Annotated in this window: 69 protein-coding genes, 1 tRNA gene, 1 other RNA gene, 1 pseudogene and 1 other annotated feature (2 of these 73 cut by a window edge); of the genes and pseudogenes, 68 read left to right on the top strand and 4 right to left on the bottom strand. The window is 31.2% G+C overall.

Annotated features, from left to right (window positions below; genetic code table 11):
- The 22 genes from KQI88_RS18195 to KQI88_RS15330 all read left to right on the top strand — a co-directional run.
- A protein-coding gene (locus KQI88_RS18195) for a hypothetical protein (RefSeq protein WP_246579333.1) crosses the window boundary here: on the top strand, positions 1–251 show its 3' portion. It extends 175 nt beyond the left edge of the window; only the last 251 of its 426 coding nucleotides appear in the window; the start codon falls outside the window, past its left edge; its stop codon occupies positions 249–251.
- A gap of 15 nt (positions 252–266) precedes the next feature.
- Positions 267–518 carry a hypothetical protein gene (locus KQI88_RS15235; RefSeq protein ID WP_216418766.1) on the top strand — a complete coding sequence of 84 codons (252 nt, stop codon included), beginning with the start codon at positions 267–269 and terminating at the stop codon, positions 516–518.
- A 35-nt stretch (positions 519–553) separates the two neighbouring features.
- Complete coding sequence (locus KQI88_RS15240; protein ID WP_216418768.1) at positions 554–919, top strand: head-tail connector protein; 366 nt, start codon at positions 554–556, stop codon at positions 917–919.
- A 2-nt stretch (positions 920–921) separates the two neighbouring features.
- Positions 922–1239: a hypothetical protein gene (locus tag KQI88_RS15245; protein ID WP_246579334.1), complete on the top strand. Its 318-nt coding sequence runs from the start codon at positions 922–924 to the stop codon at positions 1237–1239.
- A complete protein-coding gene (locus KQI88_RS15250) occupies positions 1239–1613 on the top strand; it encodes a minor capsid protein (protein ID WP_216418770.1) in 375 nt (124 codons plus the stop codon). Before KQI88_RS15245 ends, KQI88_RS15250 begins: the two co-directional genes overlap by 1 nt.
- The gene (locus KQI88_RS15255) at positions 1610–1999 is read left to right on the top strand and encodes a minor capsid protein (RefSeq protein WP_216418773.1); all 390 of its coding nucleotides are present in this window, start codon (positions 1610–1612) and stop codon (positions 1997–1999) included. Before KQI88_RS15250 ends, KQI88_RS15255 begins: the two co-directional genes overlap by 4 nt.
- 7 nt (positions 2000–2006) lie before the next feature.
- A complete protein-coding gene (locus KQI88_RS15260; protein ID WP_216418775.1) occupies positions 2007–2459 on the top strand; it encodes a phage tail tube protein in 453 nt (150 codons plus the stop codon).
- Positions 2459–2785 carry a hypothetical protein gene (locus tag KQI88_RS15265; protein ID WP_216418777.1) on the top strand — a complete coding sequence of 109 codons (327 nt, stop codon included), beginning with the start codon at positions 2459–2461 and terminating at the stop codon, positions 2783–2785. Before KQI88_RS15260 ends, KQI88_RS15265 begins: the two co-directional genes overlap by 1 nt.
- Positions 2733–3119 (top strand): Gp15 family bacteriophage protein, encoded by a 387-nt coding sequence (locus KQI88_RS15270; protein ID WP_330656252.1) that lies wholly within the window; start codon positions 2733–2735, stop codon positions 3117–3119. Before KQI88_RS15265 ends, KQI88_RS15270 begins: the two co-directional genes overlap by 53 nt.
- 65 nt (positions 3120–3184) lie before the next feature.
- A complete protein-coding gene (locus KQI88_RS15275; RefSeq protein WP_216418779.1) occupies positions 3185–3475 on the top strand; it encodes an outer membrane protein assembly factor BamE in 291 nt (96 codons plus the stop codon).
- Between the two features lie 69 nt (positions 3476–3544).
- On the top strand, positions 3545–6649 hold the full coding sequence (locus KQI88_RS15280) for a phage tail protein (protein ID WP_216418781.1): 3105 nt from the start codon (positions 3545–3547) through the stop codon (positions 6647–6649).
- A 12-nt stretch (positions 6650–6661) separates the two neighbouring features.
- Positions 6662–7015 (top strand): DUF6711 family protein, encoded by a 354-nt coding sequence (locus tag KQI88_RS15285; RefSeq protein ID WP_216418783.1) that lies wholly within the window; start codon positions 6662–6664, stop codon positions 7013–7015.
- 9 nt (positions 7016–7024) lie between these two features.
- Positions 7025–9085 (top strand): hypothetical protein, encoded by a 2061-nt coding sequence (locus KQI88_RS15290; protein WP_216418785.1) that lies wholly within the window; start codon positions 7025–7027, stop codon positions 9083–9085.
- Entirely contained in the window at positions 9085–9495 is a 411-nt protein-coding gene (locus tag KQI88_RS15295; protein ID WP_216418787.1) for a hypothetical protein, read from the top strand. The genes KQI88_RS15290 and KQI88_RS15295 overlap by 1 nt, the downstream gene beginning before the upstream one ends.
- Positions 9495–10805, top strand: a complete 1311-nt coding sequence (locus tag KQI88_RS15300) for a hypothetical protein (protein ID WP_216418789.1) — start codon at positions 9495–9497, stop codon at positions 10803–10805. Before KQI88_RS15295 ends, KQI88_RS15300 begins: the two co-directional genes overlap by 1 nt.
- Positions 10806–10809: 4 nt before the next feature.
- Positions 10810–11157 (top strand): hypothetical protein, encoded by a 348-nt coding sequence (locus KQI88_RS15305; RefSeq protein ID WP_216418791.1) that lies wholly within the window; start codon positions 10810–10812, stop codon positions 11155–11157.
- A 2-nt stretch (positions 11158–11159) separates the two neighbouring features.
- Positions 11160–11291 (top strand): hypothetical protein, encoded by a 132-nt coding sequence (locus tag KQI88_RS18370; protein WP_281417591.1) that lies wholly within the window; start codon positions 11160–11162, stop codon positions 11289–11291.
- A 310-nt stretch (positions 11292–11601) separates the two neighbouring features.
- Positions 11602–12006, top strand: coding sequence for a GNAT family N-acetyltransferase (locus KQI88_RS15310; protein WP_216418793.1), 405 nt, complete (start codon positions 11602–11604; stop codon positions 12004–12006).
- A gap of 123 nt (positions 12007–12129) precedes the next feature.
- A complete protein-coding gene (locus KQI88_RS15315; protein WP_216418795.1) occupies positions 12130–12849 on the top strand; it encodes an N-acetylmuramoyl-L-alanine amidase family protein in 720 nt (239 codons plus the stop codon).
- Positions 12850–12864: 15 nt separating this feature from the next.
- Positions 12865–13089: a BhlA/UviB family holin-like peptide gene (locus KQI88_RS15320; RefSeq protein ID WP_216418796.1), complete on the top strand. Its 225-nt coding sequence runs from the start codon at positions 12865–12867 to the stop codon at positions 13087–13089.
- A gap of 4 nt (positions 13090–13093) precedes the next feature.
- A complete protein-coding gene (locus KQI88_RS15325; protein WP_216418798.1) occupies positions 13094–13714 on the top strand; it encodes a peptidoglycan recognition protein family protein in 621 nt (206 codons plus the stop codon).
- Positions 13711–14061 (top strand): hypothetical protein, encoded by a 351-nt coding sequence (locus KQI88_RS15330; RefSeq protein ID WP_216418800.1) that lies wholly within the window; start codon positions 13711–13713, stop codon positions 14059–14061. Before KQI88_RS15325 ends, KQI88_RS15330 begins: the two co-directional genes overlap by 4 nt.
- A 14-nt stretch (positions 14062–14075) precedes the next feature.
- Here the strand turns inward: KQI88_RS15330 and KQI88_RS15335 are convergent, their stop codons facing one another.
- Both KQI88_RS15335 and KQI88_RS15340 read right to left on the bottom strand, forming a co-directional pair.
- The gene (locus tag KQI88_RS15335) at positions 14076–14606 is read right to left on the bottom strand and encodes a DUF4652 domain-containing protein (protein WP_216418802.1); all 531 of its coding nucleotides are present in this window, start codon (positions 14604–14606) and stop codon (positions 14076–14078) included.
- Positions 14607–14849: 243 nt separating this feature from the next.
- A complete protein-coding gene (locus KQI88_RS15340; protein ID WP_216418804.1) occupies positions 14850–15047 on the bottom strand; it encodes a hypothetical protein in 198 nt (65 codons plus the stop codon).
- Positions 15048–15635: 588 nt separating this feature from the next.
- Between KQI88_RS15340 and KQI88_RS15345 the strand changes: the two genes are divergently transcribed.
- From KQI88_RS15345 to KQI88_RS15415, 15 genes are all read left to right on the top strand, one after another.
- Positions 15636–15791, top strand: coding sequence for a hypothetical protein (locus KQI88_RS15345; RefSeq protein WP_216418806.1), 156 nt, complete (start codon positions 15636–15638; stop codon positions 15789–15791).
- A 427-nt stretch (positions 15792–16218) separates the two neighbouring features.
- On the top strand, positions 16219–16422 hold the full coding sequence (locus KQI88_RS15350; protein ID WP_216418808.1) for a hypothetical protein: 204 nt from the start codon (positions 16219–16221) through the stop codon (positions 16420–16422).
- A gap of 89 nt (positions 16423–16511) precedes the next feature.
- Positions 16512–16928, top strand: coding sequence for a hypothetical protein (locus tag KQI88_RS15355; protein ID WP_216418810.1), 417 nt, complete (start codon positions 16512–16514; stop codon positions 16926–16928).
- A gap of 169 nt (positions 16929–17097) precedes the next feature.
- The gene (locus KQI88_RS15360; protein WP_216418812.1) at positions 17098–18096 is read left to right on the top strand and encodes a hypothetical protein; all 999 of its coding nucleotides are present in this window, start codon (positions 17098–17100) and stop codon (positions 18094–18096) included.
- An 88-nt stretch (positions 18097–18184) separates the two neighbouring features.
- Complete coding sequence (locus tag KQI88_RS15365; protein WP_216418813.1) at positions 18185–18370, top strand: hypothetical protein; 186 nt, start codon at positions 18185–18187, stop codon at positions 18368–18370.
- The gene (locus KQI88_RS15370; RefSeq protein WP_216418815.1) at positions 18360–18596 is read left to right on the top strand and encodes a LexA family protein; all 237 of its coding nucleotides are present in this window, start codon (positions 18360–18362) and stop codon (positions 18594–18596) included. The genes KQI88_RS15365 and KQI88_RS15370 overlap by 11 nt, the downstream gene beginning before the upstream one ends.
- Positions 18597–18850: 254 nt before the next feature.
- A tRNA-Sec gene (locus KQI88_RS15375) sits at positions 18851–18943 on the top strand.
- A gap of 125 nt (positions 18944–19068) precedes the next feature.
- Positions 19069–20055: a tyrosine-type recombinase/integrase gene (locus tag KQI88_RS15380; protein ID WP_216418816.1), complete on the top strand. Its 987-nt coding sequence runs from the start codon at positions 19069–19071 to the stop codon at positions 20053–20055.
- A gap of 377 nt (positions 20056–20432) precedes the next feature.
- Positions 20433–20600 carry a hypothetical protein gene (locus tag KQI88_RS15385; RefSeq protein ID WP_216418818.1) on the top strand — a complete coding sequence of 56 codons (168 nt, stop codon included), beginning with the start codon at positions 20433–20435 and terminating at the stop codon, positions 20598–20600.
- Between the two features lie 430 nt (positions 20601–21030).
- Complete coding sequence (locus KQI88_RS15390; protein ID WP_216418819.1) at positions 21031–21228, top strand: hypothetical protein; 198 nt, start codon at positions 21031–21033, stop codon at positions 21226–21228.
- A 410-nt stretch (positions 21229–21638) separates the two neighbouring features.
- Positions 21639–21968: a hypothetical protein gene (locus KQI88_RS15395; RefSeq protein ID WP_216418821.1), complete on the top strand. Its 330-nt coding sequence runs from the start codon at positions 21639–21641 to the stop codon at positions 21966–21968.
- Positions 21969–22218: 250 nt separating this feature from the next.
- Positions 22219–22443, top strand: a complete 225-nt coding sequence (locus KQI88_RS15400; protein WP_216418823.1) for a PF20097 family protein — start codon at positions 22219–22221, stop codon at positions 22441–22443.
- 59 nt (positions 22444–22502) lie between these two features.
- The gene (locus tag KQI88_RS15405) at positions 22503–22688 is read left to right on the top strand and encodes a hypothetical protein (RefSeq protein ID WP_216418826.1); all 186 of its coding nucleotides are present in this window, start codon (positions 22503–22505) and stop codon (positions 22686–22688) included.
- Between the two features lie 221 nt (positions 22689–22909).
- Positions 22910–23068 carry a hypothetical protein gene (locus KQI88_RS15410; protein WP_216418828.1) on the top strand — a complete coding sequence of 53 codons (159 nt, stop codon included), beginning with the start codon at positions 22910–22912 and terminating at the stop codon, positions 23066–23068.
- A 64-nt stretch (positions 23069–23132) separates the two neighbouring features.
- On the top strand, positions 23133–24722 hold the full coding sequence (locus KQI88_RS15415) for a S41 family peptidase (RefSeq protein WP_216418830.1): 1590 nt from the start codon (positions 23133–23135) through the stop codon (positions 24720–24722).
- Positions 24723–24876: 154 nt separating this feature from the next.
- On the opposite strand, the gene KQI88_RS15420 is transcribed toward KQI88_RS15415, so the two are convergent.
- Positions 24877–25323 (bottom strand): hypothetical protein, encoded by a 447-nt coding sequence (locus KQI88_RS15420; protein ID WP_216418831.1) that lies wholly within the window; start codon positions 25321–25323, stop codon positions 24877–24879.
- Positions 25324–25789: 466 nt separating this feature from the next.
- On the opposite strand from KQI88_RS15420, the pseudogene KQI88_RS15425 reads away from it, so the two are divergent.
- From KQI88_RS15425 to KQI88_RS15435, 3 genes and pseudogenes are all read left to right on the top strand, one after another.
- Positions 25790–26020 (top strand): annotated as a pseudogene (locus tag KQI88_RS15425) (tyrosine-type recombinase/integrase); the annotation flags it as partial.
- A gap of 541 nt (positions 26021–26561) precedes the next feature.
- Positions 26562–27119: a DUF3841 domain-containing protein gene (locus tag KQI88_RS15430; RefSeq protein WP_216418835.1), complete on the top strand. Its 558-nt coding sequence runs from the start codon at positions 26562–26564 to the stop codon at positions 27117–27119.
- A complete protein-coding gene (locus tag KQI88_RS15435; protein WP_216418837.1) occupies positions 27095–27682 on the top strand; it encodes a DUF3841 domain-containing protein in 588 nt (195 codons plus the stop codon). Before KQI88_RS15430 ends, KQI88_RS15435 begins: the two co-directional genes overlap by 25 nt.
- Before the next feature lie 253 nt (positions 27683–27935).
- Here the strand turns inward: KQI88_RS15435 and KQI88_RS15440 are convergent, their stop codons facing one another.
- Positions 27936–28142: a DUF378 domain-containing protein gene (locus tag KQI88_RS15440; protein ID WP_216418838.1), complete on the bottom strand. Its 207-nt coding sequence runs from the start codon at positions 28140–28142 to the stop codon at positions 27936–27938.
- 160 nt (positions 28143–28302) lie between these two features.
- On the opposite strand from KQI88_RS15440, the gene KQI88_RS15445 reads away from it, so the two are divergent.
- From KQI88_RS15445 to KQI88_RS15580, 28 genes are all read left to right on the top strand, one after another.
- The gene (locus tag KQI88_RS15445; RefSeq protein ID WP_216418840.1) at positions 28303–28944 is read left to right on the top strand and encodes a BofC C-terminal domain-containing protein; all 642 of its coding nucleotides are present in this window, start codon (positions 28303–28305) and stop codon (positions 28942–28944) included.
- A gap of 287 nt (positions 28945–29231) precedes the next feature.
- Positions 29232–29726, top strand: coding sequence for a crossover junction endodeoxyribonuclease RuvC (gene ruvC, locus KQI88_RS15450; protein WP_216418841.1), 495 nt, complete (start codon positions 29232–29234; stop codon positions 29724–29726).
- Positions 29727–29743: 17 nt separating this feature from the next.
- Positions 29744–30328 carry a Holliday junction branch migration protein RuvA gene (gene ruvA, locus KQI88_RS15455; protein ID WP_216418843.1) on the top strand — a complete coding sequence of 195 codons (585 nt, stop codon included), beginning with the start codon at positions 29744–29746 and terminating at the stop codon, positions 30326–30328.
- A 20-nt stretch (positions 30329–30348) separates the two neighbouring features.
- Complete coding sequence (gene ruvB, locus KQI88_RS15460) at positions 30349–31359, top strand: Holliday junction branch migration DNA helicase RuvB (protein WP_246579335.1); 1011 nt, start codon at positions 30349–30351, stop codon at positions 31357–31359.
- A gap of 183 nt (positions 31360–31542) precedes the next feature.
- Positions 31543–33216, top strand: a complete 1674-nt coding sequence (locus KQI88_RS15465; protein WP_216418845.1) for a SpoIID/LytB domain-containing protein — start codon at positions 31543–31545, stop codon at positions 33214–33216.
- Positions 33217–33219: 3 nt separating this feature from the next.
- Positions 33220–34245 carry a tRNA preQ1(34) S-adenosylmethionine ribosyltransferase-isomerase QueA gene (queA, locus tag KQI88_RS15470; protein WP_216418847.1) on the top strand — a complete coding sequence of 342 codons (1026 nt, stop codon included), beginning with the start codon at positions 33220–33222 and terminating at the stop codon, positions 34243–34245.
- A gap of 18 nt (positions 34246–34263) precedes the next feature.
- Positions 34264–35382, top strand: coding sequence for a tRNA guanosine(34) transglycosylase Tgt (gene tgt, locus KQI88_RS15475; RefSeq protein ID WP_216418849.1), 1119 nt, complete (start codon positions 34264–34266; stop codon positions 35380–35382).
- A 182-nt stretch (positions 35383–35564) separates the two neighbouring features.
- A complete protein-coding gene (gene yajC / locus KQI88_RS15480; protein ID WP_216418851.1) occupies positions 35565–35843 on the top strand; it encodes a preprotein translocase subunit YajC in 279 nt (92 codons plus the stop codon).
- A 157-nt stretch (positions 35844–36000) separates the two neighbouring features.
- Positions 36001–36399 carry a TIGR04086 family membrane protein gene (locus KQI88_RS15485; RefSeq protein ID WP_216418853.1) on the top strand — a complete coding sequence of 133 codons (399 nt, stop codon included), beginning with the start codon at positions 36001–36003 and terminating at the stop codon, positions 36397–36399.
- A 72-nt stretch (positions 36400–36471) separates the two neighbouring features.
- Complete coding sequence (gene scfA / locus KQI88_RS15490; RefSeq protein WP_216418854.1) at positions 36472–36612, top strand: six-cysteine ranthipeptide SCIFF; 141 nt, start codon at positions 36472–36474, stop codon at positions 36610–36612.
- A 161-nt stretch (positions 36613–36773) separates the two neighbouring features.
- Positions 36774–38129, top strand: a complete 1356-nt coding sequence (scfB, locus tag KQI88_RS15495; RefSeq protein ID WP_216418856.1) for a thioether cross-link-forming SCIFF peptide maturase — start codon at positions 36774–36776, stop codon at positions 38127–38129.
- 2 nt (positions 38130–38131) lie between these two features.
- Positions 38132–38644 (top strand): gamma carbonic anhydrase family protein, encoded by a 513-nt coding sequence (locus tag KQI88_RS15500; protein ID WP_216418858.1) that lies wholly within the window; start codon positions 38132–38134, stop codon positions 38642–38644.
- A gap of 171 nt (positions 38645–38815) precedes the next feature.
- On the top strand, positions 38816–40069 hold the full coding sequence (gene secD / locus KQI88_RS15505; protein ID WP_216418860.1) for a protein translocase subunit SecD: 1254 nt from the start codon (positions 38816–38818) through the stop codon (positions 40067–40069).
- A 14-nt stretch (positions 40070–40083) separates the two neighbouring features.
- A complete protein-coding gene (gene secF, locus KQI88_RS15510; protein WP_216418863.1) occupies positions 40084–40953 on the top strand; it encodes a protein translocase subunit SecF in 870 nt (289 codons plus the stop codon).
- A 194-nt stretch (positions 40954–41147) separates the two neighbouring features.
- Positions 41148–43667, top strand: a complete 2520-nt coding sequence (gene recJ / locus KQI88_RS15515) for a single-stranded-DNA-specific exonuclease RecJ (RefSeq protein WP_216418865.1) — start codon at positions 41148–41150, stop codon at positions 43665–43667.
- 14 nt (positions 43668–43681) lie between these two features.
- Positions 43682–44200, top strand: a complete 519-nt coding sequence (locus tag KQI88_RS15520; RefSeq protein ID WP_216418867.1) for an adenine phosphoribosyltransferase — start codon at positions 43682–43684, stop codon at positions 44198–44200.
- Positions 44201–44320: 120 nt separating this feature from the next.
- On the top strand, positions 44321–46495 hold the full coding sequence (locus tag KQI88_RS15525; protein WP_216418869.1) for a RelA/SpoT family protein: 2175 nt from the start codon (positions 44321–44323) through the stop codon (positions 46493–46495).
- Between the two features lie 13 nt (positions 46496–46508).
- Positions 46509–46958 carry a D-aminoacyl-tRNA deacylase gene (gene dtd, locus KQI88_RS15530; RefSeq protein WP_216418871.1) on the top strand — a complete coding sequence of 150 codons (450 nt, stop codon included), beginning with the start codon at positions 46509–46511 and terminating at the stop codon, positions 46956–46958.
- Positions 46959–46969: 11 nt separating this feature from the next.
- Positions 46970–47590, top strand: coding sequence for an MBL fold metallo-hydrolase (locus tag KQI88_RS15535; RefSeq protein ID WP_216418873.1), 621 nt, complete (start codon positions 46970–46972; stop codon positions 47588–47590).
- Positions 47591–47600: 10 nt separating this feature from the next.
- Positions 47601–49103, top strand: coding sequence for a coproporphyrinogen dehydrogenase HemZ (gene hemZ, locus KQI88_RS15540; RefSeq protein WP_216418875.1), 1503 nt, complete (start codon positions 47601–47603; stop codon positions 49101–49103).
- Between the two features lie 31 nt (positions 49104–49134).
- Positions 49135–49342: a binding site (T-box leader), on the top strand.
- 78 nt (positions 49343–49420) lie between these two features.
- A complete protein-coding gene (gene hisS / locus KQI88_RS15545) occupies positions 49421–50689 on the top strand; it encodes a histidine--tRNA ligase (protein ID WP_216418877.1) in 1269 nt (422 codons plus the stop codon).
- 6 nt (positions 50690–50695) lie between these two features.
- Entirely contained in the window at positions 50696–52462 is a 1767-nt protein-coding gene (gene aspS / locus KQI88_RS15550) for an aspartate--tRNA ligase (protein WP_216418879.1), read from the top strand.
- Between the two features lie 123 nt (positions 52463–52585).
- Entirely contained in the window at positions 52586–52894 is a 309-nt protein-coding gene (locus KQI88_RS15555) for a DUF2325 domain-containing protein (protein WP_216418881.1), read from the top strand.
- Between the two features lie 59 nt (positions 52895–52953).
- A non-coding RNA gene (gene ssrS / locus KQI88_RS15560) (6S RNA) lies at positions 52954–53134 on the top strand.
- A 141-nt stretch (positions 53135–53275) separates the two neighbouring features.
- On the top strand, positions 53276–54031 hold the full coding sequence (locus tag KQI88_RS15565) for a tRNA threonylcarbamoyladenosine dehydratase (protein ID WP_216418883.1): 756 nt from the start codon (positions 53276–53278) through the stop codon (positions 54029–54031).
- 82 nt (positions 54032–54113) lie between these two features.
- The gene (locus KQI88_RS15570) at positions 54114–54542 is read left to right on the top strand and encodes a SoxR reducing system RseC family protein (protein WP_216418885.1); all 429 of its coding nucleotides are present in this window, start codon (positions 54114–54116) and stop codon (positions 54540–54542) included.
- Positions 54543–55150: 608 nt separating this feature from the next.
- Complete coding sequence (locus KQI88_RS15575) at positions 55151–56572, top strand: aminopeptidase (RefSeq protein ID WP_216418887.1); 1422 nt, start codon at positions 55151–55153, stop codon at positions 56570–56572.
- A gap of 416 nt (positions 56573–56988) precedes the next feature.
- Positions 56989–57671, top strand: partial view of a VWA domain-containing protein gene (locus tag KQI88_RS15580; protein ID WP_216418889.1) — the 5' end (the start) only. Its footprint extends 1324 nt past the window's final position; 683 of the gene's 2007 nt are visible here — the first part of the coding sequence; the start codon lies at positions 56989–56991; the stop codon falls past the right edge of the window.

Here is a 57671-nt window from a genome sequence, read left to right on the forward strand (position 1 = left end):
CGGATAGGATGAAAACAGCTTATGATTTTAGTGAAGGATGGAAGCCTGCCGAAGGTGCTAAACAAATCAATATAATCCTATGCCATACTTCTGGAATATTAGCACCGATCAAGGTAGCCGATATCTACTTGTGGATGAAAGGACAAACTCCTGAATCTGCATATGGTTACCTATACCAAAATAGATCCTATCAAGATTTATTTGTAATAAAAGCTAAAAAAGATGCTATTGCAATCAATGCAGAAGCTTAATAGGAGGGATAATTCATGTTATATGCAATTAAAGCTAATAGACAATATAAAATAGAAGAAGATGAAAAGCAAAAGTTTATTGACAGAGGATATGAGATTGCCAGGTTAGAAGAAGGTAAACTCGTATTTGAAGAAGTAGAAACCGAAGAAACAAAGGAAATAGCTAAATTAAAAGCCAAAATCAAGAAGTTAGAAAAAGAATTAGAAGAATTAAAGAAGGTTGAAGATCTTGAAAAGGAAAAGAAATCTAAAGGAGAGGGCAAATAGTCCTCTTCTTTCTCTTTTGAAAGGAAGTGAGGATTATGTCCTATGTAGACTATGATTGTTACAAAAATACATTTGGTGGCACTTTAGATGAAACAACAGCTACTAAACTATTAGTAGAATCATCAGATCAGGTAGATAGATTAACCTATGGAAGGATTAGAAGAAAAGGATTCAATAACTTAACAGAATACCAACAAGGATTAATTAAAAAAGCAGTGTGCTATCAAGCGGAATTTATAAATGCTTATGGTGAGTATCTAAATATGCTGATTAGTGGTTATAGTGCTGGTGATATATCTTTAACTTTCAATAAGGACAATCGAGGGGCAGGCGGGATAATAGCGGATAAAAAAACGTTAGACTATCTATCTCAAACAGGTCTTACAACAAGGAGGTTATAGTTATGAAACTTCCTTTTCCAGATTGGATTCTAGTAACGCCCATTAAGGTTTACACTGAAATAGATGGCGAAGATGGAGTAGAAGAAAAGTTAATTTTTGATGATAAATGTAACTTTAGTGAAAAGTCTAGAACTACTCTAAATGAACAAAGACAAGTAGTTGAGCTGACTGGTAAAGCAATATTTAAAGGTGATATCTATCCAGGACAATTAATAAAAGGTTATATAGATTTAGGCGGTATAAAGAAAACCATCTACAAGTCAAGAAAACCCCGCAATCCCGATGGCTCAATATTTTCTACAGAATTGGATTTGATGTAATGAAGGTTAAAACAAGTATTAAATTAAATCAAGCTAATATAAAAAAAATAGAACAAGCTATGGTAAAATCATTACCTTTGACTATGGATGCACTTAAAACCGAAGTAAGCAATATGCAAGTAGTTCCTAAAGATACAGGTAACTTAGAAGAATCAGCAGTACTTGGTGTAGATAATGGTAAAGGCTATATAAGTTATAACACACCTTACGCTAGAAGGTTATATTATCACCCTGAATATAACTTTAGACAGGATAAGAACCCTAATGCACAAGGCAGATGGTTAGACCCATTTATTTATGGAACTAAAAAGGATTGGTTAGCTAAAGCTTTTGGGAAGCTTCTTAAACAAAACTCGGGTGGGGTGATTAAATGATTACGATAAGTGATTTTAGAGACTGGCTAAGAACAAAGGTTGATTGCCCTACTTGGTTTAGTGGTGGATTAAGGGCTACAGATGAAAAGGCTATAGTTATCCACAATGGCAAGGCTTTTACTAATCCTATGGCTATTGGTAGTATTCAAAATAGTTCTTACACAGGAAAGGGCATAAGAATATTAGTTCATTGGAATAAAAACATTAAAGAAAGCGAATTAAAAGCTCAAGAAGTCTATAATGCTCTGCATGGTAAAGGCGGAGTTATAGCTAATAAAAGAGTAATTAAATTTAATATGAGGGATCCTGAACCTATTTATTTAGGTGTAGATGATTCAGGTATTTCTGAGTATGTAATTGATCTAGAAATAATAATTGAAAGGTAGTGAGAATATGGCAAATTTAGGAGTGTATCCTGTATTTGATTTAGATTTTAAAATTGGTACTAAAGGAAGAACAAGTGCGGAAGCTGATATGGCAGTAATAAAAGATATGGAAACATTCTCTCCATCCATAGATGGTAATGTAGAAGAATGGACTCCAATGGATACTGAAGGATGGGTTAGAAGGTTAATGACTGGAAAAGGATTTTCTATTGCCTTAAATGGAAAAAGGCATGTAGGAGATCCGGGTAATGATTATGTAGCAGCTTTAGCATGGAAAAGTGGACTACAGTGTTCTTCAAAGGCAGCTATAGTATTTCCGGATGGAGATAAGCTTGAGTTTGATTGTATAGTCAATGTAACTACTCCATTTGGAGGGGATTCTACTAACGTATCCGGATTAGAATTAGAATTACAATCTGATGGAAAACCAAACTATATACCAGCAGGAGGCGGAGAATAATGAGTAAAATTATAGATATATCAGCAAAATTAACTAATGAAAGACCGAAGCTTAAATTAGCAGAGGGTAAAGTCTATGAAATTGATGATAGGAAGAATAACATAATTCTTTTAAATCAAAAAATGATGAATGAGAATTTAAACGATTTAAATGTTATTGATAATATGATAAATATTGTATTGGGTGAAGATGCCGCAAGGGAAATTAATGACATGAATCTACCTGTAGTTGCTTATCAATCTATTATGATAGCTATTATGGCAGCAATAACAGGTGAAGATTACGAGGTCGCAGAGGCCCGATTTCGCAAAGAAACAATCCTATAAAGAAGATTGGTATGATTTGTATGAGGATTGGGGGCTTATAGAAGCCTCCTTTACTTCTCAGTATGGTATAAGGCTTAGAAGTGAAAACGATATGTCTTGGAGCGAATTCAGCACATTCCTAGCAGGAATAATGCCCGAAACTCCACTAGGTCAAGTTGTATCCATTAGATGTGAAAATGATAAAGAAGTATTAAAAAACTTCACAAAAGAGCAACATAAGATAAGGACTGAATGGAGAAATAGAGCAACTAAAGCCATATTATTAGATAAAGATGAGGCTAAAAAACAAATTAAAATGCTACAGGAAGCCATGAAAAGAGCATTCTCTAAATAAGTATTGAACCCATTGGTTATATTTGGTATTCTTTAAATATAAAAATATGACAGGGGGTATTTTATATGAGAAAAAAAGCAAAATTTATGGCAATGTGTTTAACTGTTGTACTACTGTTGTTCGGGTGCGGATCCGATACAACAAAAATCACAAAAGAAATGTATGATAAAATAGAAACGGGGATGACCTTAGAGGAAGTAGAAGATATTTTAGGTTTAGGGGAGGAAAATGCAAAAACTGAAGCAGCAGGAGTTGTAATAACTAGCATGCAATGGGTAAATAAAGATGGCGGAAATATACAAATAATGTTTCAAGACGGAAAAGTAGACACGAAGGCTCAAGCAGGATTAAAATAAAAATGATAATTAATAAAAGCACTTAGATTCCTCTAAGTGCTTTTATTATGCCTAAAAGGCGGTGAAAATATGGCAGATGAAAGTACAAGTGTTGGCAAGGTCCAACTAGATATAGAAATAAGCCAATCTTCTTTGAATAGAGAAATGAATAAACTAGGCACTGTATTTAATAGTAGTTTAAAAAATATGTTTAGTCAGACCACAAATTTTGTTAAAAGCTCACTAGATAGAATGACTAACAGCTTTAAAACCTTTTCTCAAGTTGGAGCTGGATCTACTGATAAAGTATCTAAGAATATAAATAAAATGAATTCTGATTTAGAAAAAACACAAGCTAAAATAGATGAAACCAACAGTAAATTGGCTCAGTTATATGCTGAGCAAGATAATATAATTGAATCCTATAGAAGCTTTCCAACTTTCTCAGGAATGAGTAATGAAGAGAGTCTTGGGCAAATGTTAAATTCTGATTCAAGGTATTCAAGTCTTACAAGTGAAATAGAAGGACTTGAAAGTCGACTACAACAGTTAAGAACGGCTAGCGATACAACAAGAACCTCTATTCGTAATTTACAGGAAAACTTATCGAACACAAACAATACTACTCAGCGTACCAATGATACAACTAGAAGAACTGCTAATAGTACTAGACAATTAGGGAGAGAGATAAATAGAGCTGGCCAAAACGCTAAAAAATCTACTGGTAAAATAGCTGGCTTTGCTAATATGATCGATAGTTCTTTTAGAAGGATATTAAAAAGAATATTTATTTACAACTTAATCTACAAAGGAATTCGAGGAATAATTAATTATACTAGTGCTGCATTAAAGACTAATAAACAATTTGTACACTCCTTAAATATCATCAAGACAAATCTTATGGTGGCCTTTCAACCTATATATGACTTTGTTCTTCCTGCTATTAATGCATTAATGAAAGGAATTGCAACAGCAACAACTTATGTAGCTAGTGCGATATCATCATTGTTTGGTAAAACCTATGAACAAAGTTACGGAGCAACTAAGAATTTAGATAATGCTAAAAAGGCTATGGACGGGTATGGTAAATCAGCAAAAAAAGCACAGGGTCAATTAGCTGGTTTTGATGAGATTAATCAATTAGATCTTAGCAAGGATGACGAACAAAGCGGCGCAGATGGATTTGAGATGACTATGCCTGATACTTCTACCATTGATTTAACTGGATTTGAAAAGTTTAGGGATATGCTTCAACCTACAATAGAATCCTTAAAAAACTTAGGTATAGCTCTGGAACCATTAAAGAATTTCGTTTCTACAGGACTACAGGATTTTTATAACAATTTTCTTGTACCAGTAGGTAAATGGACATTTGGTGAAGGACTACCTAGACTGATAGATGGGTTAACTAAAATAGTAAGTGGAGTAGATTGGGGTTATTTAAACAATAGCTTTAACAACTTATGGTTATCTCTAGCCCCTTTCGCAACCAATATTGGAGAAGGGCTGTTAGGATTTTATGAGCAAGTTTTAGTACCTATAGGTACTTGGGTATTAGGTGAAGGCTTACCAAGATTTATTGATGCTATTGCCAATGGTTTATCTCGAATTAAGTGGGGGCCTATTCATGCCGGATTAAATAATCTTTGGTCAGCTTTAACTCCCTTTGCTATAAATGTAGGGGAAGGGTTATTGTGGTTTTGGGAAAATATATTGGTTCCACTAGGAACGTGGACAATGAATAATGTTGTACCAGTGTTCTTAGATATTTTAGCAGAAGCAATCAGGATATTAAATGGAGTTATTGAAGCTTTAAAGCCACTGGGACAATGGCTATGGGATAACTTTTTAAAACCTTTAGCTGAGTGGACAGGTGGGGTTATAGTTAGTGTTCTTGATGAAATAAAAGATGCTTTAAAAGGCATTGGGGACTGGGTTACCAGTAATGAAGAAAAAGTTCAAGGTTTTTTTATGATTTTCGCTACTTGGAAAGCTACAACATTTGTTATAGAAATGAGTAAAGCAACTGCAGCGGTGGTAGCTCATACAGCTAAAATGGTGTTAAGTAAATCAGAAACATTAATTCTAATGGGGTTATATGCTAAGGATGCAATTGCAAAGGGACTAAGTACAGTTGCAACATGGGGACAGGTAGCAGCCACGACAGCATGGAATGTTGTAGCAGGAATTGCTACAACAGTAACAACAGGATTAGCTGCAGTGATGGCATTCTTAACTTCGCCTATAGGCTTGGTAGTAATAGCCATTGCAGCATTAATAGCAATAGGAGTAGCTTTATATAAAAACTGGGAGGAAATATCAGTATGGCTTAAGAAAATTTGGGAAGATATTAAGATTAAAGCTGAAGAGGTATGGACAGCAATAGAAGAATTCTTTGTAAGAATGTGGGAAGGAATAAAAACTACAGCTATAAGTGTTTGGGATAGTATTAAAACCTATACAGTTACTAAATGGAATGAAATTAAAGACTTCTTATCTAAGTTGTGGGATGGAGTAAAGGATTCATTTAAAAGAGTATGGGAATCTATGAAAGAATTATTACCATCCTTATTAGACGGAATATTAAATGTTATGAAAAACTCTTTTGATACCTTTAAAGACATAGGCTATAACTTGTTTAACATGGTATGGGAAGGTATGAAAGATATATGGAACAGTATTAATGATTGGGTATCAGATAAAGTTGATTGGCTAAAAGATAAACTATCCTTTTGGAGAAAAGGCACTGATGAAATGTCAGGTTCAGGAGGAGGCGGAGGTAGCAGAGGTACAGGTGGTGTTGCACTTCTTCCAGATGATCACCCAGATAAGCCAGGAAGTGAAGAATATAAAAAGAATAATCCTAATATGCCTGCATGGTTAGGCGGCGGAGGAATTCCAATGCTTGCTAGAGGTGGTATTGTAGATCAACCTACTTTAGCAATGGTAGGAGAGCGTGGTAAAGAGGCAGTAGTCCCTTTAGAAAATACTGCTTTTGTTGATACACTAGCAAGTGCCCTAGGTAATGCAGTTATGGCAGCTATGCAAATGGGTAACGGTGGAGGTTTGAGAGTTGATAGTAGTGGTGATATAATTCTACAAATAGATGGAACAACCTTAGGAAGAATAGTAGGACCTATTCTTGATAAAGAGAAACAAAGAATAGGAAATAACGTAATAATACAACCAATTTAGGAGGTGTAGGGAATGACTATGTTAAAAGTTGATGGTGTAGCTTTACCTACACCAACTTCATATACACCAGATTTTGAAGAAATAAGTAAAGCAGATAGAAATGCTAATGGGGATATGATAAAAGAAGTAATAGCATATAAATACAAATTAAATGTTACATGGAAGATGTTAAGTCAAGAAGAACTTACTAAATTAATGAGTGTTAAAAGGAAAAATTCTTTCACATTAGAATTTATTGATATGGATACAGGTAAGCCTAGAAAAGGGCAATTTTATGCAGGAACACCCTCTGCTAATGCTATGGATTATAAAAATGGCAGAGTAGAAAACTGGCTTGATATAAAAATGAATTTTGTAGAAATGTAGGTGATATAAATGATAAATGTAAGTGAAGCTTTTAAAAGAGCAGTTTATGCACCTACCAGAAGAACAACAGCTAGGGTATCCTTTGAAATTCTAGATAATGAAGCCTATAAAGATAATAATATAGCTGTAAGCAGTGAAGCTAGTATAAGCAGAAAAGAGCAATTAACTAATAAAATTAGGGAAATGAGTAATAAATATGCTGTGTTTGAAAAGGACTATTTTAAATTAGATGGTTCTTTTTTTATTCCACCTAAACCTAATGAAAACTTAGAGTCTGAAATAGGCTGGTGGAGTGATAGTCTATGCGATGAAAATAGTATTTTTAATCCATACCAAGTATTAGAATTTCATTTTAACAATGAACATTCCTCAAGAGGTTTAACTATATATTTTGATGTTCTAAATGATGAATACGCGGTAGATTTTGATATTAATGTATTTGATATCCATGGAAATATAATAAAGCATGATTCTATAGTAAATAACTCTAAATCTAGTTATGTATATGTAGCAGCATTAAGTAACTACAAGAAAATAGTTATAACTATAAAGAAATGGTGTAGACCATATAGGCGAGTAAAGATTACAGAAGTGGACTTTGGAATAGTTAAAGAATATGATGATAATAGTTTAATAAAGATGAATTTAATACAGGAGATGGACACTATAAGCTCTACACTCCCAGCTAGTGAACTTAAATTTACAGTGGATAATTCTAATAAAGAGTTTAATATGATAAATCCTTCCGGATTTTATGAATTTCTACAGCAGGGCCAAGAATGTTCCTTGGAAATAGGTGTTGAGCTAGACTCCGAAAAAGTAGAGTATACACCAATGGGGAAATATTATTTAACGAATTGGCAAAGTGACGAAGGAACTCTAACAACTACTTTTACAGCTAGAGATATATTAGACTCTTTATCAAATGCAGAGGTAGAAAATACTGTTGTAAGAAATATTACATTATATGATTTAGCAGAAGAAGTATTAAATAATAGTGGAATAGAAAATTACGTATTAAGTGAGAATCTAAAGCTTATAAGTACAAAGGGACTTCATAGAAAAATGAATTATAGAAGCTTATTGCAGCTTATAGCTATAGCTGGTATGTGTGTAGCCTATGCTGATAATACAGGAACTTTCTACATGAAGCAATTAATAAGTGCGGAAGCTGTAATTGACTCTATAAATGTTACAAATGAAGCAAGTGTAAGTAATAAAGATCAAGTGATAAACAATATCTTTGAGCCTTCCATAAACTTAGCAAGTTTTGAAAAAGATAGATTTAAGTTAGATGGTTCTTTTTTTATTCCAAGGCAAAATATGAGTAATTATGAAGTAGGTTGGTGGAGTGACAGCATATGTAATGAAGAAGGTATATTTAATATCCCTTTAGTACTGGAGATTAATATATCTAACGACCATAAAACACCTAACCTTGAAGTAGTATTCGATACCTTAAATAATGAATATGCTAAAGCCTTTGATTTAAAGGTTTATGATGAAGTAGGAAATATAAAGATAAATGAGAGTGTAACAAATGATAAGGTCAGATTTTTCTATGAAAGCAGTTTACTTGAGAATAGCAGAAAAATAGAAATTGTAATTAATAAATGGTCTAAAGGATATAGGAGGGCAAGAGTAATCGAAGTAGGATTTGACATTCCAGTTGATAGTATAACCTTTGATAACATTTATAAAGAACCACAGATTGAATTATTGGAAGCTGTAAAGGCTGTTGAAGTGACCTATTATCCTACGGATTTAAATAACAAAAGCACATATATAGCAATTAATGATTATATAAAAGAAGGTACTACCTTAAAGCTTGAAAATAGCCTAATAAACAATGAAATAGATGCTAAAAATGTAGCCGAATGGATTTTAAATGAAAAGAATAATAGAGCTAACTTTAAAGTTGATTGGAGACAAAATCCATCCTTGTGTCTAGGAGATAAAGTTAGTATAGAAAATGGATACAAGACTTATAAAATTGCTAATATAACTAAACAAGAATATAGCTATGAAGGATCCCTTCAAGGAAAGACGGAAGCAAAGGGGGTAATATAATGTGGCTTGAACCTAAAACAGATTGGAATAAAGATGATTATTACAATGCTAAAGACCTAAATAGAGTTGAGAATAACACCTTAGAGTTAACTAAAATTCTAAAGCAGGAATTAGGTATTAATGTTGAGCTAGGGCCTGTAATAACTGATAGAGATTACAACAGTATAGAATTTGTAGATAGCCTAAACAGAATTGAAAGAAATATCGAAGCTATTAGACTAAACCTAGTTACCCCTGTAGGCTATGAAGATATGAGAGAATGGTCCAATCAACCAACACTCCAAAGTTTTGATTTTAATGATGCAAATAGATATGAGAGAAATTTAGAACTTTTATACAAATGGACCAGGCTAATAAAGGACAGCATTATTTATTGTGGTACATTTAATTGTGGAGAGGAAGTGATTTAATGGCAAGAATATGGAAAGATAGGGCAGTAGAACATCCTAGAAGATATAAGGACCAGAATGGAAATATATTAATACTTACTCCGGACCCTGGAGAAATAATGGAAGTAGGAACTCCCGTTAATGCTGCCAATCTAAATGGAATTGAAAACGATATACAAAATATAACAGAAGTTATAAATAACTCAGATCTAAATGAGCTTAGAGGTTATGGAAGATATTCATTTGTACCATTACTTAATGATTTAGTCGTAACTGATAAGTTCTTTATAAATTCTAACACGAATAAAGCATATGCCTTAAGAGATGTTGTTACAAATGGTGGACTAACTGCACACAGTTTGTCCTTATCAACTCAAGCTATCGCTAGTAAATTTACACCCCAGATTGATTTTGAAGAAAAACATTTAGTTGTCAGGATTAATGCTAAACGTACTAGTATAGGCACACCTCTTTTTAGAATTTATAAAGCTAATAACGGAGTACCAGGAGAACTTATAGGTAGCTATACATCTGCATATTCAGAAGGTGGGTTAGATACTACATATAAGGTCATTACATACTTTATACCTTTAACTCAAAAGTTAAATGCTAATGAAGAGTATTTTTTAGTAATTTTCAATAGATATCAAGATGGTACTTCCCCCTTGGAAATTTCATTTAGCCCTTCTAGCATAGGCAGGCCAGCACAAAACTATCTGTATTCAACTAATTGGACCACCAATCAATCAAATGTTACATGGACCAATTTTGATAATAGATCCTTAGACTTTGACCTACCACAACTATATAAAGGTAGTGTGGGTGAAAAACATATATTAGAGCAAGTTATACAAGTACCAGATCTATACTCTTGGGGAAACATAAAGTGGGGTATATCGACTAAAGACGCGGAAGTCTTAATTCAAATTCTAGACACAAATAATAACTTGCTTAAAGAAAGTTACTCTATAGATGGCATTGATTTATCTGATATAGACGCTACAGACTATCCAAAACTAAAATTTAGAATTGAAGTAATTAAGGGTGAAACTGCAAAGTACACAATGATAAATCCTGCAGTTACCTTTAAAACTGTGAACACTCAGCTATATGTAATAGAAGGCTCTTACCGTGGTAACGGATCATATTCTCAAGTCATAACTTTAACAGATTATAATATTAAAATTGAGTTAGTAGTTATAAGGCCTGGTAGTGAAACGAAAATTGTATCTATGCAAAGATATGGTTCAAAAGGTTTTACTGTTTATGATAACGATGGCGATAACACTAACTCAAACTCTTATCCATTTAAGGTGTTCTATAGGAGGTAGAAAAATGTACATTGTTAAAATTGAAGATAGAAAAATTGTTTCAAGTTTATATCTAAGCCACCCTAGAAAGTTACTAGAAGGAGAAGTCACAAAAGAGATACACGACAGTATCAAGTATCTACCAGCAGAATATGAGGAAGTAGATGGAGAAATAGTTAGTATAATCGAGCAGGAAATACCTATAGTTGAACCGCAGCCAACACTAGAAGAAAAAATAAATCTACAAATAGCACAAAATACAGCAGAAACACTAGAGGTATTAACAACATTAAGCGAAATGCAGAAAATAGAGCAAGCACAAAGTAATGCAGAAATGATCGAGTTAATATTATCACTTCAAGGAGGTATGTAATTATGGTATTTACGGTGAATAGCAGGATAGTACAAGACTATGTTTTATTAATAAATAAAAAATTAAAGACAATAGAAGAAGTTCCTAAACTCTTTAATTTAAAAGAAGTTGTAGAGCAATGTTTAGAACAATAAAAAATATAATAAAATTTATAAAGGAGTTGTTTATTATGACATTCAAACCAAATTCAGCAATTGTGAGAAGCTATGTAATTTTGATTTTAGCGGATAAAATGGAATATGACGAAGTGCCTAAGCTGTTAATCTTCGTGAAGCAGTACAAGAAGCATTAGAAATTTAACCCGAGAAGGGCTTTTTTTATGCCCTTCTTGCAATCGTAGGGCAAACACATATAAATTTTTAGGGCTTAGTCCTTTTATTTTCATGGATTAATAAGTATAATTTATTATGTGAAGCAAAAGAAAAGAGAGGAAGGAGATTTAACTTGAATATAGATATTTCATATGAAATTCCAAATGCAAAAGAATACAATAATTTAAGGATAATTTCAGGATTGAGTCCTAAGGATGAAGCAGCATCAGAAATAGGATTGAAAAATTCCATTTTTATGATTACTTTAAGAGATTCTGATAAATTAATTGGTATGGGAAGAATTATAGGAGATGGAGGATGCCTTTATCATATAGTAGATATCGCTGTTGCCCCTTCTTATCAAGGCAATGGATTCGGTAATTTAATTATGTCAGAAATAACTAAATATCTAGATAATCACGCACCAAAGGGTTCCTATGTAAGCTTAATCGCTGATGTTCCTGCTGATAGATTATATAAAAAGTTTGGATTTGATTATTCAGCACCAAAGTCTGTTGGCATGGCAAAAAGGTATTAAAAATTAACATTAACATTATCTAATACCTATATTTTATTTAACAAGAAGAGATTAAGTTTAACTTTACAAAAAAGAACTTGGATAAGCCATGTTCTTTTTTTATGCGATTTTGGAGGTGAAAACATGAAAAGATATATAGTAGTTATTGACCCTGGACATGGGGGGACTGATCCAGGAGCAGTAGGCCCTACAGGACTAAAAGAAAATCATGTAGCATGGCGAATAGCATGTATGGTAGCAGATATCCTAATGCGATATGGAATAGAAGTTATATTTACACGTGTTGGAGATGAAAAAATCAGCTTAGATAAAAGAGTTCAGATAGCGAACAAATCTAAAGCTGATTTTTTTATATCTATTCATATTAATAGTGCAAGCAATCCTTTAGCTACAGGAACAGAAGTATTTGCGTATTCTAAAGCCTCAGAGGGAAACAAACTAGCAGGAACAATATTAGATAGTCTATTAAAAGAGATAAATCTGAAAAACAGAGGAATAAAATACGATAGATTACAAGTTGTTGCAACTACTAAAATACCAGCTTGTCTAGTAGAAGTAGCTTTTATTAATAATCCTACGGAGGAACAGTTATTAAAACAGGATGAATTTTTAGAGAAGGCAGCTGTAGGAATTGCAAAAGGAATATTAAATCATATTGGTATTGATTATATGTCAAAGGAGGATAAGTCTATGAGTTGGGAAGAAAAGCAAGGATTAGAGCATCTTGAGAACTTGGTAAAAAAGAAAATCATTGATAGTCCAGATTACTGGAAAGATAGATTATTAGAACCCATGCCGACATGGGCCGTATTTGCCTTAATAGACAGAATTACAGATAAATAGAAAGTAGGTGCATACATGGAACAACAACTTTTAAATTTAGCAGCAGGAAATGGACTTTGGGCAGCATTATATGTATTTCTTTTTATATATGTACTATACGATAGCAGACATAGAGAGAAAAAGTATCAAGAAACTATAAGTGAAAATCAATCAGTAATTAAAAACCTTACAGAGAAATTTGGAGTAGTAGACAATATCCAGCAAGATGTACACGAAATAAAAGCGGTATTAAGGAGGTAAGGAAATGTACAGCTACATAGTAGACCACATTCCAAAGGGAAATAAAAGACTGGGGACTAAATTGCAACCTGAATCAATCACTATACATAATACAGGCAATCCCACTAGTACAGCTAGAAATGAACGAGGGTGGCTTACTAATCCATATAATACTAGCTCTACAAGTTTTCATATTGCAATCGATGAAAAAGAAGTAGTGGAATGTATACCATTGGATGAAATAGCTCACCACTCAGGAAACAAGCAAGGGAATTTAACTTCTATAGGAGTTGAAATTTGCGAGAGTGGTAACCAAGAAAAGGTGTGGGACAATGCTATTAAATTAATTGCAAAGCTATTATTTGATCGTGGCTGGGGATTAGACAAAGTAACTACACACAAAAAATGGAATGGAAAGAACTGCCCAAGACTAATCCTTCCTAGATGGAATAAGTTTATGGGTAAAGTAGAGAAAGAATTATCTAAACTGTATAGTATCAAGAATCAAGGAGTAAGTGAATGGGCAATTGAAGCATGGGAATGGGGAAAACAAAAAGGTGTTATTGATGGGACAAGACCCAAAGATGCAGCTACTAGAGAAGAAATGACAACTATGTTATATAGAATGAAGGAGGAAGATAAATGATCGAATTAATTCAAAGTTTTATAATGATAAATTTAATTGAAGTTGCTGGCACAATTATTGTTGTTACAATTGGATTATGGCTGTATAAAAGAGGGCAAGAAGATTTTCTAAGAAAGTTAGTATTAGCACTTGCAACAGAAGCTGAAAAGCAATTAGGTAGTGGTACAGGTGAATTAAAATATGCAATGGTAGTAGAAAGGATATATGAGATTACCCCTGGTATTTTAAAACTACTGTATAGTAAGAAACAGATTGATAAGATGATTGAAGATGCTGTAGAGTATTTAAAAAGATATTTAGCAAGTGGAAAAAACTTATTAGGGTATGATAAAGAAATAAATGGGTAGCTTATGCTACCCATTTATTTCTTTAATATGTCATCTATTGATATTGTGAATGAACTTTCTGTGTACTCATTAAATATATCATCTTGATAGGTTATAACTGTAACATTTAAATAATCATTAATAAGATCAATCTTTGTGAATTGTTGTTCTTCAGAACACTCTCTAAATAGTGTGATTTCTCTTGTAGTGGTATTTAAAAGATATAAATTCCCACCCGTAGATACAGTTCCATAAGCATGGCCAATTATAACTAATAAATACTCATTATTAATCCAAATAGCATCTTTTGGAATGTTGCTTTCAGAAGGTTCAATAAGTAAATCAGAAGAGGAAGTAGTTGTATTGTATAGGTATAAGCTACCCAGCTGCTCCCATTCGAATGGAGATATATAAGCAAACTTATCCTTATTTGGAGAAATGATTGGCATTGACGGTGTATTGTTATTGATTATTATTTTATTATCATCTTTTTCTATAAAAATAGAGTTATACTCATCGAAATAAAGTGATTGATCAGATGAGAGAGTTTCAATAAATTTACCCATAATAATATCATTCCTTTCATAATTAATACTATTTAAAACCTGGGGATGACGTGAAATTTCTTCTTCAAGTCCTATTTTAGGCAATATTAAACATTTAATATTTAGTTGATTTTCCAAACTATTGATATAATCAATCATACCAGAAGAAGGATCTAAAGGTACAACTAAAACCCAAAAGTCAGGGTCATGTTCTTTTGCAGTTATTACAGAATCATAAATTGCAGGTTTTGCAGGAAATTTTTTCTACTTTTTGCATTGAAATATCCACTTTCTCTTATATCCTAAATTCAATGGTAGTCGTTCAAAAGTATATGCTACGATGTCTCTGCCTTTATCGCCACCACCATTTCCATGCCATTCTATGTTTAAAAATGAATTGTAACTAAGTATACTGAAAGTTAATTTCTCAAACTGCGTATGACTAATTAAAGACCATTCCATATAATACCCCCTATTAAGTATAATTAATTACATTATACTATATATCTTATACCCAATTTCTACTGAAACATATAATTTGTTCCTATATATTAAAAACATGCAGTAATTTTATCTGTTTATGCCGGAATAACATTTTTATGCGAGGAAAATTATTTCTTATCTATATAACATGGGTAAGGATTATTTAGATGATGGCGAACTAAATAAGAGTGTATAGAATTTTGGAGTGGTTGACAAATTGCACGTTTATAGGCGAAACAGTTACATAGCACGTAGTATGCAACCATTTAAGGGGAGCACCTATTAATTTAGGTTACTCCCCTTTTTTATTGATTACTTGGCTTTATTATAATTTTGTTCAAGCTATTTTGCTTTTATACATATATTATAAAATAAATTATATTTAATGTGTAAGGTAATGTGCAAGGTAATGTGTTAGGGTAGGGCTTAGGCTCTACCTTTTTTGTTTTTACCTAGATATATCACAATATATGGGTAATTTCATAATATATATTACAGCTACTAACAATTTTAAAACAGAAAGAGGGGTTGGATATATAGTAGCAATTGAAGAAGGAGGTGTAATATATGAGTGAAAACGTTGAAAATAAAGGTTTATTTGGAGGCTGTGGTTGTGGTGGTTTTTTCGGAGGCGGTTTCATTTCCTTCATCTTTATAATTATTATATTATGTTTTGTATTTGGACTATTTGGACGTGAACGTAGATGCGGATGTGGGTGTTAGTTCAGTAATTGTAAAAGACAAAGGAAAGGTGATTAGGGTAGAGCATAAGCTTTACCCTTTTTTTATTTTGTATAGATATATCACAGTATATAATTTGTTTCATAATATATATTACAACTAAAGATGAAGCCACTTATATATCGCAACTCACTCATTTTCAAAAGGGTAGTAAAATATATGTTTTCTTTTATCTTCTTAATTATTTATATTATGTTGTGCATATTGACGTGAATTTTTTAATTGTAAAAGATAAGGGAAACATAACTAGGGTAGAGCTTAGGCTTTACCTTTTTTTATTTTCAACATGAAATGTAGAACAGTTTATACGAAATTTCATAATATATATTACAACTAAGTATAGTCCTAAAAGATAAATTAAGTTGTGTATTTAGTAGTACTTAAAATAAAAAAAAGGTAGGTGTCATATATGTCTGAAATTGCTACAAAAGGTGGATGCTCTGGTGGTTTTTTTGGAAATCGAAGTAGTTTACTTTTCTTCTTTTTGATCTTAGTGATAATTTTCTGTAACTGTGGTATTTTTAAGGGATCAGGAGATAGCTTATTATTCTTCTTCCTATTACTTGTTGTACTATTTTGTGGATGCGGACGTGACGGATTCTTATTCTTCTAAAAAGAAGATTAACAGAATTGGGGTAGGGCTTAGGCTCTACCCTTTTTTTATTTTATTAGATATAATATTATAAAAAAGGGGTATTTAAAATGAGCGAATTAGAAGTAGAAATTATAAATCCAGAAGCGATACCAATCATAAGGGATAGATTAACTCTAATGCTTTTAGAACTAATGGAAGAAAAAGATTTAAAGAATAATTATTTAAATTCACAGTTAGAAAAAAGCGAAGTATCATCTGAAAATAGGTTGGAAAAAAATAATATATGTGAAAATGTTACACTACAGGAACTTGAGGTACAAAGACCAGCAAAAATAACTGTTGCAGTAGCCGCTAAGATAATGCAAGTAACTCCTAGGTTTGTCCAAATGGGACTACAACAAGATAAATTTCCATTTGGGACAGCTGTAAAAATGAAAAGATGGTCTTGCTACATTAATACAGAGAAATTCATTAGATATATGAAAGAAGAAACACAGCAAGTAACATATAATATTCTAAAATAAAAAAGGAGATAATCTATTAGGACTATCGCTTTTTATATTGTGGTTGCAATATTACTAGTTGTTAATCACAGAAATTTTAAAAAGATTTATTAAGCAAATAAAAGATATAGTAAAACAAATCATTTCATTTAAGAGTATTGATTTTAGCAATAATAATGGAGGAATTTATGTGAAAATATGTGAGTATTGTGAAACAAAGACACTAGATGATGTTATACAATGTAAGAGTTGTGGCTCAAAAGAATTTAAAAATATATGCGAAAACTGTGGAGACATATTTTCTGGGACTACATGCCCTAAGTGTAGAGTAACAATTGGTAAGAAACCACGTATTTGTTATGATTGCGGAGAAGAAACATACCTTGAAATATGTGAGCATTGTGAAGCTGATCGTGTTAACGGAAAACAGAACATATCTATTCATATAAACACTAATATAAGAAATGCTCAGATGCCATATAGAGCGAAAAAGAAATCCAAATCAGCACTAGGAATAATTTCTGTATTTATTATCATTGCAGTTATTATAACTGGTATTTCGCACATTACCCCAGTTAGTAAAAATGAAAATAATGCAAAAATCCAAACTGATTTATCTGACATGGACATACTTACTTTGCCGGGGCACCCCAAATTTTATGGAAGTTATAAAGAAGCAAAACAATTTTGGCGCAAATATAAGAAAGTTAAAGTTATAAATGTAAAGGAGACTATTTATGGTAAGCATGAGGATTCATTATTACTGATAACAACCAGCGATACAGCTAATGGTGTTATAACAAAAGTTATTATAAATTTTCCAAAGTCAAATGAACTGACTATAAACGATGTTTTAAAAGTAGTTTGCGAATATATTGATTATGATATTATAGAAAAATATTATTCATTTAATGAATCTTTTCATGAGACACGTGTAGATGGTGGAGATAAAGGATTATACTATGAAGGATTCCACTATGTTATGAAACTGAATGAAGAAGGTAAAGCTGTTAATAAAAGTAGAGAAGCATATTATCAAGATAAATTTGCATTTAAAATAGGACATAAAAACAATGAGCAATGGACTGCTGAGATTAGTTATATGATGTACAAAGGAGGTCATGATAGATTTCATCCCAAAGCATACAATGTAGAAAACTGGGATATAGATTTAAGTAAATTTAAATGATTTTAAAAAAACTACATATTTACATAATATTATTGTAAGATTCGCAATAGGGAATTGAACTCTAGTCTATACTGAGAGATAAATGTACATGAAAGGTTTAGAAATAACTCAAAAAAGAATCCAGGTACTTAAAACGGATAGTGAAACTATAAAAGCCTTAGACATAGACAAAGGGGAGCTTAGGACTTTTAAAGTAGAGAATATATTATCAGCCATGGATACAAAGTTAATTGATAATAACGAAGGAATAAGGGGGGATTATCATGCTAACTGAAAGACAGATGGAAATTTTAAAAGCAATACATCAATATATACAAGCTAATAGTATAAGCCCAACTGTAAGGAATATTGTAGATTTAGTTGGGTTAAAATCCAGCAGTACTGTATATAGACATCTTAGTAATTTAGAGAAGGAAGGTTATATTACAAAGATAGATACTAGTCTGAGATCTATAACAATAACGGAAGTAGGATTAAAGCTAATTAATACTAAAGAATAAAAAGGTTTAGGCAGTCGCTGTAAAAACTGTGGAATTTGGTATACTTAAAATATATATAAAAACATAAAAAAGCGATAATCTAATAAAGACTATCGCTTCTTTATTTAGGAAAGTAGCTATCACAAGTCCCTTCCTATTCATATAAACACGTGCCACTTTGCGTGCCATTTATGCCACAATACAACAAAAAGTAAACAAGTACACACAAATTGCAAAAGTGAAAATGGCTATTTATGAACGTTATAACAACGTACAGAAGTATACAAAAAGAATATCTTAAGTCTTCAAAACCAGCGCGAGGGGTTAGTAGCCTCTTGGGTGGGTTCGATTCCCACGTACTCCCTCCAAATTTAGTAATTTGAACAGTTATACAGTTTTAGTATAACTGTTTTTTTATTTGCCAAAATAATTAAAACCACTATGTTCAATACCATGTTTGTTCTAAAAATAAAATTTGCGAAGGTATTGAAAAATGGCTATTTCTATGAGGGGAAGGAACAAGATTGAAACCAGTGTGAAAAGCGACCGAGTTTCAAAGAAAGAATTATTAGTTAAAGATTTTATTGAACTTCATACTGATTTTGTACGTGATAAGGTGTTGGAAAATCTAGCATCAAAAACAATTAAAGACCACAAAAATATTTTTAAATTCCTTGTTAAATGGATAGACGAATCACACTGGTCTGATAAAAACCAGTATGTAACTAAATCATTATTTTTAGATTACAATGAATACATGATGTTTGAAAAGAATTATGCTCCATGTACTGTAAATGTTAAACTTAGACCTATTAAAGCATATATTAATTGGTTATTAAAAAATGAACATCTAAATACTAATTTTAATAATTATATTAAGCTAGTTAAAGTTGCAGAGGATAGAGTTTACCCATTAACAAAATCTGAAATTAATAAACTAATTAATGCTATAGGAAATTATAGCTATGCAAGATTTAGAGATCTAACTATATCAATTTGTATACTTGATTGTGGCATTAGAATAGGTGAACTATTGCAACTAACTTATCCTGATGTGAGCTTTAGTAAAAGCTACATTATTGTTAGGGCAGAGGTAAGTAAGACTAGAACGGAAAGAATACTACCAGTATCAAGGAAAACACTAAGCTTTTTAGAGCAATTGAAGGACATAACTATAGAACAAAGCCGAACACATCTATTTTTATCTACTACAGAGGAGAAGGTTATTGCAGAATCAGATGTATTTACTAATTTTAGAAAATATAAAAAAGAGGCTAATATAAATAAAAAGTGTACACCTTATGTCTTGCGTCATACTTTTGCGACAGAAATGGTTAAAAAGGGAGTAGATATTTTTACCTTGCAACGAATGATGGAGCATAAAAATATTACAACTACAAGACAATACGTATATTTAAACGATGATGATATACTGAATAAACACAAAGAAGTGGATATTCTGTCTAGCTTTTTAAAATAATAATTAAAAAAGAAGTAGCTTGATTTTTAAGCTACTTTTTTAAATTCAATATTCAACACATTAATGTACATAACAAATTTAAAATAGCTTTAATGGTATTATAGCTAAATATGCTTATACAAGGATACTGATTTTAAAGAAAAAGAAAGAGAGCAGATATTTGTTTAGGGATATACAATATTTTGAAATTAATGTTATAATTAACATATCGTAAGAGTATGATTTGGTACATACTTGTAAAATAATGTGAAAGAGTAAAAATATACTTTAAAGATGGTGGTTTTATGAGTGAAAATAATTGAAATATAGCCATAAGATTAAAACTTTTTTTCATAACTTTCTCAATGGGATTAATTCTTTATGTCATTTTAGGAGGAATGTTTTTAGGGTTTGATGGGCTTAGTGAGCTTAATATTGATTGGAAATTTATAGTGATAATTTCTCTTCTAAATAGCGTTTTTAGTCCTAGCAAATATAAGAAAATCAAAATTGAAATACCAATAGAAGATAAAGCTAGTTTTACAATACTTTTCAGGACTGCTTAGAATATACCAAATTAAAAATTATTAACGAAAAGAATGATGTTTTCATAGTAAAGCCAAAGCTTGGTTAGGTAGATATATGGTTACGGAAGGAAAAAGTTTCTGTAACTGTAGATGAAAATCAAGCAATATTAATAGGTCCTAGTGTTTATGTAGAGAAAATAAAAATAATGTTAAATGCTTTCTCATAACGTAGTGACGCAATATTGATAAAGTATGAAGAACTTAAATTAATGTTTAGTTCACATCATCTTTTAAAGGCGTAACAGATGAAAATTGAGTTGTCTATCTACATTAATGGCAATGCAAGTAATTATTCTTTGTAGAAGATAATCATATGAAAAAACCAAATAACTTTATTGTTGGATTTGGTACACTAGCTTAATAAATTTTGTACAGATTTACTATAATTCTAAAGAGAGGAGTTGAATATTTGATAGCTATATCATTGATAATATTAGCACCCTTAATTTACTCTGTATGTAGAGTGATAATTAATAAAAAGTATAATTTAAATATACCAATTCTACCTGAGAGATATTATGATAACATACCACTAACAATTATTCAGGCAATATTAAGCATATTTAGTATTGCAATAGCAGTAGCTTTACTAGAATTGATTCAATAGTATTTGATGTAAAATATGAAGGCCTTAAATTAATACTAATATTTTTGAAAGGATGGAATTATATGGAGGCACTATCGATAATTTTACCTGCTTTAATTTCAGTTTCGGTATTATATCTACTTAATAAGACATTTAACTACAAAGATAAATTAGTTTAGGTTTTTGGAACTATTAAATATAAGGTAACTCTACTTATTATAACACTTATTGTATTTTTTATTATTACATACAAATATGATATTTCCATCGTTAGAAGTCCGATAGGGATATCTGTATTCTGGTCCTATTTCTATCTAATAAATGTGCCCAATAAACCTCGCTAATTATAACTTTTATCTAAGTATGAGACATTATCTTTTTTAGACGTAACAGTATAAAAATACGTAGTAAACTTATAAAGGAGTGAAAAAATGAAACAGGATATTTTATTAGCGATTATTCCTGTATTAGGATATATATATTATGTGTGTCGTTCTTATGCTCAATTTAAAAAGAAAGAATATAATCCTGAACGGATAATTCTGGGAGATTCACTAATAGGCCTAAGTCCAGCAATTTCCCTATATATAATTAACAGTGCATTTATTAAAAATATGATGTTGTTAATGCTGTTTATTTTGATGATGTTCATTACATTTATGAATTTTAGATTTTATAAATACTCTGGAAAAATAAAATTTTTTTTCTTATCAAGTACAATCTTAGCTTCAATTACAATGCTTTTATTTAATGGTTTCTAATTATTAATATATAAGTTGTCTGTTAAGAGTTATTCGATAATATACTTCTCTATATTTCATTTTATAAATCAGTCTAATATTTCTATATATTTATATATTAAGAAATAAATTTTACATACTTTACTTTTTAATTGTAATAAATATGTTTTTGATATAGGGATGATTGTAATTATAATATAAGAACTATTTACAGTGGTTTCTATTTTTACAGAATACTATGAATAGAAGTAGAAAGAATTAGGAGAAAATGATGGAATTAGAAAATATAAGTTGTCCTAAATGTGGATTAAAAATGGAAAATGGATATATGTATCCAATTAGGGATATAAAATGGACCTATAATAATAAACCTAAATTTACTGCATTAGGGGATGAAACATTGATTGGTTTATCAGGTTTTACTATGAACAAATTACTATCTTATAGGTGCACAGGTTGCAAAATTGTTACATTTGAATATTATTCATCAAACTAAACTAAGACATATCATTCTTTTAGACGTAATATACGATTTAGGAGGATAATATAGAAAAAATGAAATCTAATAAAAAATTATCTGTTATTAATAGCATTTTTGATGTTGTATTTATTATAACGGCATTACTTATTGGCTTAAATGTATTTGAAATGAATAATTTCTCAGCGATTTTATTTGTAATTTGGGGTGGACTAAAAATAGTGAGTTTAATAGGTAAGAAATTATATAAACAAAGACAATAAGGTGAGATTAGCTTTATTTAAGGCTAAAGGTGGATGTCGCATCATCTTTTTTAGACATAACAGATGAATTTTGTGAAATACGGATTAATAGATTTGGAGCCTGAAGTACTTAGAGGGATATAGGATTTCGAAATGATATAGTTGCAGAATGAAAATTTGATTCTTAAGGAAATATGTAAAAGGTTTAATATAAGTGATAGTAAGATTTATAGGAGGATTGGATGTTAGACGATATTATAGAATCTTTAATAGATTTAATTGCCGATTTTATTTTTATTTGGTCTGATAGTAAAAAAATGAAAGGTGGACAAAAGAAGATACCTTTAGTTATTTTAATTCTTATAGTAGTGATTTGTGTGTTAATTCTTATAAAAATATAGAATAATTACAGAAGTGTTGTGCATTAGATGTATTATACGAATCAAGTAAGGGAGGCAATATACCATGATTAATAAAAAAAGAGGAACCCTACTTTTTTCTATTTGTTTATTTGTAATTATTTCAGGCTACTTTTATTTTCAAAATAGAGATGTATTTAATAATCTAGAAGGTTCTAAAAAAACTATACCTAATTATATGATTGATAAAATAAATGAAACTCGTACAGTAAGCAAGTTTGATAAGGAAGATGTTATATTTGAATTTAGTAAACTAATGTATAATTTTCAGGATTTTAATGATGAATTAACAGATGAAGATATTTTAGTTAGTGATTTAAGTAAGTCTATGAATTTGTATGTGGATATTAAGGATGTAACTATTAATAAAGCTATTTCAGATATAGATCATTTTTTTAAGCTATTAAAATATGGATATGCAGGATATGAATTTTTTGGTGGGGATGAAACATTTATGGAAGCTAAAATGAATATGCTAAAAGAAATTAAAGAGCATAGTGAAAATATTTCTACTGAGGAATTTAACCAGATTATTTTAAGAAACTTAGACTTTATTCAGGATGGACATTTTGCTGTAGGAAAATACAGAACAGCTAAAGACTATGTATACTATTCAAGCGAAAAATATGAGCTTTTCAAGGACTCTAAAGGATATTATACGAAAATAGATGAGAAAAAATATTATATATCATTTAAAGAAGATAGTATTTCTGAGAATGATTTAAAGCTATCTATTAATAAAGATGGCGAAATTGTTTATTATATTGGATATTTATCAGATTCTACAGATGAATATGAGTATAAAGATATAGAACTTAGAAGTAATAATAATTATATTAGAGAAAATATAAAATTTACTAGGTATAGACGAGATACGAATTTTGATAGATCAAATATTTATAAATACAGCACTATAGGAGAAATCCCAGTTATTGAAATCAGAAGTATGCTAGCTAATACACAAAACCAACTTATACAATTAAATAAGTTTAGAGAGCATGCAGCTATTTTGAAGGATAAAGATTTATTTATTATCGACATAAGGGGAAATGGGGGCGGAAGTGATTCTTATTGCAAGGATTGGATTAGCACTTATACAGGGCAGGAAATTAATGTGGGTGGAAATGTTAATAGTGAGTTATGGACTAGAACAACTATAAAAGGGATTGAGGAAGCAATTAAAATTCATGAAGATGAAAGTATTAAAAATTGGGTAAGTAAGATAATAGAGGATGTTAAAAATAGTAGCATTTATCCAGGATGGTCAGATATTAATTATAAAGAACAATATACTATAGAAAATTCTAATCTTATAATTGTAATAATGGATAAAGGAGTAGCATCTTCTGGAGAAACTTTTATAGAGATATTAAGAAGTATGGAAAATGTAATATTTGTAGGTGTAAACACTAGTGGTATGTCATTAGTTGGAGATAACATACTCTATATTTTGCCCAATTCTAACATGCCTGTGTATTTTGGGAAGAATTTAGACTTAAATATAGATTTAGAGAATGTAGATGGAAAGGGATTTTTTCCAGATTTATGGATAAACTCTAATGACTCTATCGATAGAGTTTTTAAGTTTATTGAAAGATACGATATGGAGAGCTTGAAGAAAAAATCAAAGATTTGAAGTTTTGCATGTAGGCGTCAAAGAATTGATGTATAGAAATCAAATATAGTAGATGATACAATAAATCCAGTAGAAATTAGATTTGCTAAGATTCTACTGGATTGTATTTTTATGATTAAGTTTTAATTTTTAAATCTATAAGTCAATATTATCTTCATAACTCCCAATCATTATATGTATAATACCCATCATTGGATATAGGCCTATAATCCGTACAGAAATCAAGAAGTTTTCGGCTCCTTGCCATAATTAAATCATAGTTTTCCGAAAAGAGCTTGCTTACATCATTCTTATCTGTAGGTGTTATATCTTTTAGACAAAACACTTCATTATCATAATCACCATATGGACAGAAGTTACCGTGCCTACAAGATTGACAATACACAATACTTACGTTTGGAGGGAGCGCCTTCTGTAAATTAACTATTCCTAATTCGGTACTATTGGATGCTTCAGATATAATATGATAATTTTCCAATTTGATTTCATAATGAATACTCTGTATTTCATTTTCATTTGATCGTTCATAAATCACCTTAGTGGGCATCGAAAATAATATTCCATCAATTATATAATTTACTTTCAAAATATCTACTTCCAACAGTATAACCTCTAACTATATATTAATTATTTCTTATAATTTATCTAGTCTGATTTATCCTGCAACAAAATTATACCATATTTTCTATATTATTATAGTAAATTCCTAATTTTTCAATACCGTATTATTCAGTTTTCAAAGAACATTGTTCACTTCACAATGTAGTTGTAAGCCGAATTAAGGGAAGTCAAATAGCTTCCCTTAAAAATTAATACAATTTCAACATTATAATAAAATATAGCTTATTTTTTAATTACATATAATTCATCGGATTAATTATTGTATTATCCTTTTGAAAGGGTACATTAGAAGTATTATTAGCTGCATTGGCTTCCTCTACAGCCTCTAATGGATGGAGACTATAATTATGGAGGTATTGAAAAATGTCTATTTCTATGAAGGGAAGGAATAAGATTGAAACCACTGTGAAAAACAATCATTTCCCGAATGATGTACTCCTCATGTTTTACCACATAATTTTGCCACTGAAATGGTTAAAAAGAGAGTAGATATTTTTACCCTTCAAGGAATGATGGGGCATAAAAATATTACGACAACTAGACAGTACATGTTTTTAAATAAAGATGGCATAATATTGAACAAAGATGATATTGATGTTGTTGTGTTGATAGAAGAAGATGACGAGAATAAAAATACTATAAATTATAAATATTTTAGCAGCAATGACAACAGATAATGTTTACAGCATATAAGATTTATTCTAAATTGGTGTTATAAATAATAATAATTAAGAAGTGGAATTAACTACTTCTTCAGAGTGTCGACAAACAACTTCTAACTAAGCAAATGTTAATTGATAAATGATTTTAAGTGTAGCTAAGAAATATTAACAGTGCTAGAATATAAATATCAAAATAACTTAGAAAATTTATATAATAGACAGTTATACCAACTACTGATATTCCATATATAACTACCCTGGTGATACATATGAAATATTTATGTGCCATATTTTTATAGTTGGAGATGCAGATACACAAAGTATTTCATATATGCTGTGTGTATTTTAAGGGGTTGGCTGTTAGCAAATAAACTGTTTTTTTATAATAAAAAGATGGAAGTTATTGTGACGGAATTATGTTTACAAAACAACTGTAAAAGTTTGTTATCTACATACAAAAATATTTGTTTCTTATCAACTTTAAGAAGGTAATAGAGTTAAAGTTTTTAGTTAATGTACTTGTGTAAGTAAACGTGAAAGAAGGTGAAGGTTTAATATGGCAAAAATTGTCGTCTGGACAAAGCAGCATGTTAATGTGCTTAATGAGTTACAAATTAAAGAGCGATATATTGCAAAAAAAGAGTATATAGTTAAAGAACTTCAGGAACATACAGATTTAGTTTTAGAGGTATACGATTGGTATGTACGAAGAGCTTCGGATTTCTATAGTAAGCCTGTAGATGTAGAGTATCCAATATGGGTATCTCTATCACAGGAGGCTACTATGTTACAAAGTAAAGATACTGTTATAATGGAGATAGAACTTGAACCTGAACTGATAATGCCTGTAAATATTGATAAATGGGGTATGATTTTAAACTATTCATATATTCCATATAATAATGAGGATGCGAAGAGACACAAGCAACTTCTAAATGAATACGGTACGACAGATACACAGGCTTATATGTCACAGTTTTATCCTATAATAAAGCGTGAAATTATCACAAGCTGGGAACGATTATTTGATGATTCAATAATAATAAACAATGAAGAAAAGTATGGAACAATATGGGAGTTGAAAAGGGAATGGATAGTAAATGTAATACGGTAAAGCTATACTCAGTACAAACTAATTTGCTTATTAAAATCATAGAAAAAAATGGTACTTGTTTTTCTAAAAAAGATTTTATTATAAGTAAATACGAGGAAAGCGCGCCAATTTTTGTTGCAGCATATAGCTGGTTCTCAAAAGAAGCAGATAAAATTGTACCTAGGCCAGATAAAGCAGAATTTCCATATTGGGCCTTTACGGACATGAAAAACTTAGAAAAATTTTCCGATAGTAGTATATTAGAATTGTATGTACCGATTAATGAAGTTGTATTTTTCAACATGTATGACTGGAATAAAATTTTGAAATTACAATATATAGGAGAAAGTGAGAATGAAGAAAAAAACTTCCGTTCTCTACTAAACGAATATGGAATAAAGCATGATAGCGACCTAATATTGACAAATTTTTATCCAGAATTAAAAAAGCAAGTTATGGATAGCTGGTCACACTTATTTTTCTATCATAATCAAATTAAAAATGGTAATTTCTCTTGTGTACAAAGTGTTCAAGCCGCATTATGGCAGATAAGATACGAATGGATAAATAACATTATTAATTGATATCGTATAGTCATTAATAGAAAGTAAGAAAGACTGAAATATGAGCATGACTTTATATGAATTTGAAAAAACTTGCGAATGGGCTATTTAGAGATGGTTAAAACTATTTGTTTTTTAGCTTGTTTCCACCAATTTTGTGTTTTATACAAAAATATCTTTAAAAACCAAAGAGCTTCTTGATAATCCAAAAATCAAGAAGCTCTTTATCTACATTCTGAACAAAGTATGATTTTTATCATTCTTTGTTTTTTGTTTATTCTCTAGTAGTATCTCTATCTCTTTCTCTAAAGAGTAGACTAATACAATAAACACCTGCTAGCCCAACCAAAGAGTAGATAATTCTACTAACTAGGGCATCTTGTCCTCCAAATAATGATGCAACTAAGTCAAATTGGAAGAATCCAATTAAACCCCAATTTATTGCACCGATAATAACAAGCAATAAAGCCAGTCTATCCATAATAATACCACTCCTAATTTAAGATTAACTTCCGTATTAGTATTGACTATTTTTTAGTAATAATACCTTTGTTATCTAAGCTTTTTCAAAATTCTTAAGAAGTATAAGTTCCAAAAAAATGGTTAGAATAATCTCCTAGATAAGTTAGGAGGTTTTTTAAATGAGAAGAAAAAAAATATGGCCACTAATACTTTCGATTTTAACATTAGCCTTAGTTTTTAGTTCAATTGGATTTGCAGTTGGATACTATAGATATTCGAGCCAAATATCACAAGAAAAGCTTGAGAGACAAAAGGAACAAGAATTATTAAATGCCTTAATTAAATCTCAAGAAGATAGTTTATACAATATTAATAAAGATAATGAAATGACAGTTACAAAACATGGAAATACGATTAGTAAGGAAACTAAATTAGTATATAAAATATTATATACACAATGCCAAGACGTTATAGAAAAAAAAGAGCAGCCTTCTTTAGAATTAATAGGATTAAATAAAAATGGATTCGAAGAATACTTAAAGCAAAATCATCCAAATTGGGAGATAGAAAGCTTCTCTAAAAATGAGATTATTATAATTAAGCGAGAAAATAGAATTTGTCCAAATCACTATGTAATTTCTGTAAACAAAGGCTATATAGCCATATATAAGTATGATGAAGATGGAATAAAAAGTTTAGTAGATCAGACAGAGATTCCTATAAACCTTCTTCCAACTGTTGATCAAGAAAAGTTACAGAGAGGTATTCTTGTAGAAACTATGGAAGATGTTAATCAGTTATTAGAGGATTATAGTAGTTAATATTTTAAATATCCAATAAGCAGTTATCTGAAAAATAGATAGCTGCTTTTTAAATTACCTAAAAATATATGAGTCGTTTAATTACTAAGAGTTTTTGAAGAAGTAGTAAGTTAATAATATTTTGAGCACTTGAAAGTTTATAATAAATTTTAAGTGGGACAGGAGTCGATGCTATAGCATTAGATGACTTTTTAAATTGGCCTTTTGAAGGAGAATATGCTAAACTAAAAAATAGCAAATTTAATAGAAACTCTAAATATAAAGCAAAGGGTAGTGGAGGATTAGAAATGATTATATTAGGAATTGATCCAGGACTTGCAATAATGGGATATGGTATAATACACTATGAGGGGAATCGATTTCGACCTATAGATTATGGAGCTATTACAACACCTAGCACAATGCCTACACCTATAAGACTTAAAAAAATTTATGAGGATTTAAATAAAATTATGATTAAACATAATCCAGATGCTGTAGCAATTGAAGAATTGTTTTTTAATACTAATGTTAAAACTGCATTGTTAGTAGGTCACGCGAGAGGTGTAGCCGTGCTATCTGCTGCTAATAATGATAAAGAAATATTTGAATATACTCCTTTGCAGGTTAAGCAGGGGGTAGTTGGTTATGGCAGGGCAGACAAAGGGCAGGTGCAGCAAATGGTTAAGACATTGCTAAATCTTTCTACTGTACCTAAGCCCGACGATGTTGCTGACGCTCTAGCAGTAGCGATATGTCATGCCCATTCAGGAAATTTCAAAGATATGTTCAAAATCAAATAAGTTTTGGAGGAATATGTATGTTTGAATATTTGAAGGGAATAGTTGTTGATATTATTTTAGATAAAATAATAATCGAGGTTAATGGGATCGGATATAGAATTAATAGTACTACAAATAGTGCCTCTAAAGTTAAAAGGGGTGATCAGACTATTGTTTATACACATTTAGTAGTCCGAGAAGATGAGTTAAGCTTGTATGGTTTTACTTCTACTGATGAGCTATCAATGTTTCAGAAACTAACTTCTGTTTCTAAAATAGGTCCAAAAGTTGCTAGTGGAATACTATCTACCTACACGCCCGGTAAATTGGGAGCTTACATATTAAGTAATGATATTGCTTCAATAGCTAAATCACCAGGAGTAGGAAAGAAAACCGCAGAGCGAATTGTCTTAGAGTTAAAGGATAAAATCGATAAGACAAATGTGGATTACGATTATACCTTGTTTAATGATGATAATAAGGATGACAATGAAGCAGTTCAGGCTCTTATTGCCTTAGGATATACTAAAATAGAAGGAGAAAAGGCAGTTCAGGCTGTTAAGGATACAAGTTATGCAACAGAGGAAATTATAAAAAATGCACTTAGATGGTTAATGAAATAGATTAAGAGGAGGGAGTGAACATGATATCCGAGTTTGAAGAGAGGATCGTGTCAAATAAAGTAAAACCTGAGGATCAAGAAATTGAAGGTGGATTACGTCCTAGGTTTTTAAATGATTATATTGGACAAGACAAAGTAAAAGAAAAATTAAAAATATTTATAGAGGCTGCACAACACAGAAAAGAAGCTTTAGACCATGTTCTACTATATGGGCCTCCTGGTTTAGGTAAGACTACATTATCCAACATTATAGCTAATGAGATGAATGTAAATATTAGGATTACATCTGGTCCAGCAATAGAAAGACCTGGTGATTTGGCTGCTATATTAACAAATCTATCAGAAAATGATGTTTTGTTTATAGATGAAATCCATAGGATTAATAGAACAGTTGAAGAAATACTGTACCCTGCAATGGAGGATTTTGCGCTAGATATTATTATAGGTAAGGGGCCAAGTGCGAGATCTATAAGACTAGATTTATCTAAGTTCACCTTAATAGGAGCTACTACAAGGGCTGGATTGTTAACTTCTCCACTAAGAGATAGATTTGGGGTAATAGCCAAATTGGAATTATATGATATTAAAGAGCTAAAGGAGATTGTAAAACGATCAGCTTATATTTTAAATGTTTATATAGATGATGATGGAGCGGCAGAAATTGCTTCAAGGTCAAGGGGCACTCCTCGTATAGCTAATAGACTTTTAAAAAGGGTTAGAGATTTTGCTCAGGTTAGAGGAGATGGACGTATTACTTTGGATATTGCACAAGATGCATTAGCTCTACTTGAAATTGACTTTTTAGGTTTAGATAGTACTGATAAAAAGATGATTGAAGTTATGATTAATAACTTTGGAGGAGGACCAGTAGGCCTAGATACCCTAGCTGCTTCAACAGGAGAAGAAAGAAATACAATAGAAGATGTTTATGAGCCTTACTTATTACAAATAGGATTTATTAATCGTACACCAAGGGGTAGAGTAGTAATGAAAAAGGCATACGAACATTTTAATATCCCTTTTAAAGAATAACAATAGTATGTACTAAAAGAATCTAATAATGGGCTTTGAAATAAGGCTTCTATAGGAGGTCTTATTTTTTTCTGAGTGTATTAGTGTTTATTTTACAAATTCATTACATTAAAAAATATAAAGGGTTTAAAGAGATTTTGTCGAATTATAAAGTTATTCTATTTTACCTAGGAGGATTATTTAATGAGAAGGATAAAAATTATTATAGTTCCAATGCTTATTGCACTAATTGTTCTTATGAATGTGCCTCATACGTTTTCTTATGATAAGTCCACAATACCTTACAATATAAAAATTGGGCTCTTTTTCGATAAGACAGCAAAATCAACCTTATTATTAGAAAGTCAATCTAGCTTTAAAGTAGGAGTTTTTCAGCAGGATGAATTCATTAACTTATTTGATTTAGATGAAAATAAAATTTTATTAAGAAAAGATAAATTCTATATAGGACAAGGGCTTAGCTTTACGGAGTATACGGGAGCTATAAATGAACAAGTTAATATATCAAATATAGAAGGTCCTTACCATATTCAAGTTGGACAAAGTTTTACAAGTTACTCAGAAGCCTATAATTTTTTAAATTCACTTAATATAGGAAGTGTAAATAGTTACTTATCTTATGAAAAAGAATGGAAGGTTTTTTCAGGTTTATATTTAACTGAATCAAGCGCTAATGAAGAAGCAAACAAAATAAATGCAAACTATGGCTACGAGACTAAAGTAATACAACCATCTACTACTAGGGTCCAAGTTATTAATGAAAAAGGAAATACTATATTTATGTATGATTCATCAGATGAACTTTATTTTACTGGTAAAGATTATAGAGGTAATACACCTATAGTAAATGTGGAGGGTAATAACTATAGGGGAGCTATTACTGCAAAAAGGTTGTCAAATAGTGATATGACAATAATCAACAAACTGCCTTTGGAGGAGTATTTGTATGGAGTTGTGCCAGGAGAAATGCCAGCATCATGGCCAATAGAAGCTTTAAAGGCCCAAGCTGTAGCAGCAAGAGGATTTGCCCTTACTAATTTTAATAAATATAAACAATTTGATTTTAATTTATGTTCCACTACAAATTCTCAGGTATATAAGGGTTATACTGGAGAACATCCTAATACAAATATGGCAGTAGACGAAACTAGATCTAAGGTTATAACTTATAATGGTACATTAGTAGAGCCTTATTATCATTCTAATAGTGGTGGTCATACTGAAGATAGCGAAAATATTTGGTCAAGTCAACTTTCTTATATTAGAGGAGTGGAGGATAAATTCTCTTTAGATGCACCAAATAGTACTTGGTCTGTATCATTTACAAAAGACGAAATAAAAAACCGTTTAGCTAACCATAATATATTCATAGGAGATATTTTAGATATGAAGATTACTTCTATTTCTGATAATGGAAGAGTTTTATCTTTAGTTGTATATGGAACAGATGGACAAGAGATTATGGAAAAACAAAAAAGTAGAACTGTTCTGGGTTTAAAAAGTAGTTGGTTTTCTATTAACTCTAATAATAGCACTAACAATGAATCTCAATTGATGGTTATAAATGGAACTACATCTAAAGAGGAATCCATTAACTTAACGAGTAAACATGTAATTACCGCTGATGGAATATATGAAATCAACAATCCACAAAGAAGCTCTATATTTAACGGAAAGGAGTATAGGAGTATAGACGAAGAAGTAATTGAAAATATTTCGGATACTTTTGTACTGTACGGAAAGGGATTTGGACATGGTTTAGGCATGAGCCAGTATGGAGCAAAGAAAATGGCTGAATTAAACTATAAATACGATGAAATACTAACCCATTATTATACAGGTGTAAAGGTGGAATAAAAAATGGAAACAAAAGACTTTGATTTTTACTTACCAGAGGAACTAATTGCACAAACACCTTTGGAAAATCGAGATAATTCAAGATTGATGGTTTTGGATAGGGAGACTGGAGAAATTGAACATAAGCATTTTTATGATATTGTAGAATTTTTAAACCCTGGAGATTGTTTAGTATTAAATGACACTAGAGTATTACCTGCAAGATTGATCGGTGAAAAAGAGGTAACTGGGGGAAAAATAGAATTTCTATTATTAAAAAGAATAGAATTAGACACGTGGGAAGCATTAGTCAAGCCAGGAAAAAAAGCAAAGATTGGTAGTAGATTTGTTTTCGGTGATGGACTACTGCATACAGAAGTTGTAGGTATGGGAGAAGAAGGCTCTAGAATTATAAAGTTTGAATATGAAGGTGTATTTGAAGAAATATTAGATAGACTAGGGCAAATGCCATTACCACCATATATTACAGAAACGCTGGAGGATAAGGAACGATACCAAACAGTATACTCTAAAAATCAGGGTTCTGCAGCTGCACCTACAGCTGGTTTACACTTTACTAAGGAGTTATTACAAAAAATAGAAAATAAAGGAATAAAAGTTGTATATATTACTTTGCATGTTGGCTTAGGCACATTTCGACCTGTAAAGGTAGAAAAAATAGAAGAACATAAGATGCACTCGGAATTTTATATTCTAGATGATAAAACTGCTAGTATTATTAATAATGCTAAAAAACAAGGAAATAAAGTAGTTACTGTGGGCACTACTAGTTGTAGAACTTTAGAGTCAGTAGCGGATACATATGGACAAATAAAGCCTAGTAGTGGATGGACAGATATTTTTATTTATCCCGGATATAGTTTTAAAATAGTAGATAATTTAATTACTAATTTTCATTTACCAGAATCAACATTAATTATGCTGGTTAGTGCTTTAGCAGGTCAGGATAGAACCTTAAATGCCTATGAGACCGCAGTAAAAGAAAGATATAGATTTTTTAGTTTTGGAGATGCTATGTTCATAAAATAAGGATGGTGAAGATTTAAAATGGCAATTAAGTATGAGCTAATCAAGACATGTAAACAAAGTGGAGCAAGGTTAGGCAGACTACATACACCACATGGTATAATAGAAACACCTATTTTTATGCCCGTGGGGACACAGGCAACGGTTAAGACAATGACACCAGAGGAACTGAAAGAGATTAATTCACAAATAATTTTAAGTAATACATATCATTTATATTTAAGACCAGGACACAAATTAATTGAAAAAGCAGGTGGATTACATAAATTTATGAATTGGGACGGACCAATTTTAACTGATAGTGGAGGATTCCAAGTATTTAGTTTAGGTCCGCTCAGAAAAATAAGTGAAGAAGGAGTAGAATTTAGATCTCATTTAGATGGATCGAAGCATTTTATTAGTCCAGAGAAGGCTGTTGAAATACAAAACTCTCTAGGTTCTGATATTATGATGGCATTTGATGAGTGTGCTCCATATCCAGCTGATTATGAATACGTTAAAAACTCACTTGAAAGAACTACAAGATGGGCAAAAAGGTGTAAGGATGCTCATAAAAATACTGAAAAACAAGCTTTATTTGGAATTATTCAAGGAGGTATGTATGAGGATCTAAGAAGACAAAGTGCTGAGGAGATAATAGGTTTAGATTTTCCAGGATATTCAGTAGGTGGACTAAGTGTAGGTGAACCTAAACACTTAATGTATGAGGTACTAGAGTACACGACACCACTAATGCCGAAGGATAAACCAAGATATTTAATGGGTGTAGGAAGTCCAGACGATTTAATAGAAGGTGTAATTAGGGGAATAGACATGTTTGACTGTGTGTTGCCTTCAAGAATTGGTAGAAATGGCACTGCAATGACTAGCAGAGGTAAGGTTGTAATTAAAAATGCTAGTCACACAGAAAGCTTTGAGCCTTTAGATCCTGAGTGTGATTGCTACACATGTAAAAATTATTCAAGAGCCTATTTACGTCATTTATTTAAGGCAAATGAAATTTTAGGATTAAGACTGCTTACAAACCATAATTTATATTTCCTTTTAAAATTAATGGAAGAAATAAGACAAGCTATTAGAGAAGATCGACTATTAGATTATAGAAAAGATTTTTTTCAAAAATATGGATATGAATTATAGGTGTTAATTAGTTATAAATATAATAAATTTTAACACATTAGCATACTAATTTATTAAAAGTTTTTTAGAATTTTTCTACACACAAATTAATTTTATTTGTTTTTAAAGGAAATTTGCTTTATTTGTTGAATTTATTTATGTAAGATAATAGATTATAACATTGTAAAGGGGGGAATATGCGTATGCCAGCACAGATTGCAAGTTTAATATTACCATTAGGTGTATTTGTAGTTTTTTATTTTTTATTAATAAGACCACAGCAAAAAAAGGATAAAAAAATTAAAGAAATGAGAAACAATCTAAAGGTTGGGGAGCAAATAATAACTATCGGTGGTATTCATGGTAAGGTTATCAAAATAAAAGATGATGTTATTACTATTGAAGTTGGATCAGATAAATTAAAGCTAACAATGGCCAAATGGTCCATCGGAACTGTAGTTTCACAGGATAAAAGTTTATAAAATAAAAAAGCAGCTATGCTGCTTTTTTGTTTTATAAGAATGAAATTAGTAATAATTTTTATATTAAGAGGCATATGTATAAACTAAGACTAATCTCAGATAGAGTTCTAGAATTGTTAACCATAGAGTTAAATAAAAGAATGCTGGAGGTGTTACGATGAAGGGTGGAAAAAAAACTACAGTAAAGGCAGGACCTCTTAATATAAAAATCTATGGACGTGGACTGATTAGGGGATATATAATATCGCTATTGCTTTTTCTTATAGTAGCAGTGCTAATAACATATACAAGTATAGGAGAAAATATTATTCCGTTAATTACGTCTATTATTATGATAGTTGGTATTGTTTTTGCGGCGATTTATGCTTCTGTAAATTTGAGAAACAAAGGTTGGCTCCATGGTGGAATTATAGGATTAGTTTTTATTTTAATATTAATTGGTTTAAGTAAAATATTTATAGCCAATTATTCAGTTGACAGGATTGCTTTATATAAAATTGGATTAAGCATGGGGGCAGGAATAATAGGGGGCATACTAGGGGTAAACATTAAATAATAAGCTTTTTTTCCCTTTTTCTTTATGGTATAATGCAATAGTACTAGGATTTTATAGGAAAGGAGCTTTCATATGAAACATATTAAAACATTGAGCGGCGCAACTCTTGTAAAAAGTGCTATTAAGGGAGGATGTGGCGAGTGTCAGACTTCTTGCCAATCAGCTTGCAAAACTTCTTGTACAGTAGCTAACCAAGAGTGTGAAAACAGATAATTACATAAAGGTTAAGCAGCAGTGTAAATTCACTGCTGTTTTTTCTTTAAGTAGGATAATATTATACGACTTTTTTCTTGAATGTTTCTATTATATTTTATACAATGAGTTTATGCTTATTGTTTATTACTTAAGTGGCTTAATGAAAGGAGCTTTATATAATGATTCATAAATTTTATCAAGATAATACCTATATGGTGATGGATGTTAATAGCGGAGCTGTTCATGTTATTGACAAGTTAGCCTATGATGTTTTAGATTTTTATTCAAATAAAGAAACAGAAGACATTGTAGAATTGCTTAATGACAAATATTCTAGCATAGAGATAAGAGAAGCTATTAAAGAGTTAGACTCTATAAAGGAAGAAGGACTTTTATTTGCAGACGATCGTTACTTTAATCATGAAGGCTTTAAGAACAAAAAGCCTATTGTTAAAGCTTTATGTCTACATATAGCTCATGATTGCAATATACGGTGTAAATATTGCTTTGCGTCTCAAGGAGATTTTAAAGGAGATAGAAGCTTAATGAGCGCTGAGATTGGTAAAAAATCTATAGACTTTTTGCTTAAAAATTCTGGAAGTCGTCATAATTTAGAAGTAGACTTCTTTGGTGGCGAGCCATTAATGAACTTTGAAACCGTTAAAGAAATTGTTGATTATGGAAGAGAGCAAGAGAAAAAACATAATAAAAATATTAGGTTTACTATGACCACTAATGGTGTGCTTCTTAATGAAGAAAATATGAAATATATTAATGAAAATATGTACAACGTGGTTCTTAGTATTGATGGACGCAAAGAAGTTAATGATACTATGAGATATTCTATTAATGGACAAGGTACATATGATATAATAGTGCCTAAGTTTTTAAAAATGGTAGAGATGAGAGAACACCGTAATTATTATGTTAGGGGAACTTTTACTAGAGAAAACTTAGATTTTGCAAAAGACGTGTTGCATCTTGCAGATTTAGGATTTAAAAGTACGTCTATGGAACCAGTAGTAGCTGAGTCACATCATGACTACGCTATTAAAGAAGAAGACTTATCAACTGTATTTGAGCAATATGAAGCCTTAGCTAGAGAATATGTTAAAAGAATTAAAGAAGGAAAAGGATTTGATTTTTTCCACTTTATGATAGACTTAAATCAGGGGCCATGTGTAATTAAACGGGTTTCTGGATGTGGTGCTGGTGCTGAATATTTAGCTATTACTCCTGAAGGAGAGATTTACCCATGCCATCAATTTGTTGGTAATGAAGATTTTAAAATTGGGAATATCATGGAAGAAACACTTAATACTTCTTTATACAACGAATTTAGCAATGCTCATATTTATAATAAAAATAAATGTGGTGAGTGTTGGGCGAAGTTTTATTGCAGTGGTGGATGTCATGCTAATGCTTATAATTTCAACAAAAATATTTATGAGCCTTATGATATTGGATGTGAAATGGAGAAGAAGAGAATTGAGTGTGCCTTAACAATTCAAGCAAAATTAGCAGAGGAGGATTAATAGTGATTAAGTCAATCAAAGGTAAAAAACCTGCTATCGATAATAGTTGTTTTATTGCAGAAACAGCAAATATAGTTGGAGAGGTAACTATAGCAGCAAATTCTAGTATTTGGTACAATGTAGTTATACGAGCAGATGAGAATTATGTAAAGATTGGAGAAAATACCAATATTCAAGACAACTCTGTTATTCATAACAGTATAGAATTTCCAACTATCATTGGTGATAATGTTACTGTAGGTCATAATGCAATTGTTCATGCTTGTACAGTTGGGAATGATTGTCTAATTGGAATGGGCGCTATTATATTAAATGGTGCAGAAATTGGTGATGAAACAATTATTGGTGCTGGTGCCCTTGTTGCTCAAGGAAAGAAAATACCTTCTGGAGTATTAGCCCTAGGTTCGCCTGCAAAGGTAATTAGAGAACTAACAGAACAAGAAAAGGAAGGGTTAAGGGATTCCGCTAGACATTATATAGATACAGCCAAGGACCATATGAATAATGAAAAATAATAATACCTAAGGTATTAAATAGATATATCATCCGGTGGGGTGTAAGCTCCATCGGAATTAAATTTTATGCTATTGGAACTTTATGCAATATTGGATGGTTTTATTGACGATTATTTATCATGTGTATATAATTAAACTGATTATGTTATATATAGAGAGGAAGTGGATAATATGAAAGCAAAGAGTGGTATTATATTTATAATTATTATTGCTATTTTAGGATTAGCAATATTTACAGCTTTCAATGGGCTAGAAATTGGCAACTATAAAATAAAGCCTGTAAAGGATTCGGTTCGACAAGGACTTGATTTAAAAGGTGGAGTTTATGTTCTTTATGAAGCTCAAACAGATAAAACTGGTAGAGAATTAGACGAGTTAATAGAGCAGGTTATAGAAGTATTTAGTAGACGTGTAGATAGTATGGGACTTACAGAACCATTGATTATTCGAGAAGGTGAAAAGAGAATTCGTGTTGAATTACCAGGAGCAAAAAATGCTCAAGAAGCTATAGACATGATTGGTAAAACAGCACAGCTGAAATTTGTTACTGCTGATGATGAAGTTGTGGTTACAGGTAGTAATGTAGTTAGAGCTCAAGCAACCCTGGGAGAAGGAAATTCACCACATGTAAGCTTAGAATTCGATAGCGAGGGAGCTAAAAAGTTTGCTGAGGCAACTGGTAGATTAGCTGAGCTACAAAATAGTATGGATAAAATAATTTATATTATATTAGACGATGAAGTAATTTCAAGTCCAGTAGTTAACAGCAAAATTCCAGATGGACATGCATCTATTTCTGGTGGATTTACAATAGAAACAGCGTCTAATTTAGCTGCTTTAATTAGGGCAGGAGCTTTACCTGTAGACTTAGAGGAAGTACAAACATCAACAATTACTGCTACTCTAGGTGAAAATGCCTTAAACAGAAGCTTACAGGCAGCTAAAGTAGGTATTATACTTGTATTTCTTTTCATGCTTATTTATTATAGAATACCTGGTTTAGTTGCAGGTATTGCATTGTCCACATATATATTACTTGTAATAGGAACAATGATAACTTTAAAAGCAACCTTTACATTACCTAGTATTGCTGCTTTAATTCTTTCTGTAGGTATGGCAGTAGATGCTAATGTTATTATTTTTGAAAGGATTAAAGAGGAAATTAAAGCTGGTAAAACAGTTAGAGCTGCAATAGACTCAGGATTTAAGAGAGCATTTACATCAATTCTAGACTCTAATATTACTACTCTTATATCAGGAATTGTTTTATATCAATTTGGTACAGGCCCTATTAGAGGATTTGCAGTTATGTTAATAATTGGTATTGTTGCAAGTATGTTTACAGCTGTTGTAGTTACTAAATTCTTATTAAAATTATTTGTAGGAATGAATCTAGCTAAAAATAGCAAACTTTACGGAGCGTAAAAGGGGGGAGACTTATGAATATTGTACAAAAACGAAAAATATGGTTTTCTATTTCCGGAGCAATTATGTTATTAGGTTTAGTTTTAGGACTTGTAAGAGGAATAAATTTTGGAATTGACTTTACTGGTGGAACCTTATTGGAAATTGAACTTCATAAATATGTAGCTACAGAAGAAATAAGAGAAATTATTGATAAATATGACTCTAGCTCAAGTATAAATATGTTAGGAGAGGAAAAGACAACAGTTCAGATTAGAATGAACGAAGACTTTGATACTGAAAAGCGTACAGAGATTTTTGAAGAATTTAAGAAAAAATATAATTTAGCTGAAGAAGACTTTTTAAGAGCAGATCAATTTGGACCATCAGTAGGAAAAGAAATTCAAGGTAAGGCACTACTTTCAATGGTTATCGCTTCTATTGGAATGTTAATATATATTACAATCAGATTTGAGTTTAGCTTTGCTATTTCAGCTATTATAGCATTAACTCATGACGTTTTAATTGTATTAGCAATGTACTCTATACTTCGAGTACCTGTTAATAGTCCTTTTGTAGCTGCTATTTTAACTATTCTAGGATATTCTATTAATGATACAATTGTTATATTTGATAGAATAAGAGAAAACCTTAAATTTATGAAAAAGGCTGACTACACACAAGTAGCTAATGATAGTATTTCACAAACAATCACTCGTTCCATAAATACTTCATTAACAACACTAGTTACTATTTTAGCCCTATATATTTTAGGAGTAGATCAAATTAGGGAATTTGCACTGCCACTAATAATAGGTGTTATAGCTGGAACCTATTCCTCTGTATTCATTGCAAGCCCATTATGGGTTATGATTAAACAAAGACAAAGGGCAAACCATATCTAATAAATTTAGTATGTATATGGGAGTGGTAATAATATTAATAAAGTATTGTTACCACTTTATCTATTTTTAGTAGATATTTGGCGAAAAAATATAAATTAAAAGAAGGTTTTTATTAGATTTTGTTGAATATGTGCTATGGGCAGCGGTAGCTGCTTTTATTATAAAAAAATTTACATGCAGTAGGTGAAGTAAATATGATACATAAGAAGTACTGGACATATAACAAATTGGATAATATAAAAGTTGAAGAATTATCAAACAGCCTTGGAATTACACCAACTATTTCGAGAGTTTTATTAAATAGAGGAATAGCAAATCATGATGAAGCAAAGAAGTTCTTATATTCAAGTTTAACTCAGCTGCACGATCCATTTCTTCTTAAAGATATGGATAAGGTTGTCAAGCGAATTAAGGAAGCCATAAGAAATAATGAAAAAATATGTATTTATGGTGATTATGATGTTGATGGGATATCAAGTACATCGATTATGATTAAATATTTTAATTCAATCAACCACCCTGTTAGCTATTATATACCTAGTAGAATGGAAGAGGGTTATGGGTTAAATAAAGATGCCATTGAGAAAATATTTATTAATGGAACTAGACTAATCATTACAGTGGATTGTGGTATTACATCTGTAGAGGAAGTAAAATTTGCCAATAGTTTGGGAATAGATATAGTAATAACCGATCACCATGAATGTCAAAACGTGTTACCTGATGCTTATGGTATTATTAATCCAAAACAAAAGGATTGCTCATATCCCTTTGATAAAATCTGTGGATGTGGATTAGCCTTTAAATTAATTCAGGCATTGACACCGGCGGAGGTTTTTAAAACATCTATATACGATTACTTAGATATTGTTGCAATAGCGACAGTAGCCGATGTAGTTTCTTTAACAGATGAAAATCGAGTTATAGTTAAAAATGGTCTTGAATACATTTCTGAAAGTATAAATCCTGGTATTCAGGCTTTATTGAAGGTTTGTGGATTTGAAGATAGAAGATTAAATGCAGGAAATATAGCTTTTGGCCTTGCTCCTAGAATTAATGCTGCAGGTAGAATTAGTTCTGCAGATGCTGGTGTCCAACTACTTACAGCTACAGATGTTAATCATGCTAATAAAATTGCACAATTATTAAATGAAGAAAATAGATATAGACAAGAAATTGAAATGAATATTTTAAATGAAGCTATAGATATTATTGAAAGAAATCCTGGGTATGCTAGTGATAATATTTTGATTATTTATAATGAAGGATGGCATCCTGGGGTGATTGGAATTGTTGCATCTCGGATTGTTGAAAAATATTATAGGCCAACAGTAATTTTGGGAGTAGAAGAAGGTATAGCTAAAGGATCAGCTAGGAGTATACCTGGGTTTGACTTATTTGATGCTATGAATAAATGTAAGGATTTATTCATAAAATTTGGTGGGCATGAACAAGCCGCAGGACTATCTATTAATGTAGAAAATATAGAAGCATTTCGACAACAAATTAATTTAATTGCAAAACAAACCTTAACAGAAGAAGATCTTATTCCTAAGGTTTTTTATGATGATATACTAAAAATTGAAGACATTAGTGAACAGCTTATAGATGAAATTCAGCAATTAGAACCATTTGGAATGGGTAATCCATCGCCAAAGTTTATTTCTCAAGGTTTACGTACAGTAGATATAAGAGGAGTAGGGGTTGATAAAAAGCATATAAAGTTTAAATTAGAATTTAGTGGAAATTATATCGATGGTATTGGTTTTGGTCTAGGAGACTTTCAGCAATTAATAGAATTAAATGATGAGATTGATATTGTTTTTTCTCCAGAATATAATGTATACAATGGAAATCGCAAGCTCCAGTTTAATATAAAAGATATTAAGATTAAACATAGCCTAAATTATCGAAAACATCCTGTATTAAAAGAATATTATCAAAATTTTTTCATAAGCAAATATGAAACTGATAAAAGATTTATTGATATTCCGCTAAAAATACTAAAGGGAGAAAAAGATAAGATAGTACGCCAAAAGGTTGAAGATGCAAGCAAAATAAAACCTATTCTTATACTAGCAAATACACTAAATCACGCCTATAGACTACTATCTCTCCTAGAATATAAAAAAAGTTCTAGCTTAACTAGTATATCAATTGGTTTTAATCAACCTAATACTGATAATTTAGACTATGAAGTTTACGTAGTTATTAACCCTGTTGTTGATAAAATACAGTATAAAAGATATAATAATATTATTCTTTATGATATGTTTTATTCTCTAGATCAATTGAAAGCTTTTATAAATCAAAATCATATAGAAAGAACTATTTTTTTATACGAAGATGGAGATGAGGAGTCTAATCTTAGTATTTTGAAAAGTATAGTACCAACTAGGGAACAGTTGGTAGCTATATACAAATACTTAAAAGATAACAAATCTAAGAGAATATCCCATTCATTTGAAAAAATATATGATGATATAAAGTGTAGGCATAATTTAATAATAAACGATGCATTATTTAATAATGCTCTAACCATATTTGCGGAAGGAAGTTTATTAACTTATAATTTTGAAAATAATGCTTATAACATACATATGTTAGAACCTACTTGTAAGGTGGATTTAAATAAATTAAAATATACTCAGTATCTGGAGACAATAAAGTACCAGTATAATGATTTTAAAAATATATGGCTACAATTGCTATAGGGAGGAAAAATTTAATGGATTTAAAAAGCAAAATAAGAGTAATCGAAGATTTTCCTAAGAAAGGCATAAGTTTTAAAGATATTACTACTCTTTTAAAAGATGGAGAAGCTTATAAATATTTAGTAAGAGAGTTATCAGATCAACTTAAGAACTTAAATGTTGATGTAATAGTGGGCCCAGAGGCTAGAGGGTTTTTAATTGGAACTCCAGTTGCATACGATTTAGGAGTTGGATTTGTACCTATAAGAAAACCTGGAAAACTGCCAGCTGAAACAATTAGTTATGAATATGAACTTGAATATGGTACAGATTTACTACAAATACATAAAGATGCAATTAGGCCTGGACAAAGGGTAGCTATATTAGATGATTTATTGGCTACTGGCGGAACTGTACTGGCTACGGCTAAGCTAATTGAGCAGCTTGGAGGACAAGTAGTTTCAATCAACTTTTTAATTGAGCTTAATTTCCTACAAGGAAGAGATGTATTACAGGATTATGAAGTACATTCATTAGTTCAATACGAGGATTAAAAAATATTAAGTGTTATAGTGAGCATCGTTTTATATAGGTGCTTATTATTATAAGGTTTACTTTGGAAATCTATAATTTTTCTATTGCATATAAGCTACTGAAGAGGGTGATTTTATATTATGTTGGAAAATTTAATAAGTAAAATTGAAGAATATAATCCGCAATGTGATGTTGAACTTATTATTAGAGCTTATAATTTTGCGGAAAATGCACATCAAGGTCAATATAGGAAATCAGGTGAAAGATATTTTATTCATCCTGTAGAAGTAGCTAAAATTTTAATAGAGTTACAAATGGATAGCAGTACAATAGCTGCAGGATTGCTTCATGATGTAATAGAGGATACAAATTATGGATATGAAAAAATCAAGAAAGAGTTTGGTTTAGAGATAGCTGATTTAGTAGAAGGCGTAACCAAGTTAACACGGTTATCTTTTAATTCTAAGGAGGAAAGACAAGCTGAAAACCTTAGAAAAATGGTACTAGCTATGGCAAAAGATATACGGGTTATTTTGATTAAGCTAGCCGATCGTCTTCATAATATGAGAACCCTTAGATATCATAATGATGAAAAACGAAAGGAAAAAGCTATAGAAACTTTAGAAATTTTTGCACCAATTGCTCATAGGCTAGGTATTTCTAGAATCAAATGGGAATTAGAGGACTTATGTTTAAGATATATTGATCCAGAAGGATATTATGAGCTAGTAGAAAAAGTAGCTAAAAAAAGACGTGACCGTGAAGAATTTATAAGAGATGTAATAGCAAATTTAAAAGATAAATTAGATGAATTTGATATTGAAAATGAAATTACTGGTAGACCAAAGCACTTTTATAGCATATATAGAAAGATGGAATATCAGGGCAAGTCTTTTGATGAAATATTTGATTTTTTAGCTGTTAGAGTAATAGTAAACAGTGTTAAAGATTGCTATGGAGTTTTAGGAGTTGTTCATACAATATGGAAACCAATACCTGGACGTTTTAAAGATTACATTGCAATGCCTAAGCCTAATATGTATCAGTCTTTGCATACTACGGTAATTGGTCCTCAAGGAGACCCTTTCGAAATTCAAATTAGAACTATGGAAATGCATCAAATTGCTGAATATGGTATTGCGGCCCACTGGAAATATAAAGAAGGCAAAACAGATACTGTCGAGCAACAAACGGATGTAAAATTAGCATGGTTAAGACAAATGCTAGAGTGGGAAAAGGAAGTAAAAGATCCTAAGGAGTTTATGGAATCCTTAAAGATTGACCTATTTACTAACGAAGTATTTGTATTTACACCTAAAGGAGAAGTTATTAATCTTCCAACAGGATCAACACCGATTGATTTTGCATACAAAATTCATTCTGGGGTTGGTAATAAATGTGTAGGCGCCAAAGTAGATGGACGTATAGTTCCCATTGATTACAAATTAAAAAATGGAAATATAGTACAAATTCTAACCTCTTCTAATAGCGTGGGACCTAGCAGAGACTGGTTAAAAATTGTTAAAAGCTCGCAGGCTAAAACCAAAATAAAACAATGGTTTAAAAAAGAACGCAGAGAAGAAAATATTGATAAGGGACAAGAAATAATAGATAAGGAAATAAGACGGCTAGGGCTTAATATACCTCCGGCACAACTACAGAAATTATTGATAAGTATGGCTAGAAAGCTTGGCTTTTCCAATGAAGAAGATCTATATGCTGCAATTGGATACGGTGGTATTGCATTAACTCAGGTAATGCCTAAGATTAAAGAAGCTGCAAGAAAGGAAACTGCCCAAGAACATGTAGTAGAAAAAGAAGTTCAACCTGTACCTAAGGAAAACGATAGGAAGAAAAAAGAAGATGTTGGTCAAGGTGTTAGAGTTAAAGGAATAGATAATATAATGGTTCGCTTTTCAAGATGTTGCAATCCTGTTCCTGGAGATAATATTGTAGGATATATTACAAGGGGACGAGGAGTTTCAATTCATCGTAAAGACTGTCCAAATATAGTTGATAATATAGAAATTATGGATCGTTTTATAGAAGTTGAATGGAATATTGATAAAGCAATCTCCTTCCAAGTGGAGATACAGATTAAAGCAACTGATCGCAAAGGCCTTTTATCTGAATTAACCATTGTTTTAGCAGAAGCTAAGATTCCAATAAATGGATTAAATGCTCGAATAACCAAGGAACGTACTGCCATATTTAATATGGTCTTAGAAATTAATGATATAGAACATTTAGATAAATTAATGCAAAAACTAAAAAACTTAAAAGGTGTTATAGATATATTTAGAGTAACCACTTAGACAGGAGGTAAATATGAGGGCTGTAGTTCAAAGAATATCACAAGGAAAGGTAGTAGTAGAGGATCAAGTTACTGGTGCTATCGATAAAGGGTTGTTAGTTTTTCTAGGAGTAACAAATGAAGATAATATTCAAGATGTAAAATATATGGCTGAAAAAATTGTAAACTTAAGAATATTTGAAGACGATAACGAGAAAATGAATTTATCTGTTATAGATGTAGAAGGTAAAATTCTTGCAGTATCTCAATTTACACTTTTAGGGGACTGTAGAAAAGGAAGACGTCCTAATTTTACAGAGGCAGCTAGACCGGAAATGGCTGATGAACTATATAAATCCTTTATAGAAGAATGCCAAAAACTAGGGGTAAATGTTGAAACAGGCGTATTCCAAGCTCATATGATGGTACACTCAATCAATGATGGTCCAGTAACTATACTTATCGATAGTAAAAAAACATTTTAAGGAGGAATTTTATGTTTTTAGAAAGAATTCCAGCAGGAGTATATGCAGTTAATTGCTATGTTGTAGGTGATGATAAAACAGGTAAAGCTGCTGTAATTGATCCAGGTGGCGATGTTGATAAAATAATTGAAGTATTAGAAAGCAATGAGTTTAAATTAGAATATATTATATTGACCCATGCTCATGGAGACCATATAGGTGGTTTAGAGGAGTTACGGGAAAAAACTGGAGCCCCTGTATATATGCATAAAAATGATCTGCATGTGTTGAAAAATAGTAAAATTAATCATTCTGTTGCAATAGGTGGTGTTAAAGTTGAAACAGAAGCAGATGCTTTCGTAGAGGATGGAGATACATTGGAATTGGGAGAGTTAAAGCTTTATGTTATTCATACGCCAGGGCATACTCAAGGTGGAATATGTATACAAGTTGAAAATGTACTATTAAGTGGAGATACATTATTTGCAAACTCTATAGGCAGAAGCGACTTAGAGGGTGGAGATCAAGAACAACTAATAGACTCTATTAAAAATAAACTTTTTGTACTTAATGAAGATTTAACCGTTTTACCTGGACATGGTCCTGCCACCACTATTAGAATTGAAAAAACTACAAATCCTTATGTAAGGTAAATTGAAAAAAATGATTAAAGTTATATGCATAGGACATAATTATGAATATGAAATAAGAGAATTATTAAAACTATTTTACAAACAAAGTGAAATAGAAATTAGCTGTGTTAGCTTTGGAGAGTATGTTGAAGAAGGTTTTAATAGGCAAATTATTTCTAAAGAAACCTTATTAACTAGTATGCTAGTTGTTGAAGAAAATAAAGCTATTGCTACTTCTAAGTTAAATGGTGAAGAGAAAATAATAGAAGAACAATTAGATAATAAGACTGAGTTAGAGATAAAGAAAACAATTAAAAGATTAATTAAAAAAAGCCTTTTTAAGCTCCTTCAAAAAAGTAAAAATATTGAGGTGCCTTGGGGCATTTTAACAGGAATTAGGCCTACGAAAATTGTTCATGAGCTATTAGAAAATGGTTTTAGTGAAGAAAATATTATGTATACTTTAATAAATGAATATTGTATAGATAGTAGTAAAGCGAAACTATTGTTAGATGTAGCTAAAACAGAGTATAGATATGTATATCCTATTGATGAAACAAAAATTAGTTTATATATAAGCATACCTTTTTGTCCAACTAGATGTCTATATTGCTCATTTCCTTCTAATCCATTAAATCAATCTGCACATTTAGTAGATAGTTATGTAGATTCCCTGTGCAGGGAGATAGAAGGTGTGACAAAGCTAATTAAAGAAGTGGGGAAAAAGGTTCAAACAATTTATGTTGGTGGAGGAACACCAACTACTCTTTCGGTTACACAATTTGCCCGTATATTCGATACAATTAAAACTAGTATAGATTTGAACTATCTTGAAGAATTCACAGTAGAGGCTGGAAGACCAGATACAATTGATTATGATAAGCTAATGTATCTGAAGGGAGCAAATATTACTAGATTAAGTATTAATCCACAAACTATGAACGATTGTACTTTAAAGGAAATAGGAAGAGAACATACCGTTGATGAACTAGTTAAATCTTACAAAATGGCTTTGGAAATTGGATTTGAAAATATTAATATGGATATTATAATTGGACTTCCAGGTGAAGATACAAAAATGGTAGAACACACTATGAATGAAATTAAAAAGCTCTCTCCCATTAATTTAACAGTGCATACATTAGCAATTAAAAGAGCTTCTAGATTGAAAGATCAAGAAGAAGAATATAGTCTTGCTGAGCAACAAGAAGTGATGGATATGCTCGAAATTACACAGAATTATGCTGAAGTTATGGGATTAAAACCATATTATATGTATAGACAAAAGCATATGGTAGGTAATCTTGAAAATATAGGATATTCAAAGCCAGGTTATGAATGTATATATAACATTCAAATTATGGAGGAAAAACAGACTATACTTGCCTTAGGAGCAGGAGCTGTCTCTAAGATTACATTTCCTAGTGAAAATCGACTAGAAAGAGTTCCAAATATTAAAAACTTAGAGCAATATATTGAGCGCGTAGATGAAATGATCGAAAGAAAAAGAAAATTTTTTATTGACAATATTTAGAAAACGTCATATAATAGATAGAATCAATAAGGATATTACAATGATTAGGAATAGTAGTCAAATATCATGTTTTAGCGAGTCGGGGATGGTGAAAGCTCGATACAATAGAGTTTGGTGAAGACACCTATGAGTAGGTTTTCTGAAATTTAGTAGGAAAATCCGTGAGCCTGCGTTAATGGTAAAGTGGGATTTAATCCAACTAGGGTGGTACCGCGGGAAATCAACCTCTCGTCCCTTCAATTTATATTTAGGGATGTAGAGGTTTTTGTGTATTCAAATTTAATTTTAATTATTTATATAGAATGGAGGTAATTAAATTGCTAACAAAGGGACCAAGGGGTACAAAGGATGTATTACCTAGTGAAGCCTATAAGTGGCATTATGTTGAAGGTGTAGTAAAGGAAGTAGCTAAGCGCTTTGGGTTTGAAGAGATAAGAACCCCTATCTTTGAGCATACAGAGCTTTTTGAACGTGGAGTAGGTGATACTACAGATGTTGTTGAAAAAGAAATGTATACATTTACTGATCGTGGAGACAGAAGCATTACATTAAAGCCAGAAGGTACAGCTCCAGTAGCAAGATCATTTATTGAAAATAAACTTTATGCAGATACTCAACCTACAAAACTATTTTATATTACACCAGTTTTTAGATATGAAAGACCTCAAGCAGGAAGGTTAAGAGAACATCATCAATTTGGTGTTGAGGTTTTTGGCGCAGCTAGCCCTTCTGTAGATGCAGAGGTTATTAACTTAGCTATGGCGGTTTATGAAACCTTTGGAATTAAAAAATTAGAGCTTAGAATAAACAGTATTGGCTGTCCAAAGTGTAGAGCTGAATATCATAAAGTACTTAAGGAATACTTACAAAATAAATTAGATAAGCTATGCACAACTTGCCAAGGAAGATTTGATCGAAATCCTCTTAGAATAATTGACTGTAAATCTGATACATGTCAAGCCGAACTAACAGAAGTTCCACTTATGCTAGATCATATTTGTGATGAATGTAAGGATCATTTTGATACCTTAAAGAAATATTTAGAAGCATCTGGACTTAATTATATAGTGGATCCAAGAATTGTTCGTGGATTAGATTACTATACTAAAACTGCGTTTGAAATTATTACAGATGAAGCAGGTAAAAAAGGAACAATATGTGGCGGTGGGAGATATGACAAACTTGTAGAAGATTGTGGAGGTCCGAGTACGCCAGGTGTAGGCTTTGGAATGGGATTAGAAAGAACTATATTAACATTAGAAAGCCAAGGCATAGAAATTCCTAAACCAGAAGGATTAGATGTATTTATAGTAACCATGGGTGAGGCAGCATCCTATGAAGGATTTAAATTACTAAATCAACTTAGAAGAGCAGGTTTAACTGCAGATAAAGATCACTTAGATCGTAGTGTAAAGGCACAATTTAAATATGCTAATAAGGTAATGTCAAATTACACAATTGTAATAGGTGATGATGAACTATCTAAAGGAATAGCAAAGCTAAAAAATATGATTGATGGAGAAGAGACAGAAGTTAATTTAATTGATGTAGCTAATATACTTCAACAAAATTTAAATAGGAGGTAATATATTATGAACTTAAAAAGAACCCACATGTGTGGAACTTTAAATAGAGAAAATATAGGTGATGTAGTAACATTATCAGGATGGGTACAAAAAAGAAGGGATTTAGGAGGTTTAATATTTGTTGATTTAAGAGATAGATCTGGACTTATGCAAATTGTATTTGATAATGATGTATCTGAGAAGGCTTTTAAAGATGCTGAAAAATTAGGATCAGAATATGTAATTACTATAAAAGGAAAGATTTATGAAAGACAATCTAAAAATCCAAATATGCCAACAGGTGATATTGAAGTTTTTGCAGAAGAAATAGAAATTTTAAACGAATCCCAAACACCACCTATTTACATTAAAGATGATGATGATGTTTCAGAGAATCTTAGACTTAAATATAGATATTTAGATTTAAGAAAGCCTACAATGCAAAAGAATTTAATGCTAAGACATAAGGTAGCTCAAGTTGTAAGGAATTTTTTAAGCAATGAAGGATTTTTAGAAATAGAAACTCCTATGCTTACAAAGACAACTCCAGAAGGGGCTAGAGATTATTTGGTACCAAGTAGAGTAAATCCAGGTAAGTTTTTTGGTTTGCCTCAGTCTCCTCAAATGCTTAAACAACTTTTAATGGTATCAGGTATGGAAAGATATTTTCAAATTGTAAAATGTTTTAGAGATGAGGATTTAAGGGCAGATAGACAACCAGAGTTTACTCAAATAGACTGTGAAATGTCATTTGTTGATGTAGAAGATATAATAGCAATTAATGAGAGATTGTTACAAACAATATTTAAAGAGGTAATGAATGTAGATATACAATTACCTATTCCTAGAATAAGCTATAAAGAAGCAATGGATCGCTTTGGATCTGACAAACCGGATATTAGATTTGGCTTTGAACTAGTTGATTTATGTGAAATAGTGAAAAACTGTGGATTTAAAGTATTTACATCCGCTATTGAAAATGGTGGAGCTGTTAAGGCAATCAACATTAAGGGACATGGAGATCAGTTTAGTAGAAAAGATATTACAAAGTTAGAAGACTATGTAAAGACTTATGGTGCTAAAGGATTAGCTTGGATTAAAGTAACAGATGAAGGAGTTACTTCACCAATAGCTAAGTTCTTTACAGATGAAGAAATGCAAGCAGTATTGAAGGCTACAGATGCAGCAGTAGGAGATTTAGTATTATTTGTTGCTGATAAAATGCAAGTAGTATATGATGCTCTAGGACATTTAAGGGTTGAAGTTGCTAAAATATTAAACTTAATTAACAAAGATGAGTTTAAGCTACTTTGGGTTACGGAATTTCCACTATTTGAATACGATGAAGAAGAAGGTCGTTATGCAGCTAAGCATCATCCATTTACTTCTCCTATGGATGAAGATATTGAACTTATGGTATCAAATCCAGAAATGGCTAGAGCTAAGGCTTATGATATTGTATTAAATGGCTATGAAATTGGTGGAGGAAGCATAAGAATTCACTCATCAGACCTTCAACAAAAAATGTTTAAAGCTTTAGGTTTTAGCGAAGAAGAAGCTTGGGATAAGTTTGGCTTCCTTTTAGAAGCATTTAAATATGGAACACCACCTCATGGAGGTATTGCCTTTGGCCTAGATAGATTGGTAATGATTTTAGCAAGGGAAGATAATATTAGACAGGTAATAGCTTTCCCTAAAACTCAAAATGCTACTTGTCCATTAACAAATGCACCAACTGTTGCAGATGACAAGCAGTTAAAAGAATTAAGTATAAAAGTTCAAATTGAAGAATAATATAAAAAAATCGCAGATTATTTAATTTGCGATTTTTTTATATGTTAGTTGACAAGGAGACCAGGGTATACTATAATAAAGTAAATGATAATCGTTATCAATACATAAAAGGAGGAATGACAAATGAAAGCTCTATTAGTAGGAGCCGATAGATTAGGTAATATTCCAGATACATTACAAAGCTTTGGTATAAAGGATTTCATACATTGGGATGGACGTAAAAAAGGCATGAGAAAGCTAGAAATTCCAGGAGAAGTTGATATGGTAATAGTGTTTTATGATTTTATAGAACACAATATAACAGAAATAGTTAAGGAAAAAGCAAAACAAAGTCAAATACCTTGTGTATTTTCTAGAAGGGCCTGTAGTGACTTGGCAAAAAGATTGAATAATTGTAAGGATTGTAATTTATGTACTGCAAAAGCTAATTAAAAATTTTTAAAATATCAAAAATATTTGAAATATTACGAAGATTGTGGTATTATTACATTAACACCCTGCTGTGTGCGTATAATCGACTAAGTTTTGAGCCAACACAATGACATTGGGAATTTGGAGTTTATTTATTAAGTAAATGCCCTACAATCTGTAAGGACTTACGCAATAAGTAACAGAATACCCACCTGCGAGAGCAGGTTTCAAAACATTCGACCACGGCATGGCGGGGAAAACTTACATAATACTGATCGATGAAAAAACATACTAAAAGTAATTAGCTCCTATATAGGGGCTTTTTTAATGTTTAAACCCAGTTGACATAATAAAAAAAATTAGATAATATTAAATTTAGTGGAAAAGTAGAGGAGGTAAGAGATGGCGCTACATTCTTTTTCTAGAACAGAATTGTTAATTGGAACTGATGGACTTGAAAAGCTTAAAAATAGTAAAATAGCTGTGTTTGGTATAGGAGGAGTAGGGACATTTGCTGTAGAAGCCCTAGCAAGAAGTGGTGTAAGTAAATTTGTTTTAGTTGATCACGACGATATATGTTTAACTAATATTAATAGGCAAATCCACGCTCTCCGTAGCACTGTAGGTAAAGCAAAAGTAGAAGTTATGAAAGAGCGTATTTTAGATATTAATCCTAAAGCAGAAGTAACTGTATATAGAGAGCTTTATAATAGTGAAAGTGCAGAAAAATTAATAGCTGACGATTATGATTATGTTGTAGATGCAATCGATATGGTTACATCAAAATTAGATTTAATTGAAAGATGTAAAAAAAGAGGTATTTCTATTATTAGCTGTATGGGTGCGGGTAATAAGCTGGACCCTACTAGATTAGAGGTATCTGATATATATAAAACATCAATTTGTCCTTTAGCAAAAGTAATGCGCAAAGAGCTTAGAAAAAGAGGCATTAAAGACTTAAAAGTGATATACTCAAAAGAAGAGCCTATAACACCATTAGAAATAGAAGGTAATAGCTGTAAAACTAATTGCATATGTACTAATAAAGAGACTGCTACATGTACTGCAAGAAGACAAATTCCAGGTAGTGTGTCTTTCGTACCTTCTGTTGCTGGATTAATTATAGCTTCACAAATAGTTAAAGATATTATTAAATAGAAGATTAAAAATGTGATTAATTAAATTTAATTAGTATAAATATAGAATATAGTTACTTTTAAATTAGAAAGGAGGACGTTTTATGAGACAATGTGGAGTTGTTATGTCTACCGACGGAGATAGAGCTAAAGTAGTAATGCAAAGACAATCTAGCTGCGGCGATTGTAAAGGTTGCAAGCTAGGTAGTGATGATATGAGTATGGAAATAGAGGCTATTAACTCTATTAATGCTAAAATTGGTGATCGTGTTGAAATAGATATGGAGCACCAAAATGTTTTAGCTGCTGCTTTTATTGCATATATGATTCCCTTGATTACTTTAATAGCAGGAGTATTTATTGGAAGTGTACTTTTAGATAAAATCGGATTAGCTCAGTATAAAGAAGTTGGATCAGGTATATTAGGACTTGTATTAACTGGAATAAGCTTTGCTGTTATTAGATTAAAAGAGAGTTCATTTAAAGCGAATAAAAACTTTGTTCCAATTATTACAGAGATTACTGATAAATAAAACTAATATAATTAAATAGGATTTTAAGAAGTAGCAAATAGATAGTTTATATAACTGTTTATTTGCTTTTTTATTTTTTAATGCTATAATTCGACAAGAAACTAATTTGAAATAATATACTATAAAAATAAGTTAAAAAATAAGTATTAAAGATGTATACTTATTTCCTTAAAGTTAGATTCAAAAGTATAAGCAACTTTAAATTATCTGATAGGTAAAAAAGTTAATAGAAAGTAGGATGATAGATAAGCAAATATTGCTGAACCAGAGTTCGTAAATACCATTAAATTTGATATAGAAAGCGAACTTAGTGTTGAAAACATTATGTTATCTGCCATGTGCCTAAGATTTCGTAATGCTACTTAATTTCGCTAAAGGAGTCATAGGTGATGTATTTGGATTATACTAGGTTAGTAGTTTTTATTTTTATAGAATTAGTATTATATTTAGGATGTCGTTATTATAGGGAAACACAGAACGAATATTTGGGCAGCCGTAATCGACTGATATAGTTTATCCACTTGTTGACAATAAAAAAGAGTAAAGGTATCATAAAAGAGATATGTGAAAATTTTCTGATATTCAATAATAATAAAGGGGTGAATTTTATGGCAGAGGAAACGATAGATAAAAAATTACAGCAACAGTTGACTAAAAAGTTTCATAATGCTTGGGAACAACTGAAGGATGGAGAGCTAGAGCGGGTTTTTGAGTTTGGTGAAGCCTATAAATATTTTATGGATCGAGGGAAAACTGAAAGAGAATGCGTTGATGAAATCATTAAACAAGCAAAAACTAATGGATTTGTTTCTTTGGATGAAGTAATGGATAGAGGAGTTGTTAAGCCTGGAGATAAGATTTATGCAGAAAATAAAGGTAAGGCCGTTGTCTTATTTGTGATTGGAACTGAAGGAATAGAAAAGGGTATGAGAATAGTAGGAAGTCATTTGGATGCCCCAAGGCTAGATTTAAAGGCTTATCCTCTCTATGAGGATGGTGGAATGGCGCTTTTAAAAACCCACTACTATGGTGGCATAAAAAAATATCAGTGGGTAGCTACACCACTAGCACTACATGGTGTAATGATTAAGAAAAATGGAGAGAAGATTTCAATTGTTATTGGGGAAGATGATCAAGATCCGGTACTTTATATTTCTGATCTACTTCCACATTTGGCAAAGGATCAAATGTCTAAAAACATGGGGGAAGGCATTACTGGAGAAGGACTTAATGTGATTATCGGTAATATTCCCTATCAAGGTGATGATGTTGATGAAAAGGTAAAATTAAATATATTAAGACTATTAAATGAAAAGTATGGGATAGACGAGGATGACTTTACAGTGGCTGAGATTGAAATTGTACCAGCTGGAAAGTCTAGAGATGTAGGACTTGATAGAAGCATGATTGCAGCCCATGGACATGATGATCGTGTTTGTTCATTTGCTGCATATCAGGCTGTATTCGAAATTCAAAATCCTAAAAATACAATTGTTGGACTCTTTGTAGACAAAGAAGAAGTTGGGAGCATGGGGAATACAGGAATGGAATCTATGTTCTTTGAAAATACTGTTGCAGAGTTATTAAATTTACAAGGAACAACAAGCTATCTAGGTTTACGTAGGTCTATGAGCAATTCAAAGGTATTATCAGGTGATGTAACAGCTGGATTTGACCCTAACTTTCCTGATGTGTTAGATAAACGCAATGCCTCCTTCATTGGTAAAGGTGTGACCCTTACGAAATACACTGGTGTAAGGGGAAAAGCAGGCTCCAATGATGCCAATGCTGAATTTTTAGCTGAAGTTAGAGGAATATTTAATAATAGCGATGTTACATGGCAGGTAGGAGAACTCGGAAAGGTTGACCAAGGTGGTGGCGGTACCATTGCCTATATATTGGCTAATAAGGGGGCAGAGGTTGTAGATTGTGGTACACCAATGCTAAGCATGCATGCACCTATTGAATTAATCAGTAAGGTGGATCTCTATATGACCTACAAAGCTTATAAGGCTTTTTATCAGGGATAAAATTTTAATTCAAATTCTTATCAGAGCCTATGGGCTAGATATTAGAAAATACAATTAACTTAATGAACTGCCAAGGACCAAATGGTATGATTGGTGGTGTGAGATGGAGGTGAGTAAAATAATTACTCACCTCCATCTTGATTTTATAGAATTAATACTATATGTAGGTAAAACAGGACTATTTTACTATAAGCATAAAAAATCTATATTAAGCAACTATAAAATGTTTAAATTTACAAGTTTATGGGGCGTTTAAATTCACGGAATATTTTTAAAATGTCGAAATATAGAATGGTGCGTCGAAGTCTTAACATAGAAATTTGTATAATTATGTATTAAACTTGTCAATATAGTAAGTTATTTAATGAATCTATGCTTACTCATAGCCTAGAAAATAATTACAGAGTGGTGATGCTATGAAAATATTAAATAGGTTAATTGCTTTATCTATCATGTGTACCTTAATTACTTTACAAACTATATCAGCCCAAGAAATTATTTATACACCTAACAATATTAGTATTATGTTTGTCCTAGATTGTAGTAACTCCATGAATAGAAATGATTCAAAGGATTTAGCGGTAGAAATGATGGGAATGTTTATTGATACCCTTCCATCCCATAGAGCTAGTGTGGGATATGTGGCTTATAACCATGGCATAACTTCTTATTCAGAACCTAGGTCTTTGGCCACAGAAGGTCAAAGGAAAAATCTAAAAAATAGAATAAGAAGAGTTAGAAAAAGTGGTTTTTCCGATATGGGGCTAGGATTAAAAACTGGTTTTGAATTAATGACAGCTAACTTAGAGGAAAATACTCAGCCAGTTATGATATTAATATCAGATGGTGAAACAGATCTATCCCCCCATAGTAACAGAAATATTACTGATTCAAATAATGATATCAACTATGTTATTGATAATGCAAAAGAATTAAAGATACCTATTTACACAATTGAAGTAGGAGATGAATTCAAAACCAGCAATACCCTTCTAACGATTTCAAGTGAAACCGATGGTAAGCATTTTAATAACCTAACTCCTAACGGATTGATAGATATAGTTAGTCATGTCATTAAAAACAATGATACTGCCATCAT

The organism is Alkaliphilus flagellatus, from assembly GCF_018919215.1.
In the GTDB taxonomy this organism is placed as follows: domain Bacteria; phylum Bacillota; class Clostridia; order Peptostreptococcales; family Natronincolaceae; genus Alkaliphilus_B; species Alkaliphilus_B flagellatus.

What these genes read in the sequence shown, in the direction of transcription:
- KQI88_RS15235 (WP_216418766.1), top strand. Translation starts at nt 267, where the DNA reads ATGTTATATGCAATTAAAGCTAATAGACAATATAAAATAGAAGAAGAT.
- KQI88_RS15240 (WP_216418768.1), top strand. Translation starts at nt 554, where the DNA reads ATGTCCTATGTAGACTATGATTGTTACAAAAATACATTTGGTGGCACT.
- KQI88_RS15245 (WP_246579334.1), top strand. Translation starts at nt 922, where the DNA reads ATGAAACTTCCTTTTCCAGATTGGATTCTAGTAACGCCCATTAAGGTT.
- KQI88_RS15250 (WP_216418770.1), top strand. Translation starts at nt 1,239, where the DNA reads ATGAAGGTTAAAACAAGTATTAAATTAAATCAAGCTAATATAAAAAAA.
- KQI88_RS15255 (WP_216418773.1), top strand. Translation starts at nt 1,610, where the DNA reads ATGATTACGATAAGTGATTTTAGAGACTGGCTAAGAACAAAGGTTGAT.
- KQI88_RS15260 (WP_216418775.1), top strand. Translation starts at nt 2,007, where the DNA reads ATGGCAAATTTAGGAGTGTATCCTGTATTTGATTTAGATTTTAAAATT.
- KQI88_RS15265 (WP_216418777.1), top strand. Translation starts at nt 2,459, where the DNA reads ATGAGTAAAATTATAGATATATCAGCAAAATTAACTAATGAAAGACCG.
- KQI88_RS15275 (WP_216418779.1), top strand. Translation starts at nt 3,185, where the DNA reads ATGAGAAAAAAAGCAAAATTTATGGCAATGTGTTTAACTGTTGTACTA.
- KQI88_RS15280 (WP_216418781.1), top strand. Translation starts at nt 3,545, where the DNA reads ATGGCAGATGAAAGTACAAGTGTTGGCAAGGTCCAACTAGATATAGAA.
- KQI88_RS15285 (WP_216418783.1), top strand. Translation starts at nt 6,662, where the DNA reads ATGACTATGTTAAAAGTTGATGGTGTAGCTTTACCTACACCAACTTCA.
- KQI88_RS15290 (WP_216418785.1), top strand. Translation starts at nt 7,025, where the DNA reads ATGATAAATGTAAGTGAAGCTTTTAAAAGAGCAGTTTATGCACCTACC.
- KQI88_RS15295 (WP_216418787.1), top strand. Translation starts at nt 9,085, where the DNA reads ATGTGGCTTGAACCTAAAACAGATTGGAATAAAGATGATTATTACAAT.
- KQI88_RS15300 (WP_216418789.1), top strand. Translation starts at nt 9,495, where the DNA reads ATGGCAAGAATATGGAAAGATAGGGCAGTAGAACATCCTAGAAGATAT.
- KQI88_RS15305 (WP_216418791.1), top strand. Translation starts at nt 10,810, where the DNA reads ATGTACATTGTTAAAATTGAAGATAGAAAAATTGTTTCAAGTTTATAT.
- KQI88_RS18370 (WP_281417591.1), top strand. Translation starts at nt 11,160, where the DNA reads ATGGTATTTACGGTGAATAGCAGGATAGTACAAGACTATGTTTTATTA.
- KQI88_RS15315 (WP_216418795.1), top strand. Translation starts at nt 12,130, where the DNA reads ATGAAAAGATATATAGTAGTTATTGACCCTGGACATGGGGGGACTGAT.
- KQI88_RS15320 (WP_216418796.1), top strand. Translation starts at nt 12,865, where the DNA reads ATGGAACAACAACTTTTAAATTTAGCAGCAGGAAATGGACTTTGGGCA.
- KQI88_RS15325 (WP_216418798.1), top strand. Translation starts at nt 13,094, where the DNA reads ATGTACAGCTACATAGTAGACCACATTCCAAAGGGAAATAAAAGACTG.
- KQI88_RS15330 (WP_216418800.1), top strand. Translation starts at nt 13,711, where the DNA reads ATGATCGAATTAATTCAAAGTTTTATAATGATAAATTTAATTGAAGTT.
- KQI88_RS15335 (WP_216418802.1), bottom strand. Translation starts at nt 14,606, where the DNA reads ATGGGTAAATTTATTGAAACTCTCTCATCTGATCAATCACTTTATTTC.
- KQI88_RS15340 (WP_216418804.1), bottom strand. Translation starts at nt 15,047, where the DNA reads ATGGAATGGTCTTTAATTAGTCATACGCAGTTTGAGAAATTAACTTTC.
- KQI88_RS15345 (WP_216418806.1), top strand. Translation starts at nt 15,636, where the DNA reads ATGAGTGAAAACGTTGAAAATAAAGGTTTATTTGGAGGCTGTGGTTGT.
- KQI88_RS15350 (WP_216418808.1), top strand. Translation starts at nt 16,219, where the DNA reads ATGTCTGAAATTGCTACAAAAGGTGGATGCTCTGGTGGTTTTTTTGGA.
- KQI88_RS15355 (WP_216418810.1), top strand. Translation starts at nt 16,512, where the DNA reads ATGAGCGAATTAGAAGTAGAAATTATAAATCCAGAAGCGATACCAATC.
- KQI88_RS15365 (WP_216418813.1), top strand. Translation starts at nt 18,185, where the DNA reads ATGAAAGGTTTAGAAATAACTCAAAAAAGAATCCAGGTACTTAAAACG.
- KQI88_RS15370 (WP_216418815.1), top strand. Translation starts at nt 18,360, where the DNA reads ATGCTAACTGAAAGACAGATGGAAATTTTAAAAGCAATACATCAATAT.
- KQI88_RS15380 (WP_216418816.1), top strand. Translation starts at nt 19,069, where the DNA reads ATGGCTATTTCTATGAGGGGAAGGAACAAGATTGAAACCAGTGTGAAA.
- KQI88_RS15385 (WP_216418818.1), top strand. Translation starts at nt 20,433, where the DNA reads ATGTTTTTAGGGTTTGATGGGCTTAGTGAGCTTAATATTGATTGGAAA.
- KQI88_RS15395 (WP_216418821.1), top strand. Translation starts at nt 21,639, where the DNA reads ATGAAACAGGATATTTTATTAGCGATTATTCCTGTATTAGGATATATA.
- KQI88_RS15400 (WP_216418823.1), top strand. Translation starts at nt 22,219, where the DNA reads ATGGAATTAGAAAATATAAGTTGTCCTAAATGTGGATTAAAAATGGAA.
- KQI88_RS15405 (WP_216418826.1), top strand. Translation starts at nt 22,503, where the DNA reads ATGAAATCTAATAAAAAATTATCTGTTATTAATAGCATTTTTGATGTT.
- KQI88_RS15410 (WP_216418828.1), top strand. Translation starts at nt 22,910, where the DNA reads ATGTTAGACGATATTATAGAATCTTTAATAGATTTAATTGCCGATTTT.
- KQI88_RS15415 (WP_216418830.1), top strand. Translation starts at nt 23,133, where the DNA reads ATGATTAATAAAAAAAGAGGAACCCTACTTTTTTCTATTTGTTTATTT.
- KQI88_RS15430 (WP_216418835.1), top strand. Translation starts at nt 26,562, where the DNA reads ATGGCAAAAATTGTCGTCTGGACAAAGCAGCATGTTAATGTGCTTAAT.
- KQI88_RS15435 (WP_216418837.1), top strand. Translation starts at nt 27,095, where the DNA reads ATGGATAGTAAATGTAATACGGTAAAGCTATACTCAGTACAAACTAAT.
- KQI88_RS15440 (WP_216418838.1), bottom strand. Translation starts at nt 28,142, where the DNA reads ATGGATAGACTGGCTTTATTGCTTGTTATTATCGGTGCAATAAATTGG.
- KQI88_RS15445 (WP_216418840.1), top strand. Translation starts at nt 28,303, where the DNA reads ATGAGAAGAAAAAAAATATGGCCACTAATACTTTCGATTTTAACATTA.
- ruvC (WP_216418841.1), top strand. Translation starts at nt 29,232, where the DNA reads ATGATTATATTAGGAATTGATCCAGGACTTGCAATAATGGGATATGGT.
- ruvA (WP_216418843.1), top strand. Translation starts at nt 29,744, where the DNA reads ATGTTTGAATATTTGAAGGGAATAGTTGTTGATATTATTTTAGATAAA.
- ruvB (WP_246579335.1), top strand. Translation starts at nt 30,349, where the DNA reads ATGATATCCGAGTTTGAAGAGAGGATCGTGTCAAATAAAGTAAAACCT.
- KQI88_RS15465 (WP_216418845.1), top strand. Translation starts at nt 31,543, where the DNA reads ATGAGAAGGATAAAAATTATTATAGTTCCAATGCTTATTGCACTAATT.
- queA (WP_216418847.1), top strand. Translation starts at nt 33,220, where the DNA reads ATGGAAACAAAAGACTTTGATTTTTACTTACCAGAGGAACTAATTGCA.
- tgt (WP_216418849.1), top strand. Translation starts at nt 34,264, where the DNA reads ATGGCAATTAAGTATGAGCTAATCAAGACATGTAAACAAAGTGGAGCA.
- yajC (WP_216418851.1), top strand. Translation starts at nt 35,565, where the DNA reads ATGCCAGCACAGATTGCAAGTTTAATATTACCATTAGGTGTATTTGTA.
- KQI88_RS15485 (WP_216418853.1), top strand. Translation starts at nt 36,001, where the DNA reads ATGAAGGGTGGAAAAAAAACTACAGTAAAGGCAGGACCTCTTAATATA.
- scfA (WP_216418854.1), top strand. Translation starts at nt 36,472, where the DNA reads ATGAAACATATTAAAACATTGAGCGGCGCAACTCTTGTAAAAAGTGCT.
- scfB (WP_216418856.1), top strand. Translation starts at nt 36,774, where the DNA reads ATGATTCATAAATTTTATCAAGATAATACCTATATGGTGATGGATGTT.
- secD (WP_216418860.1), top strand. Translation starts at nt 38,816, where the DNA reads ATGAAAGCAAAGAGTGGTATTATATTTATAATTATTATTGCTATTTTA.
- secF (WP_216418863.1), top strand. Translation starts at nt 40,084, where the DNA reads ATGAATATTGTACAAAAACGAAAAATATGGTTTTCTATTTCCGGAGCA.
- recJ (WP_216418865.1), top strand. Translation starts at nt 41,148, where the DNA reads ATGATACATAAGAAGTACTGGACATATAACAAATTGGATAATATAAAA.
- KQI88_RS15520 (WP_216418867.1), top strand. Translation starts at nt 43,682, where the DNA reads ATGGATTTAAAAAGCAAAATAAGAGTAATCGAAGATTTTCCTAAGAAA.
- KQI88_RS15525 (WP_216418869.1), top strand. Translation starts at nt 44,321, where the DNA reads ATGTTGGAAAATTTAATAAGTAAAATTGAAGAATATAATCCGCAATGT.
- dtd (WP_216418871.1), top strand. Translation starts at nt 46,509, where the DNA reads ATGAGGGCTGTAGTTCAAAGAATATCACAAGGAAAGGTAGTAGTAGAG.
- KQI88_RS15535 (WP_216418873.1), top strand. Translation starts at nt 46,970, where the DNA reads ATGTTTTTAGAAAGAATTCCAGCAGGAGTATATGCAGTTAATTGCTAT.
- hemZ (WP_216418875.1), top strand. Translation starts at nt 47,601, where the DNA reads ATGATTAAAGTTATATGCATAGGACATAATTATGAATATGAAATAAGA.
- aspS (WP_216418879.1), top strand. Translation starts at nt 50,696, where the DNA reads ATGAACTTAAAAAGAACCCACATGTGTGGAACTTTAAATAGAGAAAAT.
- KQI88_RS15555 (WP_216418881.1), top strand. Translation starts at nt 52,586, where the DNA reads ATGAAAGCTCTATTAGTAGGAGCCGATAGATTAGGTAATATTCCAGAT.
- KQI88_RS15565 (WP_216418883.1), top strand. Translation starts at nt 53,276, where the DNA reads ATGGCGCTACATTCTTTTTCTAGAACAGAATTGTTAATTGGAACTGAT.
- KQI88_RS15570 (WP_216418885.1), top strand. Translation starts at nt 54,114, where the DNA reads ATGAGACAATGTGGAGTTGTTATGTCTACCGACGGAGATAGAGCTAAA.
- KQI88_RS15575 (WP_216418887.1), top strand. Translation starts at nt 55,151, where the DNA reads ATGGCAGAGGAAACGATAGATAAAAAATTACAGCAACAGTTGACTAAA.